This is a genomic window from Blautia marasmi, from assembly GCF_900258535.1.
GTDB lineage: Bacteria > Bacillota > Clostridia > Lachnospirales > Lachnospiraceae > Blautia > Blautia hominis.
The window spans coordinates 115,343-173,013 of the sequence record NZ_OIWX01000001.1; the positions used below are offsets into that span (position 1 = coordinate 115,343).

The 57,671-nt window shown below is 44.5% G+C and carries 44 protein-coding genes and 1 tRNA gene (1 of these 45 cut by a window edge); 11 read left to right on the forward strand and 34 right to left on the reverse strand.

The window, feature by feature from the left end; translation table 11 throughout:
• Positions 1 to 25: 25 nt before the first annotated feature.
• The 11 genes from C6P39_RS00515 to C6P39_RS00565 form a co-directional block, all read right to left on the reverse strand.
• Positions 26 to 1,003 carry a LacI family DNA-binding transcriptional regulator gene (locus C6P39_RS00515; protein WP_104802417.1) on the reverse strand — a complete coding sequence of 326 codons (978 nt, stop codon included), beginning with the start codon at positions 1,001 to 1,003 and terminating at the stop codon, positions 26 to 28.
• A 97-nt stretch (positions 1,004 to 1,100) separates the two neighbouring features.
• Complete coding sequence (locus C6P39_RS00520) at positions 1,101 to 2,495, reverse strand: glycine--tRNA ligase (RefSeq protein ID WP_104802418.1); 1,395 nt, start codon at positions 2,493 to 2,495, stop codon at positions 1,101 to 1,103.
• A 595-nt stretch (positions 2,496 to 3,090) separates the two neighbouring features.
• Positions 3,091 to 3,846 carry a DNA repair protein RecO gene (gene recO / locus C6P39_RS00525; RefSeq protein WP_104802419.1) on the reverse strand — a complete coding sequence of 252 codons (756 nt, stop codon included), beginning with the start codon at positions 3,844 to 3,846 and terminating at the stop codon, positions 3,091 to 3,093.
• Positions 3,843 to 4,748 carry a GTPase Era gene (era, locus tag C6P39_RS00530; protein WP_095174211.1) on the reverse strand — a complete coding sequence of 302 codons (906 nt, stop codon included), beginning with the start codon at positions 4,746 to 4,748 and terminating at the stop codon, positions 3,843 to 3,845. The genes recO and era overlap by 4 nt, the downstream gene beginning before the upstream one ends.
• Before the next feature lie 13 nt (positions 4,749 to 4,761).
• Positions 4,762 to 7,680, reverse strand: coding sequence for an insulinase family protein (locus C6P39_RS00535; RefSeq protein WP_104802420.1), 2,919 nt, complete (start codon positions 7,678 to 7,680; stop codon positions 4,762 to 4,764).
• A gap of 186 nt (positions 7,681 to 7,866) precedes the next feature.
• Positions 7,867 to 8,754, reverse strand: a complete 888-nt coding sequence (locus tag C6P39_RS00540) for a hypothetical protein (RefSeq protein WP_104802421.1) — start codon at positions 8,752 to 8,754, stop codon at positions 7,867 to 7,869.
• Between the two features lie 12 nt (positions 8,755 to 8,766).
• On the reverse strand, positions 8,767 to 9,408 hold the full coding sequence (locus tag C6P39_RS00545; protein ID WP_095174350.1) for a phosphoribosyltransferase: 642 nt from the start codon (positions 9,406 to 9,408) through the stop codon (positions 8,767 to 8,769).
• 449 nt (positions 9,409 to 9,857) lie between these two features.
• Positions 9,858 to 10,574, reverse strand: a complete 717-nt coding sequence (locus C6P39_RS00550; RefSeq protein ID WP_104802422.1) for a glycerophosphodiester phosphodiesterase — start codon at positions 10,572 to 10,574, stop codon at positions 9,858 to 9,860.
• 21 nt (positions 10,575 to 10,595) lie between these two features.
• Positions 10,596 to 10,994 (reverse strand): PH domain-containing protein, encoded by a 399-nt coding sequence (locus C6P39_RS00555; protein WP_095174201.1) that lies wholly within the window; start codon positions 10,992 to 10,994, stop codon positions 10,596 to 10,598.
• A 337-nt stretch (positions 10,995 to 11,331) separates the two neighbouring features.
• A complete protein-coding gene (gene nifJ, locus C6P39_RS00560) occupies positions 11,332 to 14,862 on the reverse strand; it encodes a pyruvate:ferredoxin (flavodoxin) oxidoreductase (protein WP_104802423.1) in 3,531 nt (1,176 codons plus the stop codon).
• Between the two features lie 144 nt (positions 14,863 to 15,006).
• Positions 15,007 to 15,411: an RrF2 family transcriptional regulator gene (locus C6P39_RS00565; RefSeq protein ID WP_104802424.1), complete on the reverse strand. Its 405-nt coding sequence runs from the start codon at positions 15,409 to 15,411 to the stop codon at positions 15,007 to 15,009.
• A 199-nt stretch (positions 15,412 to 15,610) separates the two neighbouring features.
• Between C6P39_RS00565 and C6P39_RS00570 the strand changes: the two genes are divergently transcribed.
• Entirely contained in the window at positions 15,611 to 17,242 is a 1,632-nt protein-coding gene (locus C6P39_RS00570; protein WP_104802425.1) for an ABC-F family ATP-binding cassette domain-containing protein, read from the forward strand.
• A gap of 69 nt (positions 17,243 to 17,311) precedes the next feature.
• On the opposite strand, the gene lysA is transcribed toward C6P39_RS00570, so the two are convergent.
• Complete coding sequence (lysA, locus tag C6P39_RS00575) at positions 17,312 to 18,562, reverse strand: diaminopimelate decarboxylase (protein WP_104802426.1); 1,251 nt, start codon at positions 18,560 to 18,562, stop codon at positions 17,312 to 17,314.
• A gap of 125 nt (positions 18,563 to 18,687) precedes the next feature.
• On the opposite strand from lysA, the gene C6P39_RS00580 reads away from it, so the two are divergent.
• On the forward strand, positions 18,688 to 19,527 hold the full coding sequence (locus C6P39_RS00580) for a LysR family transcriptional regulator (protein WP_104802427.1): 840 nt from the start codon (positions 18,688 to 18,690) through the stop codon (positions 19,525 to 19,527).
• Positions 19,528 to 19,665: 138 nt separating this feature from the next.
• On the opposite strand, the gene C6P39_RS00585 is transcribed toward C6P39_RS00580, so the two are convergent.
• Together C6P39_RS00585 and C6P39_RS00590 are read right to left on the reverse strand one after the other, a co-directional pair.
• Entirely contained in the window at positions 19,666 to 20,235 is a 570-nt protein-coding gene (locus C6P39_RS00585; protein ID WP_104802428.1) for a hypothetical protein, read from the reverse strand.
• Between the two features lie 334 nt (positions 20,236 to 20,569).
• Complete coding sequence (locus tag C6P39_RS00590; protein ID WP_104802429.1) at positions 20,570 to 21,361, reverse strand: GNAT family N-acetyltransferase; 792 nt, start codon at positions 21,359 to 21,361, stop codon at positions 20,570 to 20,572.
• Positions 21,362 to 21,918: 557 nt separating this feature from the next.
• Between C6P39_RS00590 and C6P39_RS00595 the strand changes: the two genes are divergently transcribed.
• Together C6P39_RS00595 and C6P39_RS00600 are read left to right on the forward strand one after the other, a co-directional pair.
• On the forward strand, positions 21,919 to 22,344 hold the full coding sequence (locus C6P39_RS00595) for a MarR family winged helix-turn-helix transcriptional regulator (protein WP_095174135.1): 426 nt from the start codon (positions 21,919 to 21,921) through the stop codon (positions 22,342 to 22,344).
• The gene (locus C6P39_RS00600; RefSeq protein WP_095174132.1) at positions 22,345 to 23,700 is read left to right on the forward strand and encodes an MATE family efflux transporter; all 1,356 of its coding nucleotides are present in this window, start codon (positions 22,345 to 22,347) and stop codon (positions 23,698 to 23,700) included. It begins immediately after the preceding gene.
• A gap of 239 nt (positions 23,701 to 23,939) precedes the next feature.
• On the opposite strand, the gene C6P39_RS00610 is transcribed toward C6P39_RS00600, so the two are convergent.
• From C6P39_RS00610 to C6P39_RS00635, 6 genes are all read right to left on the reverse strand, one after another.
• Positions 23,940 to 24,917: an ROK family protein gene (locus tag C6P39_RS00610; RefSeq protein WP_104802430.1), complete on the reverse strand. Its 978-nt coding sequence runs from the start codon at positions 24,915 to 24,917 to the stop codon at positions 23,940 to 23,942.
• A 221-nt stretch (positions 24,918 to 25,138) separates the two neighbouring features.
• On the reverse strand, positions 25,139 to 26,182 hold the full coding sequence (locus C6P39_RS00615) for a ribonucleotide-diphosphate reductase subunit beta (protein ID WP_104805822.1): 1,044 nt from the start codon (positions 26,180 to 26,182) through the stop codon (positions 25,139 to 25,141).
• The gene (locus tag C6P39_RS00620; protein WP_104802431.1) at positions 26,179 to 28,743 is read right to left on the reverse strand and encodes a ribonucleoside-diphosphate reductase subunit alpha; all 2,565 of its coding nucleotides are present in this window, start codon (positions 28,741 to 28,743) and stop codon (positions 26,179 to 26,181) included. Before C6P39_RS00620 ends, C6P39_RS00615 begins: the two co-directional genes overlap by 4 nt.
• Positions 28,744 to 29,233: 490 nt before the next feature.
• Entirely contained in the window at positions 29,234 to 32,677 is a 3,444-nt protein-coding gene (locus tag C6P39_RS00625) for a pyruvate carboxylase (RefSeq protein WP_104802432.1), read from the reverse strand.
• A 310-nt stretch (positions 32,678 to 32,987) separates the two neighbouring features.
• Positions 32,988 to 34,496, reverse strand: coding sequence for a catalase (locus C6P39_RS00630; protein ID WP_104802433.1), 1,509 nt, complete (start codon positions 34,494 to 34,496; stop codon positions 32,988 to 32,990).
• A gap of 300 nt (positions 34,497 to 34,796) precedes the next feature.
• The gene (locus C6P39_RS00635; RefSeq protein ID WP_104802434.1) at positions 34,797 to 35,216 is read right to left on the reverse strand and encodes a YjdF family protein; all 420 of its coding nucleotides are present in this window, start codon (positions 35,214 to 35,216) and stop codon (positions 34,797 to 34,799) included.
• A 445-nt stretch (positions 35,217 to 35,661) separates the two neighbouring features.
• On the opposite strand from C6P39_RS00635, the gene C6P39_RS00640 reads away from it, so the two are divergent.
• From C6P39_RS00640 to C6P39_RS27820, 3 genes are all read left to right on the forward strand, one after another.
• Positions 35,662 to 35,979 (forward strand): DUF6061 family protein, encoded by a 318-nt coding sequence (locus tag C6P39_RS00640; protein ID WP_104802435.1) that lies wholly within the window; start codon positions 35,662 to 35,664, stop codon positions 35,977 to 35,979.
• 754 nt (positions 35,980 to 36,733) lie between these two features.
• Positions 36,734 to 36,958: a hypothetical protein gene (locus C6P39_RS27815; protein WP_242986845.1), complete on the forward strand. Its 225-nt coding sequence runs from the start codon at positions 36,734 to 36,736 to the stop codon at positions 36,956 to 36,958.
• Complete coding sequence (locus tag C6P39_RS27820) at positions 36,942 to 37,235, forward strand: immunoglobulin-like domain-containing protein (protein WP_242986847.1); 294 nt, start codon at positions 36,942 to 36,944, stop codon at positions 37,233 to 37,235. The genes C6P39_RS27815 and C6P39_RS27820 overlap by 17 nt, the downstream gene beginning before the upstream one ends.
• 421 nt (positions 37,236 to 37,656) lie before the next feature.
• Here C6P39_RS27820 and metA read toward each other — a convergent pair whose 3' ends face one another.
• From metA to C6P39_RS00665, 4 genes are read right to left on the reverse strand one after another with little or no spacing between them, the layout of a single operon-like run.
• Positions 37,657 to 38,577 carry a homoserine O-acetyltransferase MetA gene (gene metA, locus C6P39_RS00650; protein ID WP_095174116.1) on the reverse strand — a complete coding sequence of 307 codons (921 nt, stop codon included), beginning with the start codon at positions 38,575 to 38,577 and terminating at the stop codon, positions 37,657 to 37,659.
• 30 nt (positions 38,578 to 38,607) lie between these two features.
• Entirely contained in the window at positions 38,608 to 40,167 is a 1,560-nt protein-coding gene (gene cls, locus C6P39_RS00655; protein WP_330406988.1) for a cardiolipin synthase, read from the reverse strand.
• A 17-nt stretch (positions 40,168 to 40,184) separates the two neighbouring features.
• Positions 40,185 to 42,140, reverse strand: coding sequence for an NAD-dependent DNA ligase LigA (gene ligA, locus C6P39_RS00660; protein WP_104802436.1), 1,956 nt, complete (start codon positions 42,138 to 42,140; stop codon positions 40,185 to 40,187).
• A gap of 1 nt (position 42,141) precedes the next feature.
• Positions 42,142 to 42,879, reverse strand: a complete 738-nt coding sequence (locus C6P39_RS00665; RefSeq protein ID WP_104802437.1) for a pseudouridine synthase — start codon at positions 42,877 to 42,879, stop codon at positions 42,142 to 42,144.
• A 228-nt stretch (positions 42,880 to 43,107) separates the two neighbouring features.
• On the opposite strand from C6P39_RS00665, the gene C6P39_RS00670 reads away from it, so the two are divergent.
• The gene (locus C6P39_RS00670; protein ID WP_158661414.1) at positions 43,108 to 44,736 is read left to right on the forward strand and encodes a polysaccharide deacetylase family protein; all 1,629 of its coding nucleotides are present in this window, start codon (positions 43,108 to 43,110) and stop codon (positions 44,734 to 44,736) included.
• Positions 44,737 to 44,827: 91 nt separating this feature from the next.
• On the opposite strand, the gene C6P39_RS00675 is transcribed toward C6P39_RS00670, so the two are convergent.
• The 4 genes from C6P39_RS00675 to C6P39_RS00690 all read right to left on the reverse strand — a co-directional run bounded on the left by C6P39_RS00675 (position 44,828) and on the right by C6P39_RS00690 (position 47,455).
• Complete coding sequence (locus C6P39_RS00675; RefSeq protein WP_104802439.1) at positions 44,828 to 45,748, reverse strand: SH3 domain-containing protein; 921 nt, start codon at positions 45,746 to 45,748, stop codon at positions 44,828 to 44,830.
• Between the two features lie 67 nt (positions 45,749 to 45,815).
• Positions 45,816 to 45,888: transfer RNA gene (locus C6P39_RS00680), tRNA-Arg, on the reverse strand.
• Between the two features lie 125 nt (positions 45,889 to 46,013).
• On the reverse strand, positions 46,014 to 46,904 hold the full coding sequence (locus C6P39_RS00685; RefSeq protein WP_095174104.1) for a DUF5688 family protein: 891 nt from the start codon (positions 46,902 to 46,904) through the stop codon (positions 46,014 to 46,016).
• A gap of 317 nt (positions 46,905 to 47,221) precedes the next feature.
• The gene (locus C6P39_RS00690; protein ID WP_157123439.1) at positions 47,222 to 47,455 is read right to left on the reverse strand and encodes a hypothetical protein; all 234 of its coding nucleotides are present in this window, start codon (positions 47,453 to 47,455) and stop codon (positions 47,222 to 47,224) included.
• 549 nt (positions 47,456 to 48,004) lie between these two features.
• Here C6P39_RS00690 and C6P39_RS00695 point away from each other — a divergent pair.
• Both C6P39_RS00695 and C6P39_RS00700 read left to right on the forward strand, forming a co-directional pair.
• Positions 48,005 to 48,325, forward strand: coding sequence for a helix-turn-helix domain-containing protein (locus tag C6P39_RS00695; RefSeq protein WP_104802440.1), 321 nt, complete (start codon positions 48,005 to 48,007; stop codon positions 48,323 to 48,325).
• A 17-nt stretch (positions 48,326 to 48,342) separates the two neighbouring features.
• On the forward strand, positions 48,343 to 49,023 hold the full coding sequence (locus C6P39_RS00700) for an ImmA/IrrE family metallo-endopeptidase (RefSeq protein ID WP_104802441.1): 681 nt from the start codon (positions 48,343 to 48,345) through the stop codon (positions 49,021 to 49,023).
• Positions 49,024 to 49,188: 165 nt separating this feature from the next.
• On the opposite strand, the gene efp is transcribed toward C6P39_RS00700, so the two are convergent.
• The 3 genes from efp to C6P39_RS00715 form a co-directional block, all read right to left on the reverse strand.
• Positions 49,189 to 49,746, reverse strand: a complete 558-nt coding sequence (gene efp, locus C6P39_RS00705) for an elongation factor P (protein ID WP_065541024.1) — start codon at positions 49,744 to 49,746, stop codon at positions 49,189 to 49,191.
• Positions 49,747 to 49,831: 85 nt separating this feature from the next.
• Entirely contained in the window at positions 49,832 to 50,344 is a 513-nt protein-coding gene (locus C6P39_RS00710) for a YqeG family HAD IIIA-type phosphatase (protein WP_095174096.1), read from the reverse strand.
• A gap of 164 nt (positions 50,345 to 50,508) precedes the next feature.
• Positions 50,509 to 51,867 (reverse strand): citrate/2-methylcitrate synthase, encoded by a 1,359-nt coding sequence (locus tag C6P39_RS00715; RefSeq protein ID WP_095174094.1) that lies wholly within the window; start codon positions 51,865 to 51,867, stop codon positions 50,509 to 50,511.
• Between the two features lie 196 nt (positions 51,868 to 52,063).
• On the opposite strand from C6P39_RS00715, the gene C6P39_RS00720 reads away from it, so the two are divergent.
• Positions 52,064 to 52,417: an ArsR/SmtB family transcription factor gene (locus tag C6P39_RS00720; RefSeq protein WP_065541021.1), complete on the forward strand. Its 354-nt coding sequence runs from the start codon at positions 52,064 to 52,066 to the stop codon at positions 52,415 to 52,417.
• Between the two features lie 501 nt (positions 52,418 to 52,918).
• Here C6P39_RS00720 and C6P39_RS00725 read toward each other — a convergent pair.
• The 3 genes from C6P39_RS00725 to C6P39_RS00735 all read right to left on the reverse strand — a co-directional run.
• Complete coding sequence (locus C6P39_RS00725) at positions 52,919 to 55,126, reverse strand: DNA topoisomerase III (RefSeq protein WP_104802442.1); 2,208 nt, start codon at positions 55,124 to 55,126, stop codon at positions 52,919 to 52,921.
• A 4-nt stretch (positions 55,127 to 55,130) separates the two neighbouring features.
• Positions 55,131 to 56,141, reverse strand: coding sequence for a 3-deoxy-7-phosphoheptulonate synthase (aroF, locus tag C6P39_RS00730; RefSeq protein WP_104802443.1), 1,011 nt, complete (start codon positions 56,139 to 56,141; stop codon positions 55,131 to 55,133).
• A 578-nt stretch (positions 56,142 to 56,719) separates the two neighbouring features.
• A protein-coding gene (locus C6P39_RS00735; RefSeq protein ID WP_095174088.1) for an ABC transporter ATP-binding protein crosses the window boundary here: on the reverse strand, positions 56,720 to 57,671 show its 3' portion. It continues 893 nt past the right edge of the window; the window shows 952 of its 1,845 coding nt (coding positions 894-1,845); the start codon falls outside the window, past its right edge; the stop codon is at positions 56,720 to 56,722.

Sequence of the window (57,671 nt, forward strand, 5' to 3'; positions counted from 1 at the left end):
TCCGCAACACTGATTTGCTTTTATCTCAAAGAGTTGTTCCTCCAAACTGCATTTCCACATCTAAAATCTGTCTGTGAGGCACACCTTTCCTCTCCTCCACCAAATCCAGAAGGGTATTTACGCAGAGTTCTGCCAATAATTGTACATTCTGCCGAACCGCCGTCAGCCTGGGGTATACCATACGGGTCACATCCATACCGTCAAATCCTATGATCTTTACTTCCTCCGGCACCCGGATGCCCTTCTGCCGCACTGCATTCATACAGGCGATCGCAGCCATATCCCCCCCAAACACTCCGTCAATGTCCGGGTGCCGGCCAAGGAACTTCTCCATTCCTTCATAGTGGGCATTCCAGTCAAATACGTTCCAGTCCATAACCATGTCCAGTATCTCTACACCCTGTTCCTGCATAACCTGCTTAAAGACACTGTGGCGTTCCTGGGCGGCAACGCCAGGCGCAACACCGGATACCTGCAGAACCTTCCTGCAGCCGTTCTTCACCAACAGTTCTGCTGCCATACGTCCTCCCATAGCGTGATCGCTTCCTATGAGAGGAATGCCGGGACCAAATTCCCTGTCTATGGAAACAATAGGTTTCTTCCGTTTCAGATACTCCTCCCCGTCCAGTGAATGAGCCCCTGTAATAATACCGTCCACCATATTTCTGTCCAGCATATCCAGATAATCCTTTTCCCTGTCACTGATGCCTATCGTATTACAGATCATGGTTTTATAGCCCTGGCGGTAAAGCTCCATCTCAATATGCTTTGCCAGACAGGAGAAAAAGGGATGGTCCAGGTCCGGCACCATAACCCCCACAATGCCGGTCCTGTTTCTGTAGAGATTTCTGGCAAGCTCATTAGGCGTATATCCCAGCTTCCGGACTGCCTTTTCAATCTTTTTTTTCGTGTCCGGTGACACGTAACCGGTTCCATTCAAAGCCCGCGAAACAGTACCCACACCCACACCGGCTTGTTTCGCCACATCTCTGATACTGGCCATTCAAACTGCACCTCTTTTCATGTAATATAACAGAAGCTGCTGCACCGCCCATGTTTGGCCGGATACAGCAGCATAATATCATTTCTTACGACAATGATCAGAAAGCCATTTTTTCTTCAAAATAAGCTTTCAAATCCTGGATCTTTACCCTCTCCTGCTCCATTGTGTCACGGTCACGCACCGTAACCGCTCCGTCTGTCTCAGATTCAAAGTCATATGTCACGCAGAATGGAGTACCAATCTCGTCCTGACGACGGTAACGTTTTCCGATATTTCCCCTGTCGTCATATTCACAGTTGTAAAGTTTGGACAGCTCCCGGTAAATCTTTTCTGCGCCTTCATTCAGTTTTTTGGACAGCGGCAGAATACCAATCTTTACAGGTGCCAGTGCAGGATGGAAATGCAGTACCGTACGCACATCATTTCTCTCTGCATCCAAAACTTCCTCATCATACGCACTGCACAAAAATGCCAGCACCATACGGTCAGCTCCCAGGGAAGGCTCAATAACATAAGGAATATATTTTTCATTGGTCTCATCATCAAAATATGTCATGTCCTGGCCGGATACATTCTGGTGCTGCGTCAGGTCATAGTCGGTTCTGTCCGCGATCCCCCACAGTTCACCCCATCCGAATGGGAACAGGAATTCCACATCTGTGGTTGCCTTGCTGTAGAAACTCAGCTCCTCTTTGTCATGGTCACGGTAACGAACTTCCTCGTCCTTCAGACCCAGGCTGTGCAGCCAGTCAAGGCAGAACTGTTTCCAGTAAGCAAACCATTCCAGGTCCGTGTCAGGCTTACAGAAAAATTCCAGCTCCATCTGCTCGAATTCACGGGTACGGAACGTAAAGTTACCGGGAGTGATCTCATTACGGAAGGATTTTCCCACCTGTCCGATACCAAAGGGAAGTTTCTTCCTGGATGTTCTCTGTACATTTTTAAAGTTTACAAAAATACCCTGTGCAGTCTCAGGTCTTAAATAAACTGTATTTTTTGCATCCTCAGTCACACCCTGGAAGGTCTTAAACATCAGGTTAAACTGGCGGATATCTGTAAAATTGTGTTTGCCGCAGGTGGGACAGGGAATCTGATGTTCTTCAATGAACTCCATCATTTTCTCCTGGCTCCAGGAATCCACACTGCCCTCAATGGCAATCCCTTTTTCTGCACAGAAATCCTCAATGATCTTATCAGCGCGGAAACGCTCATGGCACTCTTTACAATCCATCAGCGGATCTGAAAAACCGCCCAGATGGCCGGATGCCACCCATGTCTGGGGGTTCATCAAAATGGCACAGTCCACACCTACATTGTATGGGCTTTCCATGATGAATTTCTTCCACCATGCCCTTTTCACATTATTTTTCAGCTCCACGCCAAGGTTGCCATAATCCCAGGTATTGGCAAGTCCTCCGTAAATCTCAGAACCCGGATATACAAATCCTCTGGATTTGGCAAGTGCTACGATTTTTTCCATGGTCTTTTCCATCGTGTTATCTCCTCGACTTTCATCTATTTCTTTATTCCCGCCGGCAACGAGCCAAGTGGCATACATATATGCATATTTGGCGGCTGCCGCGTGGTAACAGTTCAGACAGGTCTGCGCATTTACTGCGCTGACCGTATGAAAAAGTAGTGCCAGCTTTATCCAGCCCATCGCGAAGCGATTTTTAATGGCTGGATGCGTAACGGTTCAGCTTATCTGAACTGTTACGCCGCGTGAATCAGCAACCCCGTTGCTTCAGTGAGGCTGTTGACTTTTCAAGGCTGCCGGTACATGATCACTGACTGCCTGTCACAGCCTTATAAACTGTTTTTCATGCTGCGCACCGCAGATATGCCCGCAAACGATTCTACTTAACTTATAGAATTGCCAAAGACACTACTGCGAATAGTAACATTATAACCGCTATATGTCTTCTTTTCAACCTCTATCTGCCTGAAAATCTACAAATCTGTTACTATTCACAGTGCTATCCCGCGAGGTGTTTTTATACGCTTGCGCATGACAATCCCAAGGCAGCCAGCGCGATATGGGGCAGAATGCTCCATATCTGTGCATGGCGAAATAGGTTAACCTCTCCCTATTCCCCCTCCATCATCTCCAGGACCTGAAGGCTCTTCATCTTTTTGTCTATGTACTTCCCTGTATATTCCCTCATGACTTTCTGCATGATCGCCAGCACCTCCGGTCTGACCGTAAAAGTATAGAGCCTGGAAATCTCTGATGCCGCAATATACTGAAGCGCATACAGGGAGGAGGCATCCAAACGGATACTCTTATACCTTTCCTTCCCGTCCGCACAGCCATCACAAAAAACACCGGATCTTTCTGCCGAAAACCAGTAAATCTCCTCCTGCTTCCCACATTTCATGCATTCAAACAGATTGGGATATTCCCCATTGATCACCATTGCCTTTAGCTCAAAGATGCAGCGAATCAGCCTGTTGTCAATCTTTTCACTGACCAGTGCTTTCATGGTAACATAGAGCAGATTCAGCATTTCCTTCTCATCTGTGAACTCCCTAGAATAATAATCCGCAAATTCCAGAAAATAAAAGCCATAATAAACTCCCGGCTGTCTGGAAGCCAGTTCCGTGAAATAATTGAGCACAGAGGCGGATTTCATCTGATAGCTGGTTCTTCCCTCATAGACAGAAAAGGTTCCAAATACAAAGGGATTGGCCACGGCAAGAAGGGAGCTGTTCTGCCGTCTCGCTCCCTTTGCAAATACCGTTATTTTTCCGCGCTCTCTTGTGAGAAGCACCAGCCTTTTATCAAAATCCCCCACCGGCATGGAGGTTAACACCATGCCGGTCACCTGTACTGTATCTGTCATATCTCTTTTTTATCGTATCCGAAATTCTTGATCAGATAGTCACTGTCTCTCCAGTCTTTTTTAACCTTTACCCAGAGTTTCAGATTTACCTTCTGCTCCAGCATCCGCTCAATCTCAAACCGGGCTGCACTTCCGATTTTCTTCAGCATGACTCCCTGCTTGCCAATAATGATCCCCTTGTGGGATTCACGTTCACAAATGATCGTGGCCTCAATATCCACAAGATTTCCTCCGGGACGTTCCTTCATAGTATCAATCGTTACGGCAATGCCGTGGGGAATCTCCTCCTCCAGGGTCCGCAGCGCCTTCTCCCGTATCATTTCAGCCACGATCTGGCGCTGGGGCTGGTCTGTCACGGTATCCTCATCGTAAAACTGAGGCCCATAAGGCAGATATTTAAAAATGCTGGTGATCACGGTCTCCAGGTTCTGCCCTCTGAGCGCAGATGCGGGGATGATCTCCGCAAAGTCCATAATCTTTCGGTAGGCGTCAATAAAACTCAGAACTTCTTCCTTCTTCACAGTATCTACCTTGTTGATAACTAAGATCACCGGCAGATTTCCGTTTTTCAGTTGTTCTGCAATGTGGCGCTCTCCTGCACCGATAAATGTGGTTGGCTCTACCAGCCAGAGGATCACATCCGCATCCTTAAAAGTTCTCTCCGCCACATTTACCATATATTCACCCAGTTTGTTTTTTGCCTTGTGGATACCAGGTGTGTCTAAAAAGACAATCTGTCCCTCCTCACAGGTGTAAACCGTCTGAATTTTATTTCTGGTTGTCTGAGGCTTCCTGGATGTGATGGCGATTTTTTGTCCGATCAAATGATTCATTAATGTGGATTTTCCTACGTTTGGCCGACCGATAATCGCCGCAAATCCTGATTTGTAGTCTGTTTTCATATATTCTCCTTTGTTACAGCAGGTGCTTCACTTCCAAAAACAGTTCTTTTTCCTGCTCGATTTTCTCTTCACTACCGATGACACAGATTCGGTTCTGGTCCAAAACACACGCTACCACATCTCCCAGGGCACGGATATCTTGGGGCTGGGCATTCAAAATCTGCATCCGCTCTTTTTTCAGCTCGTCCTCTGTGATACCGCTGAAATACGCCTCCAGGGACAATATTCCTTTTGCTGATGGTGTCATAGGTGTATCCAGCTCACTGATCGTACCGATGATATATTTTGTCATCTCTCTCTCGTCAGCTTCAAAACCGCGGATAAAGTCCGGGGTATTACGGAACACTTCCAGCGTTTTGGATAGATTCGGATCTCGGTAAGAAACCAAATACCCGTCACCACTTCTCCTGAAATTGCTCATACAGCCATATGCCCCGCCTTTTACACGCACGTTCATCCAGAGATACTCATAGCTGAGAATCACTTTCAGAATCCGCAGACATCCTGTATATTCATATCCGCCTTCCCGGAAATTACCGGCTGCCGCCACGTACTGCACCTGGCCTGATGTTTTGAATCCCTCATTTTTTACCCGGTAATCAGGCTTATCGTGAGCCAACTCCACATGTTCTGTATAAAGCACATCCTTCAGGCCGCGTACCTCTGTCTCCAGGGTTTTATATCCTTCGCCGTCCGCCGTATAACTCACCGTCAGATTCTCGGGACGGAAAATCATCTTCATAAGAAGTTTGAGCTTCTCTATCACCGTTCCCTTCTCTTCCTGGAAATGGCTTTCAATCCTGTCAAGGAACTGATAAAACTCAATCCCTGCTATTTTTTCCTGAAAATATGCATTGCCGGAAAAATATGACGTAGCCCGCATAACCGCTGTGCTGTGTCCCGAGCTGGCCATACTCATCTGTAACCGGGATTTCATCTTGGCTATGATCTCATAGAGACGTTTGGTGTCATCCATCTTCGAGGTGCAGATGATCTCCTTGATCATGGAAAATACAAAGGGCAGCCCGCTATACAGTGTCTTTGCCTTGATCCCCAGCATCTGTGTCGTATTCTGGTTATTTTTCGCATCCCCAAATACCTGGAGCCCAAATAAAATCCCGCCGCTGTTGGCGTTAATTTCATTAAACAGGTCTGCATAGCTGTAGTTCTCCGTGTCCACATAACCCAGGACAGACTTTAAGATCCCCATATAGGGAATCAGTTCTTCCGGAACTTTTTTCACATCAAAGAGCAGTGTCAGATAGCCGATCCCATTGGTGTACACATCATGGTGCAGCACCAGTGTTTCATCCACATATTCCGGTGTATTGTGTATCTGAACCGTCTCCGTTCCGATATCGGAACGTCTCAGCATGGGAATACTCTGCAGTGCCTCCTCTGTCTCCGGTTCATCCTGGTATTCTTTCAGATGTTTTGTGTCTGCTGCGATCTTGTCTATCGCTTCCGCTGGCAGAGATGCCTTATATGCGGCAAGTTTATCTTCCAATTCTTTCTCTCTCTGGGCTGCAAGCCCACGTTTCGGATTGACCACCACAATAGATGCATGGGGGTTGTCCAGAAGATATTGTTCGATCAGTTTTTCAAAATACCCCTCTTTTGCCTTCTGTTTCAGGCTTTCAAAGATATCCAGTTTCTTCAGATGGTCAAAGGGTTTGCTGTCATCGTACAGCCAGCTGTCAAACACATCAATGCCGTACATAAGCCCTTTGGGGAAGGAAGAAAAGTCAGCTTCCCTGAAACGGAATTCCAGAAAATTGATTCCTGCGGCTATGGCTTTTTTGTCAATTCCCTCTTTTGCAATTTTTCTGAGCGTCTCCTGGATCAAATTCACAAAGGTATCCTTGTTCTCCGGCTTTGCATTTTTTGCCACAATAGAGAAAAATGGCTGGAAAATGCCGTCATCATAGGATCCAAGGATATCTTTTCCCATTCCGGCATCCAAAAGCGCCTGCTTAAGCGGTGCCCCCGGAGCTGACAGCAGGGTATAATCCAGGATTTCAAAAGCAGTGCACTGTTCCACATCCAGGCTGTCGCCCACTACTACGTTATAGGAAAGATATGAATTTTCCTCCAAAGGCTCATTTTCGGATATGGGGTAATCCATGATGATTTCTTTCACCTGTTCAAATGGCTTCTGTCTGGTGATTGCAGAGTTTACAGGAATCTCATCGTACTTTGACAGGTATTCCCTGTCCATCCAGTTCATCCGTTCCTCCATATCCATATTCCCATACAGATAGATATAACTGTTGACCGGATGGTAATAGCGGCTGTGAAAAGATAGAAATTCCGAATATTTCAGGTCAGGGATCACGGACGGGTCGCCGCCTGACTCCACACCGTAAGGTGTGTCGGGAAACAGGGAATTAAAAATCTCCCGGTCAAGCACTTCTTCCGGTGAGGAGAAGGCGCCTTTCATTTCATTATAAACAACACCGTTTAATTTCAGCGGACCGTCCACATCCTCAAGTTCATAATGCCAGCCCTCCTGGCGGAAGATCTCTTCCCGCTCATAAATATTAGGGAAAAATACAGCATCCAGATATACATGCATCAGGTTTTTAAAATCCGTATCATTGCAGCTTGCTACCGGATACATCGTCTTATCCGGATAGGTCATTGCGTTTAAAAATGTGTTCAGAGAACCTTTCACCAATTCTACAAAGGGATCTTTTAAGGGAAATTTCTGAGAACCGCACAGAACGCTGTGTTCCAGAATATGAGCCACACCGGTGCTGTCTGCCGGCGGCGTGCGGAATGCTATATTAAACACCTTGTTTTCATCATCATTTTCCAGCACCATAACTCTGGCACCGCTTTTTTTATGTCTCCACAGAGAACCTTTGGAGTGAATATCCGGAATGTCCTGACAGGAAACCAGTTCATATGCCGGCACATTTTCTTTCTTCATGTTCAGCCTCCTTGATTATTATATTTACTGACCGTTTTTGGCCAGTGTACGCTCTATTGTTTATCTTACCACATTTGTTGGAATTATAAAACGGAAAAAGAACAAATATTCTTCCAATTATATCAAGGCAGCAAAAAGAAGCTGCTGTCTATGCCTCTGCATTCTGACAACAGCTTCTGTCTTGTCTCAAAGTCCGGTGGCATCCAGCGCTTCCTGTGGTATTTCCACTTCCACTGCTTCGCCGCGCTCTTTTATAGTTACAGCCATCTCAAATCTGTCAATCTTCATTGTCTCACCTGACCCTGCTTCAGCGGCAAGATCTGACATCATCTTTTCCATGAGCTGTTTCATATCAATTCTGGTCCGGACTATCTCTTTATTTTTCTGATCAATATACAAATCCACATCGACTTTTTCATCATCGATCCGAAAGCTGCCCAAAACATCTTCCTGCCCCTGCATCTGGCTTGCCATGCCAAACAGGCTGTTCAGTACCTCTCCGCCTATAGAAGAATGGATCACATAACACTCGATGGAATTCTCATCGTCCAGCGCAACCGTTTCCTCGGTCATAGACAGGGAATCTTCCTGAATTCCCTGGTACAACTCCTGTCCGGCAAATACCAGCGCTCCCATATTGCCGCTGGATACATCCGTCTCAGACTTCTGCCACTCTTCCCCGTTTTTTGTATAGGTCACATATTTGTCATCATTCTTCACCGTATAGCTCTCAATGGGAACCGGTATGTTCATTGACATAAGCTGCATATTCAACTCACCGTCCATGCGCATCCGTTCCTCCTGAAACTGCATGTCTGCATCCATATCCATCTGGATGGCAGAATTCTGGACATCCCCAAGCAAATCCTGGGCCTCTTCCAGGGGCACCGCTGCCTTAAAATTCATGGTCATCTGCAGTTTTCCTGATTTGAGCTGTTTCTGACTGCTGATCACTTCTTTCAGCAGTTCTTCCGGATTTTGTTCCTTTGCCTGCTCTTTACCCTGTCCGCACCCGGCCAGAAGCAGCAGCGGTATCAGCACCCCCAGGCATAGTTTTCTGAGTTTTCCCTTCAAAATCTCCCCCCTTTATAATTTAGAGTATCCGTATCCATTTACAATGGCATCCAGTTTTTCACCCTTCCTGCACATAGGACATTCACTTGCTTTGTGCGTCTGGTAATCCGGTACATCCTTTTTATAGAACACGGCATTGATATCCAGGCCTGCCACTTTGTTCACTGCACTGAATATAGCTGACACTCCCTGGATGGTACCACCATAGTAAAGTATGCTCTCCATACACTTTCGCAGCGTCTCGCCGGTTGTGATGGAGCCCATCAGGATCACCACATTTCGGTTCCGGACCATGTGCTGAATGTTGTCACGGAACATAAGCTGACCGTTACCGTTGAATTCCGGAGTAACAATATAAATAGTCTTATGCGCATTCATGGACAGAACCCCTGCCTTTGCCAGCTCCTCCGCCAAAAATGCTCCCACAACTTCCAGCCCATCCAGACAGATAATAGAATCCACAGGGGTAGACGTTTCATATTTAGTAGACAGATACCTGGCGATTCTGGAAGCCTCCGCACATCGGGTCTTCATGGTTGTCATCTCCAAATAATGACTGATATGAGACTGCGGCGTTGCAAAATGCCCCGGAATCACTTTTAACTGAATCTTTTCATCACCGGCTGCATATACCTTAAACATTCTTTCTTCCATTTCCATAGATCATACCTCCTCTTTTTAATCCCCAATTCCTTATTTGTAACTATTCGGCGCCTGCATCGTTATGGGCAAAAAACCATGCAGAATGGCCGTTATCAATGAATTTTACACCTGATTGCGGAATACTTTTTCCCAAGGAACATGCATTCGGTCTGCGCAACAAATGTAGGGGCCTGCGGAATAGTTACACTTATTTTTTTCATATGCTTATTATACCATACTCCTTTTAAGGAAAAAAGAGAAGATTTCTGAAAATAGATATTTTTCAGGAAAATTGTTACTGTTCACTCCATGTGCAGTAACATGTGTCGTGATACACTGATACACAGTTTTGCACTTTAGCATTTTTGCGCTGACTAACCTGGGATTTTGCTGTGCATCGCACATCATCTCTTCGAGGAAAACACCACTCAGGACCATGGCCTTAGAACAATAACTGAAAATCACCGGTATTGGATATCGGGATAATTAGTGATCACTGCATCCACGCCAGCCTTCTGCATTTCCTGGAAACGTTCTTTGGTATTCACAGTCCATACATGCAGAGGAAGTTTTTCCTCCCTGCACTGTTTCAAAAAATCAGGATGCTGCAAATGCGTATAAATAGGATGCAGGGCGTCCACACCCAAACGCTTGGCATATATAGGTGCATCCACAATTCCATCCTCAAACAGCATACCTGTCCGTATACCGGAATTTTTCTGCTTCATCTCCAACAGCGTATAATGATTAAAAGAAGAATACAATACCTTGTCTTCCATCCCCATGCGGGCGGAAAGCTCCAGCACTTTATCTGTCAGCCCTTCATAAAATATAATACTGGTCTTCAGCTCCACATTCACAAGCATCTCTTCTTTTCTCATAAGTTCATACACTTCTTTAAGAGTGGGAATTTTGGCAATTCCCTGTTCCGGAAATGTCTTGTTAAAATTCAGTTTTCTCAATTCCTTCAACGTATGGTCCTTTACCCATCCTGAACCATTGCTGACTCTGCCCAGTTTCTCATCATGAATGACCACAATCTCACCGTCTTTTGTAAGCTGTACATCCAGTTCAATGCCATCCGCCTTACGGCGTACCGCTTCGGAAAAAGCGCCCATAGTATTTTCCGGCGCGTATCCGGATGCACCTCTATGAGCCCAAATTTTCATTTTCTTCATAGATACCCCTTATAAATGCAGTCAATCATTATCCTCATTTTCATAGATATATTCTTCCTCTTCATGCGAATGTTCCCCATAAAACTCTCTTCCCACTACATTCTTCCTCTGTCTGCAGTCCTCCACCATCTCGGAAAGCATGGAACGAACTCTTTTGGGGTCCGAAATATTCTTCAGAACAATTTCCGGATTGCTGTCCACCTTTGTCTTAACGATCAAATCTCCGGTTCCAAAAATTTTACCCGCCAATGTCTGTACCATGGTCACATCCACGATCCGATATAAAAGTGTCTCATCCAAAGTGGTTCTCAGCAGTCCTGCTTCTATCATCAGTCTCTCATTCTCTATATAATACTTGGTAAATGACCAGGGGAACCACATAAAATGCTTCCGGTCTTCCCATATTAAATTGTCACTCATAATAATAACCTCCTTATTATTAATACGTCAAAACTGTTAGTTACTTTCACAGTTACGAATAAAAACCCATAATAAACCGTCCTTGGCAGCAGCATTTCCACCTGCCGGGAAATTTTTATGGTCAGCGTAGTGAATACGCTGACTTGTTAAATAATCGCTATACGTTTCAGTATAATATGAATGTCTCAGAATAACAAGGGTTGTTTGGAATACATACAAAAAACGGAGGTACAGCACCCCACCTCTATTTCATTCCATCCGCCTTACACTCCAAGAAAAAAAGCAGGCACCACCCACCGGTGATGCCCACTGCTTATTTCACTCAAGAAACTAATAATTAGTTTTCTGCATCTCCATACAGAGTAACCAGTTTCTTCAGATATTCATATCTTTCTTTAGCCTGTTTCTCATTCAGAGCAAAGAGTTTAGCAGCCTTTTCAGGATTAGAACGTTTCAGAGAATTGTAACGAACCTCTCCATCCAGGAATGCCTGGTAATCTTCTGTCGGCTCTTTGGAATCCAGGGAGAATTTGCTTTCTGCTTCCGGATTGAAGCGGAAGTTATGCCAGTAGCCGGATTTAACAGCCAATTCTTCCTCTGTCTGAGCTTTGCTCATACCTTTCTTGATACCATGGTTGATACAAGGAGCGTAAGCGATGATCAGGGATGGTCCCGGATATGCCTCAGCCTCAGCAATTGCTTTTACAGTCTGGTTAAAGTCTGCACCCATAGAAATCTGAGCAACATATACATAACCATAGCTCATAGCGATGGAAGCAAGATCTTTCTTCTTAACTTCTTTACCACCTGCAGCGAACTGTGCAATCGCACCTGTCGGAGTAGCCTTGGAAGACTGTCCGCCTGTGTTAGAGTAAACCTCTGTATCGAATACCATAATGTTGATGTCTTTTCCACTTGCTAATACATGGTCAACACCGCCGAATCCGATATCGTAAGCCCATCCGTCACCACCGAATACCCACTGGGATTTTTTACCCAGGAAGTCTTTTTTCTTAACGATATCTTTGCAGGTATCGCAATCAATTCCTTCCAGAGCTGCAACCAGTTTGTCAGTAGCCGCACCGTTGGTAGCACCACAATTGTAGGTATCTAACCACTCTTTGCATGCAGCTTTCACTTCCTCTGAAGCTTCTGCGCTTGCCATTACGGATTCTACTTTTTCTTTCAGGCCGCCGCGGATAGCGTTCTGAGCCAGTAACATACCGTAACCGAACTCTGCATTATCCTCGAATAAGGAGTTATCCCATGCAGGACCCTGTCCTTTTGCGTTTACAGTGTACGGTGTAGACGGTGAGGAGTTACCCCAGATGGAGGAACATCCTGTTGCGTTTGCAATGTACATTCTATCACCGAACAGCTGCGTGATCAACTTCGCGTACGGTGTCTCACCACAACCTGCACAAGCACCTGAGAACTCAAGCAGAGGCTGTTTGAACTGAGAACCTTTTACAGTTGTCTCTTTGAATTTAGCAACAACATCTTCTTTAACCGGAAGAGATACAGCGTAATCAAAGAATTTCTGAGATTCAACATTCGCTTCCATGTTTTCCATAACAAGGGCTTTTGCACCTTTTTTGCCTGGGCAGACATTTGCACAGGAACCACATCCGGTACAGTCAAGAGCGGATACTGCGATAGCAAATTTATATTCTTTCATACCGGTCATATCAAGAGCTGCCGGAGCATTTGCTGCCTCAGCCTCTGTCATAGCAACCGGACGAATGGATGCATGTGGGCATACATAAGCACAACGGTTACACTGGATACAGTTTTCAGGCTGCCATACCGGGATATTTACTGCAATACCACGTTTCTCGTAAGCAGATGTTCCGGATGGAGTTGTACCATCAACATATTCTGTGAATGCAGATACAGGCAGTGAGTTACCTTCCTGTGCTGTAACTTTAGCCTGAACGTTGTTAACGAAGTCTACCACTTCTTTTCTTCCGTTCTCTGCATGAGTCAGGTCAAGACCTTCGTCTGTAGCAGTTTTCCAGCTTTCCGGAACCTGAACTTCTACGATCTGTTTTGCACCTTCATCAATAGCTGCCCAGTTTTTGGCAACTACGTCATCACCTTTACGTCCGTATGTAGCTTTTGCTGCTGCTTTCATCAGATCAATAGCCTGAGCTTCCGGAATGATGTCAGCCAGTTTGAAGAATGCGGACTGCAGGATTGTGTTGATACGAGTCGGGCCCATGCCTGTCTCAATACCAATCTTAACACCATCGATCACATACAATTTGATGTTGTGGTTAGCAATAAATTCTTTTACCTGTCCCGGTAAGTGTTTTTCCAGGCCTTCCATGTCCCAAGGACAGTTCAGCAGGAATGTACCTCCGTCTACCAGTTCCTGAACCATGTTGTATTTTCTTACATAGGAAGGATTATGGCATGCAACGAAGTTTGCTTTCTTGATCAGGTATGTAGATTTAATCGGTTTTTTACCAAAACGCAGGTGAGACATAGTAACACCGCCGGATTTCTTTGAGTCATAGTCAAAGTAAGCCTGAGCGTACATATCTGTGTTGTCACCAATGATCTTGATGGAGTTCTTGTTAGCACCTACTGTACCGTCAGCGCCCAGACCCCAGAATTTACAGTTGATGGTTCCTTCCGGTGTTGTAACGATAGGAGTACCAACTTCCAGAGACAAATTTGTAACATCATCCACGATACCTACCGTGAATTTTTTCTTCTCTGTGTTCTCATATACAGCAACAATCTGAGCCGGTGTGGTGTCTTTGGAACCTAAGCCGTAACGTCCTGTAAGAATCGGAACTGCATCGAATTTGCTTCCCTTTAATGCAGCAACAACGTCTAAGTATAACGGCTCACCCAGAGAGCCCGGTTCTTTTGTTCTGTCTAAAACAGTGATCTGTTTTACAGTTTCCGGAATAGCTTCGATCAATGCGTCCGCGCAGAATGGTCTGTACAGACGAACTTTTACAACACCGACTTTCTTGCCGGCTGCCAGTAAATAGTCGATAGTCTCTTCAATTGTATCGTTTACAGAACCCATAGCAACGATTACGTGCTCAGCATCTGCTGCGCCGTAGTAGTTGAACAGTTTGTAGTCTGTACCGATCTTAGCGTTTACTTTGTCCATGTATTCCTGAACGATTGCCGGTAAAGCATCGTAGTACGGATTACATGCTTCTCTTGCCTGGAAGAAGATGTCAGGGTTCTGTGCAGAACCTCTCTGGCACGGATGGTTTGGATTCAGTGCGCGAGCACGGAATTCATCAACAGCGTCCATGTCTACCATCTCTTTTAAGTCTTCGTAATCCCATGTCTCGATCTTCTGGATCTCATGAGAAGTACGGAAACCATCAAAGAAGTTGATGAACGGAACTTTACCTTTGATAGATGCCATATGTGCAACCGGTGTCAGGTCCATAACTTCCTGTACGGAAGATTCACAAAGCATAGCGCATCCTGTCTGACGACATGCGTATACATCGGAATGGTCTCCGAAGATTGACAGTGCGTGGCTTGCAAGTGCACGGGCGGATACGTTGAATACACCCGGTAACTGCTCACCAGCGATTTTATAAAGATTAGGGATCATTAACAGAAGACCCTGTGATGCGGTATATGTAGTAGTCAGGGCACCTGCTGCCAGGGATCCATGCACAGCACCTGCTGCACCAGCCTCAGACTGCATCTCAGTAACCTGTACTTCTTGTCCGAAAATGTTCTTTCTTCCCTGTGTTGCCCATTCGTCTGTAGCCTCTGCCATTACAGATGACGGGGTAATCGGGTAAATCGCTGCAACATCGGAAAATGCGTAAGACGCATGAGCTGCTGCATGATTACCATCCATGGTTTTCATCTTTCTAGCCATTTGTTATTTTCCTCCTTGAAAATTGTTATAAACAATGTTCCACTTCGCTCCCCGAAGTCTATCGAAATTATATCACGATTCGCCAAGCATGTCCATTTTTAAACGAAAATAAGTAGAATGTTTTTTGAAAAAAACAAATCCTGACTACTCTTCCTCCATAATTTCACGAATGGTCCTGGCACCAAGCTCTCTGAGCAGGTTTTTTTGTATTTTGCACAGCTCTTTATGGACCTTACATCCCTCTTCATCCTGGTTACGCACACAGGGCTTGTCCGGATTCATACACTCGATCATGTAAAATTCCGGCTCCACTGCCAGGTAGATATCCAGCAGGGTAATCTGGCCAATATCTTTCTTCAGTGCATATCCTCCATTGCTTCCGCGGAAGCTCTTCATTAAATCTCCTTTTTCCAGTTTTTTGAGTATTTTATATACAAATGCGGGAGTCAGTTCCTCCTTTTCGCATATCTGGTTCACGCAAAGTTTTTCTCCTCCAGCAAGTGCCCGGACAATCCGCACCGCGTAGTCGCATTCTCTCGTAATCAGCATTTTTCCTGTGCTCCTTTCCTGTACTCTCTGTGGTCTTCTCTCGTCCCTCTTTTTTTTCTTAATGGTGTCCATTATACCTTTGTATACTTAATTTATCAAGTATTTTAAAAGAAATGCTTGCAAATTCCACATTTTACTGTAAAATAAGAAGAGATTACGCAAAGAAAATTGTAAGTTTTTTATAAAGTGAGGGATTAACATGATTGCAGCAAATAAGGTCACTTTACGAATCGGTAAAAAAGCACTGTTTGAAGACGTCAATATCAAGTTTACGGAGGGAAACTGTTATGGTTTGATCGGCGCCAACGGCGCCGGCAAATCTACTTTTTTAAAAATTCTTTCCGGTCAACTTGAGACCACCAGCGGTGATATCACAATTACACCCGGACAGCGTCTCTCCTTCCTTCAACAGGATCACTTCAAATATGATGCCTATTCGGTTCTTGACACAGTTATCATGGGCAACAAACGTCTGTATGATATTATGAAAGAAAAAGAAGCCATCTACGCAAAAGAAGATTTCACTGATGAAGATGGAATCCGTGCCAGCGAGTTGGAAGGTGAGTTTGCCGAGATGAACGGCTGGGAAGCTGAATCCGATGCAGCACAGCTCTTAAATGGTCTGGGAATTGAAACAGAACTGCACTATTCCATAATGGGCGACCTGACAGGAAGCCAGAAAGTTAAGATTCTACTCGCACAGGCCCTGTTTGGTAACCCTGATATACTTCTTCTGGATGAGCCTACCAACCACTTAGACCTGGACGCCATCGAATGGCTGGAAGAATTCCTGATCAATTTTGAGAATACGGTCATTGTAGTGTCCCATGACCGTTACTTTTTAAATAAGGTATGTACACATACTGCTGATATTGACTACGGTAAAATCCAGCTCTATGCCGGAAACTATGATTTCTGGTATGAGTCCAGCCAGCTTCTGATCAAACAGATGAAAGAAGCCAACCGGAAAAAAGAAGAAAAGATCAAAGAGTTACAGGAGTTTATATCCAGATTCTCCGCCAACGCGTCAAAATCAAAACAGGCCACATCCAGAAAACGTGCCCTGGAGAAAATACAGCTGGATGATATGCGTCCTTCCAGCCGCAAATACCCGTACATTGATTTCCGTCCAAACCGCGATATCGGAAACGAAGTACTCATGGTAGAAGGCCTTTCAAAAACCATTGACGGTGTGAAAATATTGGACAACATTTCCTTTACTCTCGGTCATGATGATAAAGTTGCATTTGTGGGGGGAAATGAGCAGGCCAAAACCGTACTCTTCAAAATCCTTGTTGGAGAAATGGAGCCGGATGAGGGAACCTACAAATGGGGCGTCACTACATCTCAGGCATATTTTCCTAAAGATAATACAGCCGAGTTTGACAATGACCTGACCATAGCAGACTGGCTGACGCAGTATTCTGAAATTAAAGATGCGACTTATGTACGTGGTTTTCTTGGACGTATGCTGTTCCCGGGTGAGGACGGTGTAAAAAAAGTCCGTATACTCTCCGGAGGCGAAAAGGTAAGATGCCTTTTATCTAAAATGATGATATCCGGTGCCAATGTGCTGGTTTTTGATGAGCCTACCAACCATTTGGACATGGAATCCATTACCGCACTGAATAACGGTATGATAAAATTCCCCGGTGTCATTTTGTTTGCATCCCATGACCACCAGATTGTACAGACCACAGCGAACCGTATCATGGAAATACTTCCAAACGGTGTACTGATCGATAAGATCACAACCTATGATGAATATCTGGCAAGCGATGAGATGGCAAGAAAACGCCAGGTATATACCATGACAGAGGAAGACAACTAAAACTCAAGAAAAAAGGGAGCATTCCACTCTGCCCGTCGGAGAAGAATGCTCCCTTCTGATACCAGCCTGTTATGGCAGCAATACATAGTTTTTCACCAAATCTTCCAGTGTATCACGTTTTCTGATAAGGCAGTTTTCTCCGTCTGTTCTTACCAGAACCTCTGCCGGCCTAAGTCTTCCATTATAATTAGAGCTCATGACATGTCCATAAGCGCCTGCATCCAAAACTCCAATCACATCTTTTTCCTCTATATGGGGAAGTTCCCTGTCTTTTGCCAGAATGTCACCACTCTCGCAAATATTGCCTACAACAGTGACTGTCTCTCTTTTTCCTGACACCTTCCTATTTTTTTCATATACCTCAATCTCATGATAAGAATCGTATAATACTGGGCGCATAAGTACATTAAATCCAATATCTGTGCCAATATATTTTTTGCCGTGGTTGGTTTTCACCGTATTTACGGTTCCCAAAAGGACTGACGATTCTGCCGTTACATAGCGGCCCGGTTCTGCCCGGAAGGTGATTTCCTTCCCGTATTCCTCCACAAAACGGTACATGATCTCATCCAGGGATTTTCCCAGATCTGCCAAATCCAGTCTCTGAATCTGATTCTCTTTATGATAGGCGATACCAAATCCCCCGCCAAAATCCACAAATTCCAAATCAGAAAATTCTTTTGCACATTCCAGTAGGGAATCCACACTCTTCAGATATTGTTCTTTTTCTAAAAAAAGGGAGCCAATATGCTGGTTCACACCAACCAGTTTAAGGCTATAGCGGGCAAGAATAGCCTTCACTTCATGGAGCATCTCCACATCAATTCCGAATTTAGTTTTCTTGCCTGCTGTAATGACTTTCTGATGATGTCCTGCACCATGGCCGGGATTCAGGCGAACAGCCACTTTTCCTCCCGGATTCAGTCTTCCATACTGTTCCAGCTGAGAGAGGGAATCCACGCTGGTAGTCACACCTGCCTCTATGGCATAGCGCATTTCCTGTTCAGATACATTATTACAGATATAGAAAATTTCATCTGCCTCATAACCTGCCATTTTGGCCAGAGATATTTCTCCCGGTGACATGACATCCACCTCAAGCCCCTCCTCTTTGACGATCTGCAGAAGGGCAGGGTTGAAATTTGCTTTAATAGAATAATCAATGACAAAGTGAGGATATTTCACCATTTTCTTCAATTCTCTACATCGTAAGCGCAGCGTTTCTTCATTATATACATAAACCGGACTGCCGTACATTTCTGTAATTTGTTCCGGCTCCATATTACCATAGAAGCCCTCTTCTCTCAAATTGTACTCCATAATCTTTATCTCTCCTTATAACAATGTCTTCATACTTAATTCTTGACAAATTATATCCTATTCTTTATAATTTGTAAAATAAATTAATCGCATTGTTATGATTTGTTTTTTCGATAGGAGTTTATATGAATACAATATCCTTGGAAACATTTTTAGCGCTCAGTAAAATTTTAAACTTTACCAAAGCTTCCGAGGCACTTTTTGTAGCCCAGTCTACGGTTACAAACAGAATTGCCGAATTGGAAAAAGAACTTGGCCAGCCCTTGTTTGTCCGCAGTCCGAGAAGCCTGAAACTTACAGAAGCCGGCATAAAGTTTATTGATTATGCCAACCGCATACTTGCCTTGGAAAAATCAGCAGTCACGATGCTGAACACACAGGATTTATCCAGGGAGAATCTGCATATTGGTACAACAAACACCATTTATGAGTGTCATTTAAGAGCACCCCTGCTTGGTTATATGCAGGAACACAGGGATGTGAATACAAAAGTCACCATTTCCCATTCTATGGAACTGCTTCATGCACTCCAGGATGATTTGCTTGATTTTGCATTTACCTATATTCCGTTGAAGAAACAAGGTTTCACCTGCCAATGTTTTAAAAAAGACGAACTGGTTCTTGTCTGCTGCAGCAGTGACATAAACTATCAGAAGGGAATCACCAGACAAGATCTTCCTAAATTGAATTACCTTTTCTGCAATTTTGCCCTGCAGGAAGTGGGTCTCTTTATCCGTCAGCTTTTTCCTGATAATTACCATTTTTCCTTTGAGATAGACAACAGTACAAAACTTCTTGACTTTGTTCTTGCAGGCCTGGGTTACAGCTTTCTCCCTCTCAGCCTTGTCAAAAAAGAAATTGAGGATGACAGGCTCCGCGTTATACCGCTGCTGGATTTCGATTCTCCAAAAATAAACAATTATCTTACTATGAAGTCAGGTTTGGAATTCCCCTTCTATGTTTGAACGTAACAGTTGAGTACCTGCATGATTACCAGCAAGATCTATGGAGAATAGCCTTATGCAATGGAGTTTTCGTCTGGCTGCTGAACGTTTCCTTACAGTACATGCAGCCTATATACCAGACTTGCCTAGCAGTTACATTTAAACAACTTTTTTCTGCCCCTGTGACAAACTATCAAATTTACTTTCCAATATCACGAGCCTGGATTCCAATTGGTTAACCTTCAAATGGTAAAGCTCATCCGTTTGTGAAACCCGCAGGGCATCTGTAAATTTGCGGCTTAAATCCACGTGATTTTCCGCAATAATTTTAATATTTCTCTGAATTTCGTTTTCTATAATAAATTTCGTTTGTTCCAATTCATCTCTCACAGCCGCAACCTCTTTCTCAAGACGGTCCAGCCTTGTTTCAACATTATTAAGTTGAACTTTCATTTGCTTAATAGATTCCTCTACTAATTCAAATCTTTTATCTATCTGTCTAAATTTATCATCTATTTGTTCAAGCTTTTCATCTATCTGCTCAAACCTCTTATCTACCTGTTCAAATCTTCTATCTATCTGCTCAAACCGTTCCTCCATCCTTTCCGCGTTTTCATTCAAGCGATTATTTACCTGTTCAAATTTTTCATCCACCTGCAAATATAATGGCTGCAACTTATTGTCAAACAACTTTTCCAGCATATTGATATCCTCTGTTGTAAATCCCATATTGTACCCTTCCTTTCCAATACTCATTTATTTTACTTGGTGTCCCATGTCTTACCTGTTGTCATGGGGAGCCGGCTTTTATCGACATGGCAGCAATGATGTAAGACATAAAACTTTATCTGTTATGCTGTATAGCTTATCATATTGCAGTGCATATTTCTATTGACATATTGCATATTCATATTTTTTGTAAACTCTGCGAAAAATCACGCCTTTAAAACTTTCCGATTTTGTATCTATCTGCTGAAAATATACTAATTATCATCAATCCACATCTTCCCTCCTGCCAAAATCCGAAATCCGATGCATCATTCGTTATCTATTTTTCACCTATTTAATTTTTCTTTATCCCTGTATATTTGTACACCTCATAGGCTGTATACTCCTTATCAAAATGATAGCCCAGTTTTTCTGACAATGCCACGGAAGCAGGATTCTGGGCATCCCAGCTTGGATACAGGCTCCGCTCCAGACAATCCAGAATAAGCTGTGCGGCACAGCAGAGCGCCAGTCCCTTTCTTCGGTAATCTTCACGGGTATCCACCTCAATCTCAATCCCTTCTTTATAGACCGTGTAGGAAGATGCACCGGCTGCCAGAATCTTATTATCGAAGGCTGCAACCCCCAATCCGCGTTTCCTGTAGTCTTCGTAATCTTTAAACTGAGAACACAGATCTGCGGACCATGGATTCTCCATAATCTGCCGGTAAGTCTCTTTGTCAATTTTATGCAGGGAGAATCCCTCCGGACAGTGCTTTACTATATCCCTGAGCCTCTCCTTGTCAAATATATCCAACTCTTTCCTGATAGCATATCGTTTTCGTTTTTTTGAACATCCCTGATAAACCTTCTCTATCAAATCTCCCCATTCTACCGAAGCCGGCACCATAATGATAAACTCTGATTCTCTGTCATCCGGTTTATTTCGCACAAGCGCCTCCGCCGGCCGCCCTGCAAAAAAGCAGAAATCTCCCACTACTATCTGTGCGGACCGTGGATTCTCCGGATCATCTCCGTAAGCTCTTCCCATACAATCCTGAAGACAGGACCAGATCAAAGTCTCCTCCCATCCTGCGAACAATTCCGTAATAACGCTTTTATCCATGATCTCCACTATTTTTTCCATTCATACTCCTTTCTCATCCCACAGTCTCTCCATTGAGGAAAAATCCGACAGAACATTGTCTGTAATTTGCATAACTATTCCCTACCTTCACAGTTACGAGTAAAAGCCCATAAGGAAATGCCTTCACAACGGGATTTTCTCTTCTGCTGTTCACGATCCCATTAAATCACATTGTGGGGCCGGCTAACCAAAAATTTTCCCCGCCTCACCCGGCCTCCTTATGTTATAAATATTTCCCGGGACTGTCATCAATGAACAGCCGCCTATTAATCCTCAGTATGTTACTATTCACAGCCGTGCAAAAAACGCAGTTCTGTAAACAGTAACACGCTTCGCGATGCACAGATATGGAGCATTCTGCCCCATATCGCGCTGGCTGCCTCGGGATTTTCATGCGCAAAAGCATAAAAACGCCTCGCGGGATAGCAGCCGTGAATAGTAACCTCAGTATAACATATATAAAAATTTCATGTTGACATTTTCCTTTTACATGCATATAATAAATAGTTGTCCATGCAACAGTTGCAAATTACAACTAATTTCAAGGAGGCAGTTTTATGAATAATCATTTTGTCAGCATCATACGACGCTGCGAATTGTCATATGTAAGGGGTGAGATGGAAAAATACGGGCTGATCCCCCTGGAAGGCCGGCTGATCCGTATCCTCAAGGATAAAAGCTGCAGTCAGGAGGAAATGGCGGAGTATCTGAACCTGGATAAAGGCAGGATTGCAAAGAACCTGGCATCTCTGGAGGAAAAAGGCCTCATATGCCGCAAGATCAATGAACACGACCGCCGTCAAAAATTTGTATCTCTGACGGATAAAGGCGAGGAGATTTATGAACATATCCGGGATATCTACAAAACCTGGGACCAAATATGCTATGCCGGCTTTTCCGAGGAGGAACAGCAAATACATCAGGACCACATCAAACGAATTGCAGATAATGCAGTTACATACAGAAAAAAAGGGGGTATTTAAATGGTAAAAAATCTGACGGAAGGCAAACCTCTGAAGCTGCTCTTTTTTTTCGCGCTTCCTATGGTTATCGGAAACTTTTTTCAGCAGCTTTACAATATGGTGGATTCCATGGTAGTTGGAAAGTTTGTAGGTGAGGATGCGCTTGCAGCAGTAGGCTCCTCCTTCCCTGTTGTTTTTCTGGCTGTAGCGATCGCTGCCGGCCTATCCATGGGATGTACGGTTGTCATTTCCCAGCTCTTCGGAGCCGGCCAGATCCGGGAAATGAAGACCACTATCTCCACTGCACTGATTGCTCTAGGTGTCATCGGACTGGCGATCATGGCGGCCGGCGAGCTGGCGGCCGAACCGCTTCTAAAACTTTTGGGAACAGATGCGGATATCATGGCAGACTCACTTACCTATCTGCGTATTTATTTTGGAGGCGCTGTTTTCCTGTTTCTCTACAATACATTAAACGGTATTTACAACGCCCTGGGAGACAGCAATACGCCGCTTAAATTTCTTATGGTATCTGCTCTGACAAATATCGGGCTTGATCTGCTCTTTGTCATCCGTTTTCATATGGGTGTGGCAGGTGTCGCCTGGGCAACGCTGATCGCACAGGGCCTGTGCGCAGTGGCCTCCTTCTTTGTGCTCATTAAAAGAATGAAGAATATGGAAAATGAACCTGCTGCCGCAAATAAAAAGTTTTCTCTTTTTGAAGCCGGCGCTGCCCGGAGAATCGCCCGTGTCGGTGTTCCCTCTATGCTGCAGCAGTCCATTGTCTCACTGAGCATGATGTTCATGCAGGGACTGGTGAACTCCTACGGCAAAGTATTTGTAGCCGGATATACAGCGGCAACAAAAATTGATACGCTGGCTATGATGCCAAATATGAACTTTTCAAACGCCATGTCAAGTTATACCGCGCAGAATATCGGTGCCGGAAAAGAAAAACGGGTGGTTCAGGGTTATAAAGCATGTCTGCTCATGGTACTTATTTTCTCCCTGATCATCACCGGCATAATTTATCTCTTTGGCCCTCAGCTCCTCAGCCTGTTCCTGAACAGCGGTTCAGAGGGAAGTGCTATGGGATACGGACTGAAATACATGAAAACGGTCTCCGTATTTTATGTATTAATGGGACTGATGTTCGTAGGCAACGGCCTTTTAAGAGGTGCCGGAGATATGGGTGCTTTTATGCTGAGTTCCATGTCCAACCTGTTTTCCAGAGTTGCCATCGCATACCTTCTGGCTCATTTCATCGGTGCCAGTGCAATCTGGTGGTCAATCCCCATCGGCTGGGGAATTGGTGCTATATTCTCCTTTATCCGCGTACAGAGCGGTAAATGGAAACTAAAAAAACTGGTTGGCTGACCTTGCTAGTGCTCCATCCGGCCAGAAACAATACTGCCAGCACTGCCTATTTTGCCATCTGCCGCGTTGTCGTCAGTCAGCGGAGGGACCACTCCGCCTCCTTCCTTCGCCTTGCAGGCTGACAAAATATTCAGCACTGGCAGTATCATTTCTGACTGGATGGAACAGACTACTAGGATAAAAATATAAATATCCGGTTCATGCAGAGACTACTCCTTTGCGTGAACCGGATATTTATATTATACCTCTGTTCTGTCACTATTTTTAATGGCAGCGGCTTTGGCTGCCCCCAGCATTCCCGACGCGTCGCCGAGTTGGGCTGTTACAATTGTGCAGGCTTTTCGGGAAATCTCCAATGCATGGGTATCCACAATCCCCCTTGCTTTTGACAGCAGACGTTCCCCAGCCGCAGACATACCGCCACCAATTATGATACACTCCGGGTTATATAGGTTGATCACATTTACAAGGCCATACCCCAGGATTTCCCCTGTTTCCTCCATAGCCTCTCTCGCAAGCGTATCACCCGCATCAAAGGCTCTGGATACCATCTTAGCTGTAATCTCTTCCGGATCATGGGTCCATGCTGTAAGTATTGTCTCCTCTTTTGCCTCTATCTTTTCCTTCACGGTACGCAAAAGTCCCAACGCTGACACATACCGTCCCAGGCAGCCCGAGCTTTTACAGCGGCAGGGCCGTCCCTCCCTGTACATATTCATATGGCCGATTTCCCCCATACTGCCGGTTGCCCCATACAGAATATGCCCATCAATCATGACTCCTGCCCCCAATCCGGTGCCCAAAGTCAGAAGCACAACATTCTTTTTCCCTTTGCCTGCACCAAAAAAACATTCCCCATACAGATTTACACGGACGTCATTGTCAATAAACACCGGGATCCCTAACCGTTTCCTGAACCAATGGACAATGGGAACATTTTCCCATTTTGGAAAATTTGGCGAAAACAGGGATATGCCATTCTCTATATCCAGAAGACCCGGCACCCCAATTCCCATAACTTCCACTTCCCGAAGCGATGTTCCTGCCTTTAAAAGCAGGTCCCTGATATTTTCTTCCATCCGTTCCAAAACCCCTTCTGCTCCCAGATGCACCATGGTAGGTGTCCTCTGTTCAGCCACCGGGGAGAACTCCTTTGTAAACAGAGAGGTCTTGATATTCGTTCCTCCCAGATCCATACCCATTATATACTTTTTCATTTACTGTCCTTTCCGGCACTCTTTCGATTCTTTTCCTTTGCACCCTGTAACTTAGCCCCCTGAAATGTTTCCCTTAACCATTTTGCTATACAGTTAATTATACATAAAAAAGAATCCTAAGACAACACTTGTGCCGCAGACAGAAAAACAACCGCCCACTATTTTTATGATTGGACTGAGAATCACGATCTGATACTTGTCACTGGCAGCACTGATATTTTTTAAAGATCATCCACCAGCGCGCTGCTCTTTGCATAGGCCGTACTTTTGGCTTCAAAAAAATCGGTTTTGATCAGGTTCGCATTGCTGTACTGACCTACCCAGCGCATGCTCTCCGGTTCTGTATCATGGCCCTGATAAATCCCTTCAAATCCCAGGCTGAAACATCTCAGATTACCCAGATATTTTATATAATCCCTGACCATTTCTCCGTTAAGACCCGCAATGTGCTCCCCAATTACATAGGCCCCCCAGGTCATCTCCTGTTCGCAACCTTCTTTTATCATCTCCCGGTAGACTTTTACTTTATCCTCCGTAAACATTTCCGGCTCCTCTTTTTTTAATTCCATAAGAATGTTTCTGAACAGCCAGAGATGTGTATTTTCGTCCCGGTTGATATAGCGGATGACCTGTGCAGTGCCCGGCATTTTATGGTTCCTGCCCAAATTGTAAAAAAACATAAATCCGCTGTAAAAATAAACGCCCTCCAATACATAATTGGCTACAATGGTTTTCATAAAGGTAAACATGTCCTTTTTGTGTTGGAAATCATTATACAGGCTGCCGATAAAAGTATTTCTTTTCAGCAAATGCTCATCATCTCTCCACTGGTACAAAACTTCCGTACGCTTCTGCGGCTCACAGATAGTATCCAGCATATAACTGTAGCTCTGGCTGTGTACCGCCTCCTGGAAGGCCTGAATGGACAGGCAGAGATTCACCTCATTTGCAGTAATATACTCACTGACCGAAGGCAGGTTGGCAGTTTGAATGCTGTCCAGAAAGACAAGGAAGGATAGGATCTTATCATAAGCCCGTCTCTCTTTTTGTGACAGTCCAGGGTAATCTCTCACATCCACATTCAGATTGATCTCCTCCGGAATCCAGAAATTGTTCATAGCCTGGCGGTACCAGTCACTGACCCAGGTATATTTCATATTATTAAAGTCATTGAGATTCGTTGTATTGCCTCCCACCATTTTACGGTGCTGTATTTCACAGTCACCCTGTGGATTAAACAAAGGCTTTTTCTTCATTTCCATCAGCTTGCACACACCTCGCATTCTTCCACTTCCAGGCTCCTGGAACGGATATAATATATGGTCTTCACCTCTTCCTCCCAGGCGAGCAGGTACAAATTAAGTACCTGACGGAAAGTATAGTCATTGGTAATATACAGATTCATACTCTGTGCCTGGTCAATATGGCGCTGCCGGATCCCACAGGCACGGACAGACCATTCCTGATTGATGTGATGAGCATTTTTGTAATACCAATAAGTGTCTGTATTAAGCTCCGGAGCCACCCTGGGCACAAGGCCGTTCTTCTTCTCCTCCAGAAAATACCGGTTCATTACCGGGTCAACACCTGCTGTTGTTCCTGCGATCATGCTGGTGCTGCTTGTGGGTGCAACCGCCAGGAGATAACCATTGCGCATCCCTTTTAACTTCACCTGGTTTTTGAGAGAACGCCAGCGCTCCGAAACATATGCCCGTTTTTCAAAATAAGCACCACTTTCCCACTCACTTCCCGGAAAATACGTGTAACTTCCCTTTTCCTCCGCATTTTCACAACTCGCTCTCACAGCCGCAAAATTGATGTCCTCAAAAATTCGGTCCACCAGTTGTAAATGTTCCTCAGACTCCCAGAGGATCCCCTTCTTTGCCAGCATATGATGATATCCACTGACTCCCAGTCCTACAGGGCGGTATTTCATATTATTGATTCTGGCATAGGGAACCGGAAAGAAATTCAGATCGATAACATTATCCAGGGCACGCATGGCATTTCTTGTGATCTCCTCTATCTCCTGTCTGTTATCCACATCAATCCTTCCCAGCGAAAGACTCGCCAGGTTACATACCACAAATTCTCCCGGCTGTGTAACAGTTACAACCACAGTCTCATTGTCCACAACTTCCGTCCTCTGTTCCACCTGCTCAATAGGGCTCATATTCTGGGCAATTTCCGTGCAGAGATTACTGCCGTATATTATGCCTTTGTGACTGTTTGGATTGGCTTTATTGACAATATCCCTGTTGAAAGTAAAGGGAGTTCCTGTCTCCGCAGCACTTCGGATGATCAGACGTATCAGTTCCTTAATTGGAATCACCCGCTTTTTGATTCTGCTGTCAGCCACACATTCCCGGTATTTCCGCTCCCACTCCAGACCGAAGGAATCTTCCAGAGCATACCCTTTGATGGTAAGAATCTCGTGAGGGCACATGAGATACCAGTCGCCCTCTATGTTTTCTTTCGCTGTCTTCCAAAACAGGTCCGGATAACAGACCGCCGGAAATACATCATGGGCTTTCATCCTGTCATCTCCATTATTTGTGCGCAGGCTTAAAAATTCAGGAAGATCTCTGTGCCATGCATCCAGATAGACAGCCACTGCCCCCTGCCGGACACCGAGCTGGTCCACTGCCACTGCCGTGTCATTTGCCAGTTTGATCCAGCGGATAACACCTCCCGCTGCTCCTTCAAACCCACGGATATCACTGCCTGCAGCCCTCACTTTCCCAAAATACAGTCCCATACCGCCGCCAAATTTGCTGACCTTTGCAAAATTGTCGATACTGCGGTAAATCCCATCCAGACTGTCCGGCACTGTGTCTATGAAGCAGGAGGAAAGCTGGTGATATGGTTTTCTGGCGTTTGACAGTGTGGGGGTTGCCATAGTCACTTTTAAGGTGCTGAGCATGTCATAGAAGCGCCGGACCCACTTGTCCCTGTTCTTCTTTTCCGGCATAGCCAGATGCATGGCAATGCCCAGAAACATCTCCTGCACGCTTTCTAGGGGAACATTCTGACGGCTTTTGATCACATATCGGTTTAAAAGAAGCTCCAGACCGGAATAATTGAACAGATAATTTCTGTCCTCCTGCATGTATGTCTCGTACTGGAGAATCTCTTCCTTTGAATAATTTTCCAAAATATAGCTGCCATACAGACCCATCTTTGTCAGACATTGGATCTTATCATAAAAATTGTGTATCTGAAACTTTTCCAGTTCACGCTCTAATCTGCGGGTAAACTGTAGGTGTAAAATACGGCCCGCGACAAATTCCCAGAGAGGTGCTTCCTGGGTAGTCAGTTCCACTGCAGCCTTTGTCAGTAAATCCAGGCGCTCCTCAACCTGGATTCCTTCTCTATAAAAAGTGAGAAATTTGGCAAGCAGGTGCTCCAGGTGATACACATGGTCTGTATATTTGATTTGAATATCTTTGAGAACCATATCCAGTTCCCCAGCTTCCTCAAAATACCCCATGATCTTTCCTCTTGCTTCCCGCCTTCTGCTTCTCTCGTTTCTATATAATATGAAGCTTTTCAGCACTTCGTAGTAATTCAGTTCAGTGAGTGAACGCTCTACAATGTCCTGCACCTGTTCTACCTGCAGCTGACAGGACTCCAACGTCTCCTTATGTCCGCTTTGTGCCTCATCCATACAGTATTTTTCAATTTTATGCTCTGCCAGCTCTGCGACTTTTTCAATCTCCTCATTCATATATGGCTGACCGACACTTTTGAATGCCAGCAATACCGCATTTTTAATTTTTTGTATGTCATAGGGTTCTGACTGTCCATTTCTTTTCATAATGATCATGTTTTTCTTCTGCCTCCTTTTCCCTATTCTGCCCACTGTGTCTGTTTTCTAATACCTGTATGATCATGACCGGGAGTCACAAACACAGTTATGTATCCCATCCGGATATGTGGGCCAATGACATTGTAACACAGAGGAAGTGTATACTCAACAATTTTAGTCCAGTTTAATTCTGGATTTTATTCTTACATGGGAAAATACAGGTGAGACAATATAGTGAAAAAGACCTACAATTTATAAAATCATTCTACCATACTAATACTTTTCCTTCTATATATAAAGGGATAAGCACTTTCCCGCCCTTTCAGACCAGCACTTATCCCTTTATAGTTATTTTGTAACTATTCAGTCCCCTCACAGTTACAGGCAAAAATCCATGCAAAATCGTCTTTGGCGATGGGATTTTTGCTTGGCCGTGGTACACTTTCTTACGGTCAGCGCAGGGAATGCGCAGACCTACTGAATCGTTACGTTATTTTTTACCTGTCAATTATTTTACTGTCTTAACTGTCATCAGCAGTTCCCCAGCTTTAATCTCTTTTCCTTCTTTTACAAGGATTTCATCCATCTCTCCATCCATGAGGGCAATTACATTTGTCTCCATCTTCATAGCCTCTACCACTGCCAGGACCTGATTCCTCTTGACTTTTTCTCCCTGTTTTACTAGTATCTTACTCACAAGACCAGGTATGGAGGCACCCACATGACTCAAGTCATTAGGGTCTGCCATGGGTATGGATTCCACAGTTACCTTTGCACCTTTATCCTGCACAGACACTTCTCTCCGTATGCCGTTCAGTTCAAAGAATACCGTTCTGGTCCCGTCCGGATTCAATTCACTCTTACCCAGATATTTGATAACCAGTGTCTTCCCATCTTCGATCTCCACCCGATTGGTCTCCCCCTCGGCAAGCCCGTGGAAATACACATGACTGCCCAGCCGGGTGATATAACCGTATTCCCTGCGGCTCTTCAAAAAGTCTTCCACTACTTTTGGATAAAAACACCAGCTTATGACCATTCTCCAGTCAGGCTCCGGAACAAATTGTTTCAGCCGTTCTTTTGCCGCTTCAAAATCCATAGGCGGAAGCAATTCGCCCGGGCGGCATGTAATAGGTTCCTCCCCCTTCAAAACCACGCTCTGCAGTTCCTTTGGGAATCCCCACTGCGGCTGTCCCATCATTCCCTTGAAATAGCTGACCGCTGAGTCCGGGAATGTCAAATTTTCTCCGCGTTCCACAATATTTTTCGGTGTCAGGTCATTTTGTACCATAAAAATTGCCAGGTCTCCTACCATTTTTGAAGATGGAGTTACTTTCACCAGTCCTCCCAGCATCTCATTGACTGTGCGGTACATCTCTTTTACTTCCTCAAACCTATGGCCTAAGCCCAAACTTTCCACCTGCGGCTTTAAGTTGGTATACTGACCTCCGGGGATCTCATAGCGGTAAATGTCTGTTGCCGGGTATTTGATTCCCCCTTCAAATGAACGGTATCTCTCCCTCACATCACTCCAGTAATCCGTCAGTTCCTGCAAACGTTCCAGAGACAATCCGGTATCCCTCTCCTGCCCCTGAAGTGCAGCTACAAGGGAATTCATAGACGGCTGGCTGGTGAGGGATGACATGCTGGATACGGCCGTATCCACAATGTCCACTCCCGCTTCTGCTGCCATGAGCAAAGCTGCTATCTGGTTTCCGCTGGTATCATGGGTGTGAAGATGTATGGGGAGACCTGTTTCTTCTTTCAGCGCCTTTACCAGTTTATGCGCAGCATAAGGCTTGAGAAGCCCTGACATATCTTTGATACAGAGAATATGGGCGCCCCGGTGCTCCAGTTCTTTTGCCATCTTTGTATAGTATCCCAAGGTGTATTTGTCCTCCTTGGGGTCAGATACATCCCCTGTGTAACACAGTGTTGCCTCTGCGATCTTATTTTGATTCAGGACCTCATCCAGCGCGATTTCCATTCCCGGTATCCAGTTCAGAGAGTCGAAGACGCGGAACACATCAATTCCACTTCCGGCGGCCTCTTTCACAAACTCCCGTATAAGATTGTCCGGATAGTTGGTATATCCCACCGCATTGGCGCCCCGGAGCAGCATCTGGAACGGAACATTCGGTATTTTTTCCCTGAGCAGGTCAAGGCGCTCCCAAGGTGATTCCTTCAAAAAACGGTAGGCCACATCAAAAGTGGCACCGCCCCACATTTCCAGTGAAAAAGCATCTGCCAGTATCTCTGCAGTACCTTCTGCTCCTTTTACCATATCACGGGTCCTCACTCTGGTCGCAAGAAGAGACTGATGTGCATCCCGCATCGTCGTGTCCGTGATGAGCAGCTTCTTCTGCTCCAATACCCATCGTTTTACCGCTTCAGGTCCCTGAGAATCCAATATCTGTTTCACACCGTCACTTCTCGTTCCTGTCACGCCGGGGAAACGCGGAGGTTCATAACGGTATTTCCCGGCAGTGGGGTCATTTACCACAATATTCCCTATGTATTTCAACATTTTTGTAGCTCTGTCCTGGGAACTTTTGATTGAAAACAATTCCGGTGTCTCATCTATAAATTTTGTATGACATCTGCCGGTACGGAACATGGGATGCATCAAAATGTTTTCAATAAATCCTATGTTTGTTTTCACACCGCGCACCCTTGTCTCGCTGAGTGCCCGGAGGGATTTGTTGCAGGCTCCTTCAAAGGTATTGTCATGGGTAGTCACCTTTACAAGAAGGCTGTCATAGTAAGGTGAGATTTCTGCCCCCGCGTAGGTATTTCCGCCATCAAGCCGAACTCCAAAACCGCCTCCGGTCCTGTATGCCGTCACTTTACCCGTATCCGGTGCAAAATTATTCTGCGGATCCTCGGTAGTTACCCGGCACTGGATCGCATATCCATGACGCTTTACATCCTCCTGTTTTTCAATACCGATTTCCGGTGCTGCCAGGGTCTTCCCTTCTGCAATGAGAATCTGGGCACGAACTATATCAATATCTGTGACCATCTCCGTTACCGTATGCTCTACCTGAATCCTGGGATTCATTTCAATAAAATAATATCCGCCCTTCCTGTCAACCAGAAACTCAACAGTCCCGGCATTTACATACCCAACTTCTTTTGCTATTTTTACTGCATCCTCACAGATTTTTTCCCGCACATCCTGTGAAATAGCAAATGCAGGCGTAAATTCCACTACTTTCTGATAGCGCCGCTGCAGAGAACAGTCCCTCTCAAAGAGATGGACAATATTCCCGTACCGGTCTGCCAATATCTGCACTTCAATATGTTTTGGCTCCTCCAGGAATTTTTCAATGAAAATGTCTCCACATCCGAAAGCCTTTAAAGCTTCGCTCTGTACCAACGGAAAGGTATCCCTCACTTCCTGCTCATCCGCACATCGGCGCATCCCTCTTCCGCCACCGCCTGCAGAGGCTTTCAGTATCACCGGAAATCCATAAGACACCGCAAGTTCCACAGCCTCATCCGCATCCTGAATCGGCATGGTGGAGCCTGGAACTGTGGGAACACCACATCGTTTAGCGATTTCTTTTGCACTGAGTTTGTCACCCATCTTCTCCAGTACATGGGAAGGCGGTCCGATAAAGGTAATGCCGCTCTCCTCACAGGCCCTGGCAAAATCTGCATTTTCTGAAAGAAAACCATAACCCGGATGAATGGCATCCACCTTGTGTTTCAAAGCAATATCTATGATCATGCCTATATCCAGATATGCCCCCAGCGGACTTTTATTTTCTCCTATCATATAGGATTCATCCGCCTTTGTCCGAAAGACATTGTATTCGTCTTCCTTAGAATAGATTGCTACCGTACTGCGCCCCAAATCGCAGCACGCCCTAAAAATACGGATGGCGATTTCCCCCCTGTTGGCTGCCATCACTTTCTTAAAGTTTTTGCTGCACCTTTCATTAACCATACCTTTCCTCCTGTTTCTTTGACCATAATGTGATTTGTTTCTGTTTTGTCTTTCAGGAAAAGTCATTTGTCTTTTTCCGAAAGACAAAAATATTTATATCCACTATACTCTATTTAAAATAAAAAAGCAAGAACAAAATTCATTTTTTATATGCAGCAAAACAGGAGGATTACAGTTGCCCCAGTCTCAATAACACAGGAGGCGCAAAGGGAATCTCCCTCTGCGCCTCCTGATATGACCTGTTGTATTATCCTGTGCTGTTGTATCCTCCACTCTTCTATTTCTCACTGCTTCATATGGCTGTTTTCCATTACTTTAAGGTTGCCCGAATTAAGCTGTCATGGTTCCCTTTTGCAAGTTCCTTTACTTTGTCAAGATCCAAATGCATGGCCTCTGAGATCCGTTCACCATATTCTGCGTCCGCCCAGAAACAATGTACTGCATGACGATATTTTATATTTTCAGTCACCGGTGCAATATTGCGCGCCGTGTTTTCAATCAGAAGAGCCTTTTTCTCCTCCTCCATGATACGCCACAAATCACCTCCCGCCCTGAAGCAGTCATCTGTAGGATCATCCGTGGGATCATAGGCATACATGGCTCCCTCTAAATCCAGGGGCGGCTCCATCACTTCCGGCTGCGAGGACCATATCCCTGCACTGTTGGGGGAATATGACGGTGTTCTTCCATAGTTACCGTCCACACGCATGGCGCCATCCCGGTGATAATCATTGACCTGACATTTTGCACGGTTTACCGGAATCTCATTGTAATTGACTCCCAGGCGGTATCTGTGGGCATCCCCATATACAAACAACCGTCCCTGCAGAAACTTATCCGGTGAAAATCCAATACCCGGCACTACGTGGGCCGGTGTAAAAGCGGCCTGCTCAACCTCCGCAAAATAATTTTCCGGATTTCTGTTCAGCTCCAGCTCGCCGACTTCTATAAGGGGATATTCTCTGTGCTTCCAAATTTTTGTAATATCGAAGGGGTTCTCATAATGGTTTCTCGCTTGTTCCTCTGTCATGATCTGTACATACATGGTCCACTTGGGGTAATCGCCCTGCTCAATGGTCTCAAAGAGGTCACGTCCATGGCTCTCCCGATCCATACCGCATTTTTTCTCTGCCTCATCATCTGTCAGGTTTTTGATTCCCTGCTGTGTATGGAAATGAAATTTACACCAGAACCGTTCATTTTTTTCATTATAAAAAGAATATGTATGCTCACCATAAAAATGCATATTCCTGAAGGATGCCGGGATTCCCCTGTCAGACATCACAATGGTAGTCTGATGGAATGTCTCCGGAAGCAGTGTCCAGAAATCCCAATTGTTCTGCGCAGAACGCATGCCTGTCCTGGGGTCCCGCTTTACTGCCCGGTTTAAATCAGGGAAATTATGTACATCACGCAGGAAAAATGTGGGCGTGTTGTTTCCAACCAAATCCCAGTTTCCCTCTTCCGTGTAAAATTTCACGGCCACACCACGGATATCACGTTCTGCGTCCGCTGCTCCGCGCTCTCCAGCCACCGTAGAAAAACGGATAAAAAGCTCTGTTTCTGCTCCCGGCTGCAGAACCTTCGCTTTTGTAAACTGGGAAATATCATGGGTAACCGTCAGCTTTCCGTAGGCACCCCAGCCTTTTGCATGCATTCTTCGCTCCGGAATGACTTCCCGGTCAAAATGCGCCAGTTTCTCCATCAGCCACACATCCTGCATAACTACCGGACCTCTTGAGCCGGCTGTCAGAGAATGCTCATTTTCTGCCACAGGCGCACCTGCCTCATTCGTAAGTTTCCATTTGTTTTCTTCCATGCTTCAATCTCCTTTTCTTCAGACACCTCCGTGATCAATAAGGTAACTAGTGTATCGTGGTAAATGTTTTTATTATGCTCCTTAACATTTTGTGCTATTTATATATTTATAACATATATTTAATTGTTTTTCTGTAACTCTATCACACATTGTCATTCTTTCATCATATCACATTTCGTCATAATATACATTATATTTTTTATTTTTTCAAATATCATACATTTCAAACATGTATCACCCAATACACAAAAAGACCTGAAACGGATCCCCGTTTCAAGCCTTTTTGAAATGCACAAGAGATTATCTTCCTCTGTGCTTTTCCTTTCTTTTCTGCTGCCTAAGAGCAAATTTTCTCTGCTCCTCCTCTTCCCTTTTCTCTTTGGTAAAGGATTTGCGTTTCTCTTTGTTTTCCTCATGCTGGAGCTTCAGAGCCTGCTGGGCTTTTGTGCCGATGCCTGTCCGGTTCATCTGCTTTTTCACCTCACGCAGCATCCTTTTCGGATTCCTGTACTCTGTTCTTCTCTCCGCTTCGGCAACAGCCGGACTGAAACTTAAACGATACCAGTTCTGACTGATAAATTCCTGTACCTCATACTCCTTTGGCTCCGGCCCAAATGTAACTTTACATACAGAGCGGCCTCCGTTGTCTGTTCGTTCACACAGGCCAATCCAAAAGGGGTCCTGAAAAAACACCTTCACTGTTATCGAAATTCTGTCCATAATCGTTCCTCCTTGAAATGTTTTAATGGACTGTGAAGAATACCTTCCGTGTATCGCTGCACATGTCCGGCAAAGAAGGGACGACCTAAGGAGGAAGGTTACTTACAGACTGAGCCATTTGCCAGCTCTGACTGCGCCCGGACTACCGGCCGGGTCTGTATGGCTTTGCCATACGTTGTGTTTTTATCTTTGCATTTATAGTATAACGTATTTATATAAATTGTGCCACCTTTCACGGCATGTTGTCATGATAGATATTGTTTTAATTTCTCTATCGGTAGCAGGTCTGCCGAGAGCCGTTCTACGGTATCAAGTGTAACCGGATTTGTCTCAAAATCCTGATATTTATCAAGCAACTTCTGGAAGGATTTTACTTGCATTTCCCATAATATACCAGTCTCTTCTATTTTTGACCTGATTAAAAAGATTATGGAGATAAAATACGATGAGAACAATATATGCAGAATACAATATTCATCGCAATAGCATAGATATTTACACCAGTGCAGGATATATGCTTCGCATTGATTGTTGGGAAGCTGAGAAAAATTTAAAAACCACACCCGGAACAGAGTATGCGCTGACTTCATTAGGGATAGACGAACCACTAGAATATACAAGATTATATCTTGATGGTAATTTGCAGATGTGGGTAGATGCGGAAGATTCGTTAACACTTTTTCAAGTAAGAAGTGGGAGTTTTAGAAATATGAAGGAGGAGGCTATCTTGGATAACTCAGCCCCTCCTTCATATTTTGGTTGACAGTCCTTGGTACTAATTCATTGAAATTTTTTTATTTTATTTTCGCCCCCTTTCCTTTTTGTGAAATAAATTCTAAAGTACTTAAACAGTAGATTTACTTGAAGAAACAATACCTTGCAAACTTAGCACCTATAATTTCAAGTTATAATCATCTAATCTCTCCCCACAGTTATGACAAATGCTTTGTGACGACCATCGAAAATTTAATAATTTTTTGCAGTACGGACACCGTAAAAAAATAAATCCAAAAATAAGATCACTAATTATAAGTAATGTTGCTACAGTAATCATTTCCCTACGAATCGAACTTAAAAAGGGGATATATGATAAAAAAACTATCTCAATTGCTACAAATGCAAGTCCATTTAGTATACTTCTGCATTTCTTTGGTTTCATTAAGTTTTCCCTTTCCATTAAGTTGATTTTTCTTTTTTATAGAATACGGCATTGCTGTAAAAAAACGCAATCATAATACTGTAAAATACTTGTAAAAACCATTAATGAATAGGTCTTTTAGAATTAACATTGATAATTATTATCTATTTTCTGTAAGATATACTCTGTGTAAAACCAACCAAAGGAGCAAGAGATTTATAACTAATACATCTTTATTAGTTTCCCATCATAACAGTTATTACTGGTATATCTATTTGCTTACTTAAAATCTTTAGAAAAAATTTGAATTTTCAATATTTTATTCTTTAGATGTTAAGTATAAAATGACCATATCATTAATGAATGGAGATGGGAATTGATGAGAATAGCAACACTGTCATTATTAGGATTACTATGCTTTAATATACTTTTAACAGGCTGTTCAGCTGAAACAGAAGATATCACAACAGATATATCTGAAAATTATGCGGAATCTACTTATGGAAAGGTGGAAGATATAAACACCTTATCTGATCTGCAGCTCACACTGGATTCGGCTGATAACTTAGAGCAGCTAACATTTACAATTGAAAAAATCCGATAAAGATTATCAATATTCAAAAAATTACTTTGAAATAGAAGTAGAAGTATCTGGCAAATGGTATCAGCTTGAGCAGAAAAAAGACCCAACACAAGATAATGAAGTTGAATCAATTATTAAGCCGGGAGAATCCATAGAACTAACCCATGACATAAAAAAATATTATGGTATCCTCCCATCAGGTCATTATCGTTTAATAAAAGATTTTGCTTACTTTGAGCATTCTAAAGATTGGAATTATGATACTTATATACTTTCATGTGAATTTTATATGGATTAGATATAGAGGGTTGTTAAACATCAAGGAGAGTGGCCTGAACACTCTCCTTTCTTCAATATAAAAGAAATACCGGTTTCATTCTCTCTATCGCATCATGCGGTATGTAATTTTCCCCTTAACATCTGTATATGAAAATCATATTACATGTCTATATTTTGTAACTTCTTGAGTAATTTATCCGATTCTATGTGGGGCAGCAGTTAAAAGTATACATTACAGGTTCAAGACACTAAAATAAGCCTATATGCTCACATAATAAACATACAGACTTATTCTAAAGTCTTAATTATTATATTATAACATCACACTACCATTCGATTCTGTTACCAATTTTCCGAGCAAACATAAGAATTTATAAGAAAATACATCATTTCTTCGCAACTTGTATTTTCCCCTCTAAAAAATTCCCATTTTAAGCGGTTTAGAACGGCGTCCCCTCCAAATCATAAGGCGTAATCTGATAAACATAGTAATTCAACCAATTCGTATACAAATTATTCGCATGAGCTCTCCACAACAAAAGAGGCTTATTATCCGGATCATTTTCAGGATAATAATTCTTCGGAAGCTTTATATCCATCCCTTTCCCTTTATCCCTCTTATATTCCCCGTCCAAAGTCACGCGGTCATATTCCGGATGCCCCATAACAAAGATCTGGCGCCCATCCATTGCCATGCAGAGGAATACCCCGGCTTCCTCCGATTCAGCCAGCACAGTCAGAGCCTCACAGGCATGGATATCCTCCGCCGTCACTTCTGTATGACGGGAATGGGGAGCTAAAAATTCATCATCAAATCCACGCACAAGCGGCACCTTACGGTTTTTCACTTTATGGCTGAAAAGACCGAACACCTTGTGGTCCATCATTTTCTTCTCCAGCCCATAATGATAGTAAAGTCCTGCCTGGGCAGCCCAGCACAGATAGATTGTGGAAGTAACATTAGTTTTCGTCCACTCCATGATTTCTTTTAACTCTTCCCAGTAGTCCACTTCCTCGAACTCCATCTGTTCCACCGGTGCGCCTGTTATGATCATCCCATCAAACTTATGAGCCTTTACCTGGTCAAAAGTCTCATAAAATTTATTTAGATGACTGGTGGCCGTATTCTTTGATTCATGGGTTGCAACCATCATAAAGGACACATCCACCTGCAGAGGCGTATTGGACAAAGAACGCAGAAGCTGCAGTTCTGTCTCCTCCTTGAGCGGCATCAGATTTAAAATCAGGATTCGGATAGGACGGATATCCTGATGGACTGCACGTCCCTCATCCATGACGAATATATTTTCTTTTTCCAGTATTTCCTTAACCGGCAAGTCGCTTTGTATTTTAATGGGCATTTTTCTTCCTTCTTTCTTTATTATTTTTCTTTACATCAGGGGCGCAAAGATACGCAACACTTTTCCCATGATCCTGGTAAAAAGACTCAGGCGTTTATAGTCTGCCACTGAAATCTTCACACATTTCTTTTTCGTATTCTGAAAGTCCCGCTCCACATAGGGGATCTGGGAGTTTCGATAAAAGAGAACTCCATCCTCAAAATGATGATAAAAGCTTCTGTAATCCATATTCACAGTACCCACAACAGCCTTCTCGTGATCCGAAGTAAAAACTTTGGCGTGGACAAATCCGGGCGTGTATTCATAGATTTCAACACCGGCCTCCAAAAGCTCATTGTAGTAGGTCTTCGCAAGGGCAAAAGCAGTTTTTTTATCCGGAATATGAGGCATGATGATGCAGACTTCCACACCACGTTTTGCGGCATAGGCCAGAGCCAGAATCATCTCATGATCCAGGATCAGGTACGGTGTCATGATATGTACATAGTTCTGTGCCGTATTCAATATATCCAGATATACCTGTTTTCCAGTCCGCTCATAACCATATGGCATCACATCATAAGGGATGACATATCCGTCATTGGGCATCTGCAGATTGGCGGGGGTCCGGTATGGCTCATACTCCAGGTCCCCACGCTCTGACACGCCCCACATTTCCAGAAACATGAAGGTAAAGCGTTCCACTGCCTCGCCCTTCAGCATGACTGCCGTGTCCTTCCAGTGGCCGAAACGTTCCTTCTTATTAATATACTCATCCGCCAGATTAGTCCCGCCGGTAAATGCCGTTTTACCGTCGATCACAAGGATCTTCCTGTGATCTCTGTTATTATAATGCGGTGAGAAAAATGGTTTGATTGGTGCAAACATCTTACACTGTATCCCCTCTTTCTCCAGTATCCTCGGATAAAAAGAAGGCAACAGTGCCAGCACACACATGCCGTCATACATGACTCTGACTTCCACACCTTCTTTGACTTTCTTTTTCAAAATCTCCAGCACAGTATTCCACATATATCCCTCTTCCAGGATAAAATACTCCATGAAGATAAAGGTTTCCGCCTTCTCTAATTCTCTCAGCATGGCTGGGAACTGCTCATCCCCCAGCGGAAAATAAGTCACAAGCGTGTGTTCATAGACCGGACAGGTACCGTACTCCATCAAATACGAAGCCAGATGCCCCATCTGAGGGTTCTTCCGCTCCAGATCCTTTTTCACCTTTTCTTTCTGGGTCACAAACTGTTTTGTGAATTTTCCCAGGTGCTGAAGCCTCTGGTAAATCATCCTGGTTCCCGGCTGGCTGTTGATATAAAGATAGAGCAAGGCCCCAAATACAGGAACTACTGTCACCGGGATCATCCAGACCAGCTTAAAATCAGGGTTTCCCCGGCTGTTGAAAAGATGCAGAAGTACAAGCACGCCCAGGACCACAAATCCTGCATATACATAAAAACTGTAATCTCTCAGCCAGATAAAACTGGCGATGATCAGTGCAAACTGAATCAAAAAGGCAAAGATCACGATCAGCGTTCTGCCGAAAATAATGGTCTTAACACCTTTCAGCCCTTTCTTTTTCATCTCCTCAGACTGCATTTCCTACCTTCTTTCTGTCACGCTTCCCCTGCAAGCTTCAGGAAATCCTCCTCTGACAGAATGGGGATTCCCAAATCCTTTGCCTTCTTATTCTTGGAGGAGGAGGATGTGGTATCATTGTTGATCAGGTAATCTGTCTTTGAAGTCACGCTTCCCGTGACCTTACCGCCCCTCTCTTCAATATATTCTTTGAGCTGTGCCCTGTTTGCAAAATGTTCCACACTTCCCGTGATAACAAATTGTTTTCCTTCCAGGCTTTGTGCGCTCTCTGTTCTCATCTCCTCAAAGGTCAGATGGGACAGCAAGTGCTCCAGCTTTGCTATATTCTCCTCATCTGCAAAATATTCTGTAAAGGTACCTGCAATGACCGGACCGATGCCCTCAATGCTGCTGATTTCCTCCGGTGTTGCATGTATGATCTTATCCAGGTCATATTGAAATTCCTTACAGATAACTTTCGCATTGGCAATGCCTACATTGGAGATTCCCAGGCTGTATATCAATCTGGGAAGTGTGGTGTGGGAAGCTTTTTCAATACTGGCGATCAGATTGTCATATGACTTCTGGCCAAACCCCTCCATGGAAACAATCTCATCTTTATATTTTTCAATTTCAAATATATCTCCAAAATCTTTTATAAATCCTTTTAGGATAAATTTTTCCAGTGTTGCCTCTGAAAGCCCGTCAATATTCATGGCATCCCTGCTTACAAACAGGGTAAAAGATTTTATTTTCTTTGCCTGACACTCCGCATTCATGCAGTACAGGGATTCCACATCGTTGGTCTTCAGCACTCTGGCTTCCTCCCCGCAGACAGGACAGACGTGAGGGATCTCAAGGTCTCCGCTTCTTGTCAAATTCTCTGCGATCTGGGGAATGATCATATTTGCCTTATAAACCTGAATCTTGTCCCCAATCCCCAACTCCAAATCCTTCAGGATACTGATATTGTGTACACTGGCCCTGCTCACGGTGGTTCCTTCCAGTTCCACAGGCTCAAAGATTGCCACCGGATTGATCAAGCCAGTCCTTGAAGGACTCCACTCTATCTCTTTCAGGGTAGTCTCCCGGATCTCATCCTTCCACTTAAATGCAAAGGCATTTCTCGGAAATTTTGCAGTGCTGCCCAGAGAATCGCCGTAAGCAATATCATCATAAAGGGCGACCAGACCGTCCGACGGAAAATCATTGTGGACAATCTTATCTGAAAAATATGCGATAGCATCATCCAGGGTATCTGCGGTCACCATCCTGTACTCCACCACATCAAATCCCTGCGCGGCCAGCCATTCAAACTGCTTTCGGGTAGAATTTTCAAAATCCACACCCTCTGCACGGACCAGTGAAAATGCGTAAAACTGTACATTTCTCTTCGCTGTGATCTCATTGTTCAACTGACGTACAGAGCCGCTGCATAGGTTTCTCGGATTTTTGTATCGGGCATCCACATCCTCGATCTGTTCATTGATCTTTTCAAAATCAGAATACGTGATAATGGCCTCACCGCGGAGGATCAGCTCGCCTTTGTGGGCAATCTGCAGCGGAATATTTTTAAACACTTTGGCATTGTTGGTGATCACTTCTCCCACTACGCCATTTCCCCTGGTAACCGCTTTGGAAAGCCTGCCGTCCCTATAAGTGAGTACAATGGTCAGCCCGTCCAATTTCCAGGACAGCAGCACCTTCTGCGCTCCGATAAACTCCCGCAGGGATTCCACGTCCTTAGTCTTGTCCAAAGAGAGCATGGGGCTTTCATGCGCTTCCTTCTGCAGTTCATCCATAGCCTCGTATCCCACTGATACCGTTGGACTTCCGGTGAGGGTTATCCCTGTCTCCCGCTCCAGTTCCACCAGCTCATCATAGCGTTTATCATATTCAAAATTACTCATGATCTCTCTGTCTTCCTGATAATACGCCTTTGCCGCTTCATTCAAAAGAGGAATCAGCTCTTTCATCCTCGCTGTCTTATCCATGTTACCTTTTCCTCCGTTCATTTTTCCTTATGACAGTTGTCTCCGAAGAATCTTGAATGAGACTTTTCAAATGCTCCAGTTCCTTTTTCTCAACCTCCCGGTACTGTCCAACCGGCAGGTCCCCCAGCTCCAGATTCATGACACGGATCCGTTTCAGCCGTTTTACTCTGTATCCCAGATATTCACACATTCGCCGGATCTGGCGGTTCAGCCCCTGCGTCAGGATAATGCGGAACGTTTTCTCACCGGTCTTTTCTACCCGGCATTTTCTCGTCACAGTTCCTAAAACAGGAACACCTTTTGACATTTTTTTAATAAAATCTTCCGTCACAGGTTTATCTACAGTCACCAGATACTCTTTCTCATGGCAGTTTCCGGCCCGCATCATTTTATTCACCAGTTCACCTTGGTTTGTCAGGAGCAGTAAGCCTTCAGAATCTTTATCCAGCCTGCCTATATAATATATCCGAATTGGGTAATCTATATAAGAGATCACGTTGTTTTTTATTTTTGGATTGGCTGTACACTCGATGCCTCTTGGCTTGTGAAAGAGGAGCAGCACTTTTTTTTCTTCACGGCGAACCGCTTTTCCATTCACCAGAATTTCCTGCCCCTCTTCAATCTGCATCCCGAGAACAGCAGCCTTCCCGTCCACCAGGATTTTTCCCTCCTGAACCAGACGGTCTGCTTCCCGCCTAGAACAGATGCCGGCATCACTCAAATATTTATTCAGACGCATACTTTCAGTTCCTTTATATATTTATGATAAAGAGTATATCACAAGTTCTGCCCGCAAGTAAAGCGTCCGCTTTTCCTGCCTTTAAGATATCTTAAGCAGTTATTTCGACAATTTTTCGGTTTGCGCCTTGCCAACCCTTCCACTGCGATAGTATAATGAGAACGTGTACTTATGAATGTGCCCGGTTTCATGACAGCCGGACATATCAAATACAAAGGGGTTAATGTAATGAAAAACAAAAAGAAAACCGCGGGCATCCTTCTGCTAACCTGCATTTTGGGAGCCGTGCTGATTTTTGTACCCAAGTATATTTTTACTGCGGTAAAGACCAGCATGGACACCTACAGCAACAAGAAGGAAGCCCTGAAGGAAGACCACTGGGTCTATAATGACTCCGGCAGGAAATTCGTCTATCACGACGGTGTTGTCATTAAGAGCACCTGGCGTGAGGTTGACGGTACCCGTTATTATTTCGATGATGAAGGGTATGTAAAAACCGGATGGGTTACCGATAAGGGTAAGCGGTATTACCTGAAGGAAAATGGCACTCCTGCGTCCGGATGGGTACAGCCCGAAGGAGAATCCTGGTATTTTCTTGATGAAAACGGAGTTCCTAAGACCGGCTGGGTCAAAAATGACGAAAAGTGGTACTATCTGAAGGATGACGGGACCATGTCTACCGGATGGATAGACGTGGACGGCAAAAGCTATTATCTGCAGGAGGACGGTTCCATGGCCTCCGGCTGGGCAGAGCGTGACGGCAACCGTTATTATCTGGACAGCAGCGGAACCATCAGCACTGGCTGGAAGGAAATTGAAGATGCCTGGTATTACTTCCGTGACGAGGACGGTGCCATGATGATCGGATGGATCACCTCTGACGGCACCAACTTCTTCCTTGACAGTGACGGAAAGATGGTCACAAACGCCTGGGAAGAAAAAGACGGCAAGAAGTATTACCTTGGTGAGGACGGCAAGCCTCAGACCGGCTGGGTGACAGTGGATGACAAGCGATACTATCTGAACGAAGATGGTACACTGGCAGGTAAAGGCTGGGTGAAAGACAACGGAAAATGGTATTACCTGAAGAGTGACGGTACTGCAAAGACGGGCTGGCTGCAGATAGGAAAAGACTGGTACTATCTGAACAAAGACGGCAGTATGGCTACCGGATGGATCACAGTTGACGGCAAAGCCTATTTCCTGAAGGACAATGGTGTCTGGGACAGCAAAGCAGCGGCAAAAACTGCCGCTGCCGGTTCCGGCCCTATGGTTGCCCTGACTTTTGATGATGGTCCCGGACAATACACGGAACGGATTTTAGATACCCTGCAGGCCAATGGGGCAAAAGCAACGTTCTTCATGCTGGGAAAAAATGTTCCGAATTATCCTGACGCAGTCAAAAAGATGGACCGTATGGGTTGTGAGCTGGCCAACCACACATATGACCACGTAAGTCTGGCTTCCCTGGACGCCTCAGGTGTACAGGATGAGGTAAATTCTACTAACAGTAATATAGCAGATATCGTGGGCCGTGGTGCTACCCTGGTGCGTCCTCCCTACGGTGCTTACAATTCCACTACCAAAGCAAACGTGGGCCTTCCCATGGTCCTGTGGTCTGTAGATACGCTGGACTGGAAGACCAGAGACGCGCAGAGCACGTACGATGCAGTGATGGCAGCTCAGGACGGGGATGTGATCCTCATGCATGATATTCACGGTCCAACTGCCGACGCAGTAGATATGATTGTACCGGCGCTAAAAGCCAAAGGTTTCCAGATGGTCACTGTCAGCGAACTGGCAGCAGCCAAAGGAATCACGCTCGACGGCGGCATTGCATACGGCGCTATAAGATAGAAACACAAAAACTGCTGTACAGCGATTCATTTCACTGTACAGCAGTTTTCATTCTGTGAATAGGAATTTTTAAAAGGGTGCTTTCTATTATTTACTGTAATAAATCTCCGTAAATATATCCGGTCTGCCCGTTATACTCCACTTTAATCCAATTGTCTTCTGCATTATCAATCTTTGTTACTTTTGTTCCTGCCTGCAGTTCCTGGAGAATCTCTCCGTCTGTCCCTGCTTCATCACGCATATTACAGACATCCTGTGTGGTCAATTCAGCACCATTATCCGCCATGGAAGCCAAACTGGTTTCCTGTCCCAGCTGCTCCTCAAATGCTTTCAAATCTGCATCTGATTCCATAGCTTTGTTCAGATTGGTCTCCACCTCACTGATCAGCTTTTTCACATCCTCATCCTGATTGGTCTTGTCAATATATTCATTGACTTCGGTATCATTCTTGTCATTATGGATAATATACTTGTCGTCCTTTTTGATCACATAAAGCTGTGCAAGTCCCGGCGCCGGTGTGGCTACATCCGTAAACTTCAAATCATAGGAAACAAATACTACATAGCTGTCCTCTGCAAGGCCTTTTTTTGTATATACATTGATATTACTGTAACTTTCAATATAAGCTGCATTTAATACTTTTGCTTCATCTGTGGCGTCAAAACTGTCCGCAAGTTCTTTCATACGGTCAACATTCTTTTCACCCCAAGCTGTATAAAATGCATCAATCAAAGAATTCACTTCAGGGTATGCATTTTTCTCCAAAGAGTTTTCATCCTCTTTTTTTTCGTCCTGTGCTTTTGCATCAGCATCAGAATCTTTCGATTTCTTGGTATCGTCAGACCCTTTCTGCTGCTCTGTCTGTGCATCCGGCTTCTTCTCTTTCTCTGAAGAACCGCCCGTCAGGGCCCTAATACCGAAAAACAGAACCACCAGAACGACCAAAATAGCCAGACCCAGAAGAATATACCTCAGATTGTCTGAAAGCCATTCTCTGAAATTGTCTAACATCCTTGTCCTCCTTCAAGACTGTTACCCTTCATTCCCTTATTCCAATGCTTTTCCCCAAAGCACCAAACACACCCGGAGGGATTCGAACCCCCGACACGTGGTACCGGAAACCACTGCTCTATCCCCTGAGCTACGAGTGCATATGTCTTCCTAGAAATGACATCCCTAGTATATTACCACATATTTCTGAAATTGTAAAGCCTTACACGGAAATTTGGGCATACACCGCCGAAAACCAGCAGTTTTCGGCGGTTATCCCCCACTTTTACAGGATTAATGCTCCCTTTTTACCGTCATAATAATAAACATTTTGGGAAAGGACTTCCTCGTCCTCCACCTGGGTCTCATTGACCTCTCTGACCATTGTCTCCAATTCTTTTTTGGAAAACTGCCCGGAATCGGGCACAAGAATACATTCGTGAATGCTGCTGGGCAGCACATAGAAATTGCAGTGCAGAAGCCTGCTGATGTGAGAAAGTACATGAGGATAGAGCAGCGCTGCAGCGCCAAAATATTTTTCTTCATTGGTAAGGATATACATCTGCTCTCTTTTTTGAAAGCCAAAGGATAGAAGTTCTTCTTCCCCTGTCATCTCCCGGATCAGCGCTTCCATTCCCTGAAGTGTAAAGGGGAGTCTGCGGCTTGTATTTTTATGCGCATCCTCATATATGTCCTGCAGCGTAATCCCCCAGGACTCCAGATTGCAGTTATGAACCAGAAAATTCGCCCCGTTTAAAACTTCTTCCTCAAGCCTGTAGTAAAACACAATAGCCAGGTCCAGGTATGGAATGTAGGGTACATTTTTCAAAAGCTTCCTGTTCATATCCAAGTTGATCAGTTTGTAGCAGATATGGCTCCTGGCTCTTTTGTAATCCTCAAATCCGGCATTCTGAAATTCTGTTTCCTCCACCTGCCTTTCTGTGTTAAGCTCCAGGATCTTGAGTGTCACCTCCTCCAGAGACATGCCATGACTGAAAAAGTCATAAAAATCTGCCAGATATATGGTAGGCGCAATGTGTGTGCCGCTCTCCATAATGGTGACAGCATCCAGAATCTTTCCATTATTTTTCTCGATTCTGTGGAGAGTGACCATCTTTTCCCCTGCCTCTTTTTTCAGGCTGGTGAGTATCTCCTGTTTGAATGTGTTGTAGTCCATCTGTAAACCTCTCTTTCTTCATTTTGCTGCCTGCAGGCTTTTTGCCGTGTAGGTGTAACAGACAGTGAGCAATACTGTCCTTTCTATTTAAGGACTGCAAATGGACAGACCCTTCCCTTTGACAGTCCAAAAATATTCTGTTTTCTGCAATTGGAAAATACTGCACGAACGTGCAGGAAAGATGATATAGGATTGCTATATCTTTGTAAAAATGTAAATATCATTATACAGGAATTCATTTGCTTTTTCAAGCCATTTTTTGCCATTTTTTATTTTATTATGCTTCAGTATCTATAAGCCCCAAGGACCAGGGACAGTTACTGTCCCTCGGTTCTCCAAAGCCAGGTCTCTCCCATACCGACAGGCACTTCCCGGCAGCTTCCGTCTGTTGCATATACCTTTGCCGTCTCCTGCTCATATACTACGGACTTGATGATCAGCCATCGTCCGGTACGACTGTCCCATACAGGGTGCTCTATGTAATTAGGAAGGTCATTTACTTTAATACCCATATTTTTTTCCTCAACACCTATATTTTTTAAATATTCCAAAACGGTCATCTCTCCTATTCCTTTTTAAACTTTATACTGTATCTTCGCGCTATCATAATTCTTTTCATTTCTTTCACACTTCTTTTAATTTTTCACCACAGTTTCTTCACATTTCTCCTTTATAGTTATAGCTAACAAAGGCCAAGAACCTTTTTCATATATCTTTTCTTTTTCATACTGCCGGGTCATTGCGTACCCGGCCCTCCTTTTTATCCCCCCTTGAACTCTGTCCGGGCAGTGATCAGTGCCTATTATGCCATATACCCCATTTCATCAGTCAAACCACTCCGCTTTCTTCCCTCGCCGTGCAGACATGTAAAAGATTCCACACTAAGATCATGTTCACTGGATGGTTTATCAGTTCTTATTGACATTGCTGCACCTTTGAGGTATAATGCCTTTATCGAACATATGTTTGTATCTACTGTATTTTTCCGTTAACGGTTATCTATTTCTTTATATTATCACCGTTAATTACTATAGTCAACTGTTTTTTCTTGATTTTTTCCGTTGACGGCTGTAAACTCTGATTAACAGGAGGATACTGAAATGGGTCTTGAAAAAATCGAGGAATATAAAAAGAAATTAGGAATGACTACTGCAGAGCTTTCCGAGAGATCCGGTGTTCCCAAAGGAACACTCGACAAAATATTAAGCGGAGTTACAAGGGATCCAAAGCTGGAAACCCTCAAAGCCATTGCCCGGGTTCTTGGACTTACACTGGATGACTTTGACGATGTGCACAGAGAACTTGAGAAACCCGCTCCAACTTACGATGACGTGGAACTTCTCATAGCCAGAAACGGAAAGAAAATGTCAAAAGAACAGAAACTTCGCCTGATACAGCTTTTGTCCGAAATAGATGAGTAATTTAGGAGCGGTTTATTTTGGATTATGTTTATATAGCAGAAATGATTCTGGAAGTCTACAGAGAATGCGGCATTAAGGAGTTTCCCATTCCCTGTGTTGACATCCTGAAGCATTATGAATTCAGAACCATTACATATTCAAGATTAAAAGAATTGAATACGGAAATCTATGCCCTCTGTATCTCAGCCTCTAATGACGCATTTTGTGACCAGAGGAACCGTATTATAGCCTATAACGAAAAAGCAGTCCAAGGCCGTATACGCTTCTCCCTCATGCACGAACTGGCTCACTGTGTCTTTCAGCACACAGGTGAAGATCCGGAAAATGAGGACACCGCTGACTGCTTTGCCAGTAATATACTGGCTCCCCGGGTTGCCATCCGCCATTATGGCTGTAAAAATGCAGAAGATATCCACTTCCGTTTCGGCTTGTCATATGCGGCTTCCAACAAAGCGGTACAGGCGTATAATACCTGGAAGCAGAGAGAAACCATAAAAGTTGATAGAGAACTGGATGACTGGTTGTTTCCCCTGGATGAATTTCATCGAAACTTCCTGCGTCGTCTCCGCAGACAGCAGCAAAGACGGAAGCTGCAGATGAAACAATACGACCAAAAACTATCTTTTCTTAGAGAAAACCATCTGGATGACGTTTGGGCGCAGGGGGAAGAATATCATTTTTTCTCCACATCCCGCTGACAATTTTTCCATAATATCATTGAGATAACAATGGCTGCAGCTAACTTAGACTCATAGCCGTATAGGCAGCGCGCCCGCCATGAAGGCAGCTTCTATGATCAGAAGGCCGAAATCAGCAAAGGCCTGGAAATTTAGCTTTCCAGGCCTTGGTTTTACCAGTTTTAATTATACTCTGGACAGGTATTCCCCTGTTCTTGTATCAATTTTGATCTTATCGCCCTGATCAACGAATAACGGTACATATACAACCGCGCCAGTCTCAACTGTAGCCGGCTTTGTAGCGCCCTGAGCTGTATCGCCTTTGAATCCAGGTTCTGTATCAATGATATCCAGTTCAACGAATAACGGTGCTTCGATCGCGAACACATTTCCGTTATAGGAACAAATCTTTACTGTTTCATTTTCTTTTACAAACTTCAGAGCATCGCCTACTGTCTGATTGTCAATGGCAATCTGATCATATGTCTCATTGTTCATAAAGTAATATAAATCACCATCATTATATAAATACTGCATGTCCACACGGTCAATACGTGCCTGCGGGAATTTTTCAGTAGGTCTGAATGTCTTCTCCACAACTCCGCCGTTGATAACATTTTTTAATTTTGTTCTAACGAAAGCAGCACCCTTTCCAGGTTTTACGTGCTGGAATTCCATAATCTGTACTACATTGCCATCAACTTCCAGAGTGAGACCATTTTTAAAATCTCCTGCTGATATCATAATGAATATTCCTCCTTAAATTCTTCCATTGGAAAAGCATCTCTTTTTCCACTGTACTCCATTGTATAATACCTCATCCGATTTTTCAACTGTTTTTTCGCTTTCTTTGGTCTTTCCTGTAAAAATAAAGAACAATTTTTTCCAGTTTCCGTTTTAAAACTATTTGAATTTCCTCTTTTGGATGAATTGGTTTCACTAAAATATTGTGCATGCCGGTTCTTTTAGCACCGTAAACATCTGTGAAAAGCTGATCCCCAATAAATGCGGTGGTGTTCAGATCAGTTCCCATGAGCTCCATGGCCCTTCTGTAATTTTTCCTGGAAGGCTTATGGGCATCCTCGATAAAATGTACCTGCACATCCTTGTTAAAGGAAGAAACCCGTTCATACCGGTTATTTGACAGCAGGCAGCACTGAAATCCGATTTTTTGAAGTCTTATAAACAATTCTTTTGCCCGCTCATCTGCAGGGGCCCCGTGAGGCACCAGGGTATTGTCAATATCAAAGATCAGGCCCCTGTACCCCTGTGCATATAATTTTTCAAAATCTATGACGTATGTGGAGTCCAGATATTCATCCGGAAAAAAGGTGCGAAACATTTCTAATTCTCTCCTATCTGTATGCACAATAAAACGCGGCATGGCTTCTATCCCCTGCCGCGTTCCCTGAAAATCGTATCTTCATCACGGCTTCCGCATTTTAATGTGCTGTGGTATACCGTGATGGTAACAGTTTTCCCTGGTGTTTGTCAATTCTTTTTGTATTATCTTTCCGTGAGAGTTGTATACTGCTGTGTCTCCAGCACATTTTTGTAGGCCGGACGGATAATCTTGTCTGTGTTGATCAACTCTTCCATACGGTGTGCACTCCATCCCACAATTCTGGCAATGGCGAACATCGGTGTATATAATTCAAGCGGAAGCTCCAGCATACTGTAAACGAATCCGCTGTAGAAGTCCACATTAGCACTGACACCTTTGTAGATATGGCGTTCCTGTCCGATGATCTGAGGAGCCAGACGCTCTACCATCTCATAAAGCTGATAGTCTTTCTGCCTTCCTTTTTCTTCTGCAAGCTGTTTTACAAACTTTTTAAAGATCTGCGCACGGGGATCTGAAATGGAATATACCGCATGCCCCATACCATAGATCAGGCCTCTCTTATCAAAGGCTTCCTTATGGAGCAGTTTTCTGAGGTAATCGGACACTTCTCCCTCATCCTTCCAGTCTTTTACATGCTTCTTCATATCGTCAAACATACGGACAACCTTTATGTTGGCTCCGCCGTGTTTCGGTCCTTTTAAGGAACCGAGAGCTGCCGCAATGGCAGAGTAAGTATCTGTTCCTGAGGAAGAAACCACATGTGTGGTAAAGGTAGAGTTGTTACCACCACCGTGTTCCATATGCAGTACCAGAGCCAAATCCAGAATCGTAGCTTCAAACGGCGTATATTTCTTATCCGGCCGCAGCATTAAGAGAATGTTCTCTGCTGTGGACAACTCTTTTTTCGGATGATGGATATATAAACTCTTGTTCTGGTTATAATGGCGGTGCGCCTGATATCCGTAAACGGACAGCATCGGAAAAATACTGATAAGATTGATGCATTGACGGAGTACATTAGGAAGTGATATGTCCTCCGGGTTCGTATCGTAGGAATATAAGGTGAGAACACTCCTTGAAAGGGTATTCATCATGTCCCTGCTGGGAGCCTTCATAATAACATCGCGGACAAAATTCCGCGGCAGGCATCTCTGATCTCCAAGAATCTTGCAGAAATCGTCCAGCTGCTCCTGTGTTGGAAGCGTTCCGAATAACAGCAGGTATGTAGCTTCTTCAAATCCAAAACGCTTTTCCTGTAAAAAGCCTTTGGTCAGTTCTTCAATGTTGATGCCTCTGTAGTACAGCTCTCCGTCACAGGGAACTGATTTACCGTCTTCTTCTTTGTTCGAGACTATGTTGGATATCTGGGTCAGTCCGGCAAGAACGCCCTTTCCATTGATATCACGCAGGCCTCGCTTTACATCATACTTCGCATAGAGGGACACGTCCATCTTGCTGTGATCCTCGCAAATCTTTGTAAGGGCTTCGATTTCAGGTGTTACTTTCATATTAAATCCCATTTTAGATTCCCCCTTGTTCTTTTATCTTCATCGCTTTAGCATAACGATATTTTACCATAAGAAAAGGCAGGTAACAAGAAAAATTTTTCTAAACATTCTATAAATTTATCAGACATGACCGTGTTTTTGCATTGGATATACTTGCAGAAAAGGTTTTTTTCCTATAAACTAAAGGAATGAAAGGAATGATTTGTTTATGAAAATGGATGAAACGGTAGATGTGTGTGATTGTGTGCATAAGCATGAACATATACAAAAAAAGGTAATACCGGATGACAATACGCTGTATGGTCTGGCAGATCTGTTTAAAGTTTTTGGGGATCCTACCAGAATTCGGATTTTGTATGCTTTGTCAGCCGGGGAATTGTGTGTGTGTGATATTGCGTCGGTGCTGAATATGACGCAGAGTGCGATCTCGCATCAGCTTAGGGTGTTGAAGCAGATTAAGCTGGTGAAGTTTCGGCGGGAGGGGAAGACGGTTTATTATTCTTTGGCGGATGCACATGTGGAGACTATACTTAGTCAGGGGTTGGAGCATGTGCAGGAGTAGATGAATATGTGGCTCACGGACGATACACCCCTGGGATACAGGCCACGGAATAGTCCGCTTGTGGTAATTTTCTTACGGAAAACAGCAGCCCGAATGGGGGCACCGCATGGAACCGCACCCGAATCTGATGATTCGGCTGCTCAGCCATGCTGAAAATTTGCTCTGGTAAGCAAATTTTCTCCCCCATTCGGGCTGCTGTTTTCCGTAAGAAAATTATCCACTCGCTCCCAATATTCCATGGCCCGTATCCCAGGGGTGTATCTGACTGTTGTGGGCGGATGGTTGTGATGGTGGTAATGCCAAAGGTTATATATAAAAGGTCATATATATAAAGGTCATATTTATAAAAGCCATATTTATAAAGGCCAGATTAGAAAAGGATAAAGATTTCTAAGGCTAAGATAAAGGCTTGTTGTGAATTATGATTGATTTTATAGATGCCGGGGGCTTTCTTGGTTGTTGTGTTTTGGAAAGCCCCTGGCAGGATTCTATTTTTGATGATTATAGTTTTAGTTTTGCGAAGGCGTCGGCGAAGGCATTGTTTAAGGGTTCGGCGGCTTCTTTTTTTTGTTTGGATAGGTATTTCTGGACGTCTTTTTTGGAGACGCCGGCACCTTCTTTTTCGCGGCGGGACTGGAAGGAGGAGAGTTTTTCTTTGTAGCCGCAGGGGCAGATGAAGGTCTCTTCCTTGCCTTTGACGTAGAGCTCCATGCGTTTGTGGCATTTGGGGCAGCGGGCGTTGCTGGTGCGGGAAATGGTTTCCCGGTGACCGCACTCGAGGTCCTGGCAGACCAGGAGTTTGCTGTTTTTGCCGTTAACGGAGAGCATACGTTTGCCGCAGACAGGACATTTTGTGTTGGTCAGGTTGTCGTGGCGGAAGGTGCCGTCTCCGGTTTTGATCTCCTGGATGATGTCCTGGGTGTAGTCTTTGATGTCTGAGAGGAAGGCTTCTTTTTTGAGTCTTCCGTCTGCGATCTTGGAGAGTTTCATCTCCCAATCTGCAGTCAGCTCCGGTTTTCTCAGGTCCTCCGGTACCAGCTCCAGAAGTTGTTTGGCTTTGGAGGTGATGTAGATGTCTTTGCCGCGTTTCTCCATCAGGAAGGTATTAAAAAGTTTGTCAATGATGTCTGCACGGGTGGCTACTGTGCCAAGGCCCCCTGTCTCTCCCAGTGTTTTGGCTGCTTTTGCATCATGGCTCTCCATGAATTTTATAGGATTTTCCATGGCGGAAAGCAGGGTTGCCTCGTTAAAATGAGCCGGAGGTTTTGTTTTCCCTGTGATCAGCTCTGCTTTGGAGGCGGGGAAAGTGTCACCTTTTTTCACGGCTGGCAGGGTCTGGTCTTTTAAGGCCGGTTCCCGGTTTGTGCCGTATTCTTCCTCGTCATCATCGTCGGACCAGCCGCTGTCGTAGGCTTCTTTCCAGCCTGGACTTTTTACTATTTTTCCTTTTGCCAGGAAGATTTCTCCTGCTGCCTGGGCTTTTACTGTTGTCTGCTCGTATTCAAAGGGCGGCATGAGAACACTTAAGAAACGACGTACCACCAGATCGTATATTTTGCGTTCTTCGTTTGTCATGTGGTCCAGCTGAACAAATTGTTCTGTGGGGATGATAGCGTGATGATCGCTTACCTTTTTATCGTCCACAAAGGATTTGCTGGCTTTTATGGGTTTCATGGCGAGGCTGCCCGCCAGTTTGCGGTAGGGGCCTACTGCACAGGCTTTCAGTCTTTCTTTCAGGGTTCCCACCACGTCGCTTCCTATATAGCGGGAGTCTGTCCTGGGATAGGTGAGGACTTTATGGTTTTCGTAAAGGCGCTGCATAATGTTCAGTGTCTCTTTTGCGGAGAAACCGAATTTTTTGTTGGCATCTCTCTGGAGTTCTGTCAAATCGTAAAGGCCCGGTGAAAAGGTCTTTTTTGCCGTTTTGTCAATGGATTCTATGGTCAGGGAGCCTGCTCTTACCTCTTTTAACAGGGATTCCATCTTCTCCTGCTGGAAGGAACGGCAGGAACCGCTCTTTTTGTCCTGCCAGGTAAACTGAATGCCTCCGGAGAGAACCGTCATACCATAGAAATCAACGGGTCTGAAGTTTCTGATCTCCTCTTCGCGTTTTGCTATCATGGCAAGGGTTGGTGTCTGGACACGGCCGCAGGAGAGCTGGGCATTGTATTTACAGGTCAGAGCTCTTGTGGCATTGATTCCTACCAGCCAGTCAGCTTCTGCGCGGGAGACGGCGGCAGCATAAAGGTTATTGTAGTCTCTTCCGTCTTTTAAGTGGGCAAACCCGTCCCGGATTGCCTTGTCAGTGACTGAGGATATCCACAGACGCTTGATGGGTTTCCGGCAGTTTGCTTTTTCCAGGATCCATCGGGCTACCAGTTCTCCCTCCCGTCCGGCGTCGGTGGCAATGATGATCTCTCCCACATCGTTTCTGTAGAGCTGTGTTTTGACAGCATTGTACTGTTTGGCTGTCTGTTTGATCACCACAAGCTCCATTTTCTTTGGGATCATAGGGAGGTGCTCCATTTTCCACTCTCTGTACTTTTTGTCATAGCCTTCCGGGTCATCTAAGGTGACCAGATGGCCCAGAGCCCAGGTCACAATATATCTGCCGCCCTCCATGGCGCCGTTTAATTTTTTGCCGCATCCCAGTACCCTGGCTATATCCCGGGCAACGGATGGTTTTTCTGCTATAACTAATGATTTCATGCAATTACATTACCTTTCCAAAAAATTCTGTTGTCTTCTTCACTTTCTGCATTATATCGTCAAACATGGCTGGTGTCAAAGACTGCATTCCATCACACAGTGCTTTTTCCGGATTATTGTGCACTTCGATCATCACTCCGTCAGCTCCCGCCGCGATAGCCGCCATAGTAAGAGGCTCTACCATGAAACGGATCCCTGCCGCATGGCTTGGGTCGATTATGACAGGCAGATGTGTCTTTTTCTTCAGCATAGGGATTGCGGAGATATCCAGTGTGTTCCGCATGGAAGTTTCAAAGGTACGGATACCCCGCTCACAGAGGATCACGTTCTCATTGCCGCCTGCCATTATGTATTCCGCACTCATAAGCAGTTCGTCCAGAGTGTTGGCCATGCCGCGTTTGAGAAGAATGGGTTTTTTCAGTTTTCCCAGTTCCTTCAACAGTTCAAAGTTCTGCATATTTCTGGTACCCACCTGAATGACATCCACATCCTCAAATAAATCCAAATGTCCCAGACGCATGATCTCAGTGACAATGGGAAGCCCGGTCTGTTTCTTAGCCTCCAGCAGCAGCTTCAGCCCTTCATCCCCCAGACCCTGGAAAGAGTACGGGGATGTTCTGGGTTTGAATGCCCCTCCTCTCAAAAGCCCTGCACCGGACCTTTTCACATCCTCCGCCACTTCAATCATCTGCTCTCTTGTCTCCACAGAACAGGGACCTGCGATCACCTGAAAATTCCCGCCCCCGATCTTCCTTCCGCACACGTCGATCACTGTATCTGCAGGATGCATGCTTCTGTTTGCCTTCTTGTAAGGCTCCTTGATCCTCTTTACAGACTCCACTACTTCCAGAGCCTCAAACTGGTCTTCCTGCAGCTCTGTGGTATCTCCGATCAATCCGATCAGCGTGGTATCCAGTCCTTCTGACAAGTGAAGCTTCAGACCTCTCTCCAGCAGACTCTTTTTCAGTTCCTCCACTTTTCTGTCATCCGCGCCTTTTTTCAATACAATGATCATATTCCTAATCCTCCATATAATAAATTTTAAACATAAAAAACCGATGTCTGCTACGCGCAAACACCGGTCAGCTTTCACTATCTTTTATAATCTAAAAGACTTTATGAAACAGATGTTTTACCGTAGCAAAAAGAACCTGCGTTATAAAAATAACCCAGAAAGCCAAAATAATATGCTTTTGTCCATACGTTCATTTCTGCTGACATAATAAAACCTCAATCTCACTTTGATATCCCTCATAATACTCCCCCGCCCTTACTTTGTCAATAACTTTATGGTTATTTTATTTATCGCTTTAAACTGTTACGCTTTAAATCGCAAGTCAAAAAAGACAGTTTCCATCCCCTTTGCCACACACGCTCAGGAGACCAAGAGCGGCAATACGGTAATTTTGCCTGTCTTATCTTTCTCTTTGGAACTATCCGGCAGAAGGATTAAATCAAAAAAAGGACAAAGGTCCGGCGTTTTGACCTTTGTCCTGTGTTTTTGACATCCAAAAGGAAGGCGCAGCGGGCTGCGCTGTCCGAATTGGGAGTAAACATACCGCAAAGCATGGCGTGCAGAATGTCGAAATGCATTTACATCGCCTCAGCCCTCTCAAACTGGCTGTTATACAGATTCGCATAAAATCCGCCTGCCTCAAGCAGTGCTTCATGGGTACCCTGTTCAATGATATCTCCGTCTTTCATGACCAGAATCAAATCCGCATCCCGGATCGTAGAAAGACGATGGGCAATCACAAAGCTGGTCCTGCCCTTCATCAGGTTATCCATGGCCTTCTGAATCCGTTCTTCTGTTCTGGTATCCACAGAGGAAGTAGCCTCATCCAGGATCAGGATCCTGTTATCCGCCAGGATGGCCCTGGCAATAGTCAGAAGCTGTTTCTGTCCCTGGGAAATATTGTTTGTCTCCTCATTCAGCACCATCTGGTAACCGCCCGGCTGTGACATAATGAAATGATGTGCGTGTGCTGCTTTCGCCGCTGCGATCACCTCTTCGTCTGTGGCATCCAGCCGTCCATAGCGGATATTTTCCATAATGGTCCCGTGGAACAGCCAGGTATCCTGCAGTACCATACCGAACAGTTCCCGCAGCTCACTTCTGTTAAAGTCTTTAATATTATGACCGTCAATGAGGATCTCTCCTGTGTTCACATCATAGAACCGCATCAGCAGCTTGATCATAGTCGTCTTGCCGGCACCCGTCGGTCCTACGATTGCCACTTTCTGCCCTGCTTTTACGGAAGCAGAGAAATCGTGGATAATGATCTTATTCGGGTCATAGCCAAAAGAAGTATGGCAGATTTCCACATTGCCGTCAATATGGCTTACATCTGCGGGATTTTCCACAGTCTGCACTTCCTCCTCAACATCCAGAAATTCAAATACCCTCTCAGATGCAGCGGCTGAAGACTGCAGCATATTTGTCACCTGGGCGATCTGCTGGATAGGCTGCGTAAAGTTTCTGATATACTGGAAAAACGCCTGCACATCACCCACTTCGATCTTACTCTTAATTACCATAAATCCA

Coding starts and splice junctions, on each gene's coding strand:
- C6P39_RS00515 (WP_104802417.1), bottom strand. CDS start 1,003: ATGGCCAGTATCAGAGATGTGGCGAAACAAGCCGGTGTGGGTGTGGGT.
- C6P39_RS00520 (WP_104802418.1), bottom strand. CDS start 2,495: ATGGAAAAGACCATGGAAAAAATCGTAGCACTTGCCAAATCCAGAGGA.
- recO (WP_104802419.1), bottom strand. CDS start 3,846: ATGACAGATACAGTACAGGTGACCGGCATGGTGTTAACCTCCATGCCG.
- era (WP_095174211.1), bottom strand. CDS start 4,748: ATGAAAACAGACTACAAATCAGGATTTGCGGCGATTATCGGTCGGCCA.
- C6P39_RS00535 (WP_104802420.1), bottom strand. CDS start 7,680: ATGAAGAAAGAAAATGTGCCGGCATATGAACTGGTTTCCTGTCAGGAC.
- C6P39_RS00545 (WP_095174350.1), bottom strand. CDS start 9,408: ATGGAAGAAAGAATGTTTAAGGTATATGCAGCCGGTGATGAAAAGATT.
- C6P39_RS00550 (WP_104802422.1), bottom strand. CDS start 10,574: ATGAAGAAAATGAAAATTTGGGCTCATAGAGGTGCATCCGGATACGCG.
- C6P39_RS00555 (WP_095174201.1), bottom strand. CDS start 10,994: ATGAGTGACAATTTAATATGGGAAGACCGGAAGCATTTTATGTGGTTC.
- nifJ (WP_104802423.1), bottom strand. CDS start 14,862: ATGGCTAGAAAGATGAAAACCATGGATGGTAATCATGCAGCAGCTCAT.
- C6P39_RS00565 (WP_104802424.1), bottom strand. CDS start 15,411: ATGCTGATTACGAGAGAATGCGACTACGCGGTGCGGATTGTCCGGGCA.
- C6P39_RS00570 (WP_104802425.1), top strand. CDS start 15,611: ATGATTGCAGCAAATAAGGTCACTTTACGAATCGGTAAAAAAGCACTG.
- lysA (WP_104802426.1), bottom strand. CDS start 18,562: ATGGAGTACAATTTGAGAGAAGAGGGCTTCTATGGTAATATGGAGCCG.
- C6P39_RS00580 (WP_104802427.1), top strand. CDS start 18,688: ATGAATACAATATCCTTGGAAACATTTTTAGCGCTCAGTAAAATTTTA.
- C6P39_RS00585 (WP_104802428.1), bottom strand. CDS start 20,235: ATGGGATTTACAACAGAGGATATCAATATGCTGGAAAAGTTGTTTGAC.
- C6P39_RS00590 (WP_104802429.1), bottom strand. CDS start 21,361: ATGGAAAAAATAGTGGAGATCATGGATAAAAGCGTTATTACGGAATTG.
- C6P39_RS00595 (WP_095174135.1), top strand. CDS start 21,919: ATGAATAATCATTTTGTCAGCATCATACGACGCTGCGAATTGTCATAT.
- C6P39_RS00600 (WP_095174132.1), top strand. CDS start 22,345: ATGGTAAAAAATCTGACGGAAGGCAAACCTCTGAAGCTGCTCTTTTTT.
- C6P39_RS00610 (WP_104802430.1), bottom strand. CDS start 24,917: ATGAAAAAGTATATAATGGGTATGGATCTGGGAGGAACGAATATCAAG.
- C6P39_RS00620 (WP_104802431.1), bottom strand. CDS start 28,743: ATGATCATTATGAAAAGAAATGGACAGTCAGAACCCTATGACATACAA.
- C6P39_RS00625 (WP_104802432.1), bottom strand. CDS start 32,677: ATGGTTAATGAAAGGTGCAGCAAAAACTTTAAGAAAGTGATGGCAGCC.
- C6P39_RS00630 (WP_104802433.1), bottom strand. CDS start 34,496: ATGGAAGAAAACAAATGGAAACTTACGAATGAGGCAGGTGCGCCTGTG.
- C6P39_RS00635 (WP_104802434.1), bottom strand. CDS start 35,216: ATGGACAGAATTTCGATAACAGTGAAGGTGTTTTTTCAGGACCCCTTT.
- C6P39_RS00640 (WP_104802435.1), top strand. CDS start 35,662: ATGAGAACAATATATGCAGAATACAATATTCATCGCAATAGCATAGAT.
- C6P39_RS27815 (WP_242986845.1), top strand. CDS start 36,734: ATGAGAATAGCAACACTGTCATTATTAGGATTACTATGCTTTAATATA.
- metA (WP_095174116.1), bottom strand. CDS start 38,577: ATGCCCATTAAAATACAAAGCGACTTGCCGGTTAAGGAAATACTGGAA.
- cls (WP_330406988.1), bottom strand. CDS start 40,167: ATGCAGTCTGAGGAGATGAAAAAGAAAGGGCTGAAAGGTGTTAAGACC.
- ligA (WP_104802436.1), bottom strand. CDS start 42,140: ATGGATAAGACAGCGAGGATGAAAGAGCTGATTCCTCTTTTGAATGAA.
- C6P39_RS00665 (WP_104802437.1), bottom strand. CDS start 42,879: ATGCGTCTGAATAAATATTTGAGTGATGCCGGCATCTGTTCTAGGCGG.
- C6P39_RS00670 (WP_158661414.1), top strand. CDS start 43,108: ATGAAAAACAAAAAGAAAACCGCGGGCATCCTTCTGCTAACCTGCATT.
- C6P39_RS00675 (WP_104802439.1), bottom strand. CDS start 45,748: ATGTTAGACAATTTCAGAGAATGGCTTTCAGACAATCTGAGGTATATT.
- C6P39_RS00685 (WP_095174104.1), bottom strand. CDS start 46,904: ATGGACTACAACACATTCAAACAGGAGATACTCACCAGCCTGAAAAAA.
- C6P39_RS00695 (WP_104802440.1), top strand. CDS start 48,005: ATGGGTCTTGAAAAAATCGAGGAATATAAAAAGAAATTAGGAATGACT.
- efp (WP_065541024.1), bottom strand. CDS start 49,746: ATGATATCAGCAGGAGATTTTAAAAATGGTCTCACTCTGGAAGTTGAT.
- C6P39_RS00710 (WP_095174096.1), bottom strand. CDS start 50,344: ATGTTTCGCACCTTTTTTCCGGATGAATATCTGGACTCCACATACGTC.
- C6P39_RS00715 (WP_095174094.1), bottom strand. CDS start 51,867: ATGGGATTTAATATGAAAGTAACACCTGAAATCGAAGCCCTTACAAAG.
- C6P39_RS00720 (WP_065541021.1), top strand. CDS start 52,064: ATGAAAATGGATGAAACGGTAGATGTGTGTGATTGTGTGCATAAGCAT.
- C6P39_RS00725 (WP_104802442.1), bottom strand. CDS start 55,126: ATGAAATCATTAGTTATAGCAGAAAAACCATCCGTTGCCCGGGATATA.
- aroF (WP_104802443.1), bottom strand. CDS start 56,141: ATGATCATTGTATTGAAAAAAGGCGCGGATGACAGAAAAGTGGAGGAA.